Here is a 57671-nt window from a genome sequence, read left to right on the forward strand (position 1 = left end):
GGATACTGAAGATGGAATGCTAGCCATAGCCAAACGGAATCGTGTTGGAATGGTTCAGGAGTAGGTGGCCATGGAATAAGCAACTTAAAAGTATGACCCAGAGGTTGCGATTCCAGCTGGTGGAGGGCGGGGGCATCCGCGTAGGCAGTTAGAAAATTCCAGAGCCAAAGCCTTCACCCCGTTCTCGGTGTGGGGTGATGCGGGGAGTGCTTGGCACCTGCGTATCGGAAGTTTTGCCCTGGGACTCGTGTGGGGTCGGATGATGGTGGGGCCGGTCGACACGTGTTTCTCGAGCACGCTGTGGCAAACTGGCGGGGAGATCGTCTGAATAGTCGGCGTCCACATCATCGTACCGCGAGACGTAATCAGGATCTTTGGAGCGCTCGAGTTCGTCATAAAACTCATTGATGACGTAGTCTTGAATCATTTCGCGGCAATGCGAGTTGATCGGATGCGCTATGTCGGCGTAGAGCTTCGCGCGACCATCGGCATCCAGTGGCATGCGATCTTGCGACAAGCCGGCTCCACACTGGTTGCAATATTGGGCCCGCAAGTGATTCTTCATCCCACACCTTGGGCAATGTGACGTGAGTTTGCGGCTGGGCATGGCCACAAACGGGCCGTTGGACCCCTCGATGATTTTCAAATCTCGTACGACGAAGCAATTATCAAAAGTGATCGAACAAAACGCTTTGAGTCGCTCGCCCGGATCTTCCATCAGTTTGATTCGCACCTCGGTAATATCCACGGTAAGTCTCCTTGCGAGGTGAAACGCCTTACCAGCCGCTGGAAGTTGCCAGCACAGTTCCCAATTTTTGCGCGGAAAGCTGCCGAGCGATCCGCCGTGCCTGATTTGCCGAACGGGCGACTCCCACCAAAGTGGAACCGCTGCCCGTCATGAGTTGTCCCCAACAGCCCGCTTGCGCGAGCGTTGTTTTGATTTGCGAAATCTCGGGCGCGAGTCGCGCTGCCGCGGTTTCGAGCCGGTTGGTCATCCATTGGCATGCCCGAGCAATCGCGCCGCGGTTGAGCGCGGCGATGAGCTGCGACAAACACGAAGCGGATTTCTCGGCCCGCTCGGATGAGAGAGCGCCCCGTTCACCAAGTTCGGCAAATACCCGCGGCGTCGACAAGCCAAAGTCGGGTTTGACCACCACGAAGTGCAAATGAGGCAGTCCCCCCAGGGGTTCAATCCGTTCGCCGCGGCCTCGGCAGATCGCCGGGCCTTGATTCAAAAAATAGGGGACATCGCTCCCCAATTCAGCCGCCAAATGGGCCAATTCCGCGTGGGAAAGCCCGGCGTGCCACGCTTCGTTGGCCAGGAGCAAAGTAGCCGCGGCGTCGCTGCTGCCGCCCCCCAGGCCGGCTTCCTGAGGAATTCGCTTCACCAGATGGAAGTGGCCGTGGGGTTTGAGGCCGGCCTTGGCCGCGAGCAGTTTGGCGGCTCGGGTGACGAGATTGTCGTGCGGATCGATTGACACCTGAGGGCGAAAACCGCCTCGAGGATGGCAAGATTCGATACTGAGGGAGCACTCGGTGGAAAGGCTAGGTGACAAAGAATTGGAAGGCGACCATGTTAGCTGGTCATAAATTCGCACCGGGACCAGGAGGGTTTCCAACTCGTGGAAACCGTCGGTTCGTTTGCCAAGTACTTCCAGGTACAGGTTGAGCTTTGCCGGAGCTACGACCTCCCAAGCGGTACCAACCTTGCGGGGAACCATGGTGCACGTCCAGAATCGATATCAGCAGAAGTCGCTGGCCGAACCCAGTGTTCGGCGCCAACGCGACTTTTGAATTCCGATCTACCGCTTGTGACCCGCTGCAAAAAAAACAGCGTGCCACACCCTTGCGTATCAGGATCAATGCGTACAGTCAGCTTAAAATCTTATAGGTATAAATTGTCAATCATGAGAAGCGAATGATAACTGCATTGAAGTTAAGGCGACCGCTGGTGTGAACATTGCGGCGAGCCTAACCTCAAGTGCCAGCAAATTTTAAGACGATTCGCGGCTCAGGTCAACGGAAGTCTGGGGCGAATTCCCAGCCGGCGGTTTAGGCGAGCAACTTTGCCGCAATTGCACGCAATTCGGTTTGAATTGTGTCGATCGGGCGGTCGGCGTCGATTACGTGGACTGAACTTCCCATCACTTCGGCTTCTGCTAGGAACCCCGTGCGGAGCCGCTGGCGGTAGTCATCCCCCCGTTGTTCAATGCGGTCGAGCGTGTCTCCCATGCGTTCCCGGGCCCGCTGGGGGGGCATGTCCAAAAGGAAGACACAGTCGGGGAGCAACCCCCCCGTGGCGATTCGGCCCACGTCGCGAATCTCGCCAATGTCGACTCCACCCGCGTACCCCTGGTACACGATGTTTGCGAGCAGAAAGCGATCGGAAATGACAACCTGACCGGTTTCCCTGGCCGGGAGGATCACTTCGGCGACCAATTGCGCCCGGGCGGCCATGTAGAGCAGCATTTCGGTGCGCGGGGCGATCTGCACCGATTCGTCGCTGTGCAACACGATTTCGCGCACCCGCTCGCCGAGCAAGGTGCTCCCCGGATCGCGGCAAGTGACGATCTTATGCTCCGCCCCAACGAGCCACTCCTGAAAGAGCTGCATCTGCGTGGTCTTGCCGACGCCGTCGATACCGTCAAAGGAAAAAAACATGCCGTGCGTGCTCGTAGCGGGCTAGGGAAGTGAGCGATTGTTGTACACGATTGGGCCCGCTTGTGGGAGTGTTGGCGGCTCGCTACGAGCCCGCGTAGATTTTGTGCATATTGGCGGCACGTTGGGCCACGAGCTTGCGGAGCTTCGCGGGGCGTAACACTTCGGCCTGATCGCCGTAGCCAAGGATCCACCAGCCGATCTCCTGCAGGCCGGAAACCTGGGCGTGGAATTCGAGCGTGCCGTCGCTCTGCCAATGCAGCTCTTGAGTTTTGTGCCACATGACTTCGGCGACATTTTGTGCCACGAGCGGCTGAAAGCGCACCACCACGTGATGATCGGGACCAGCGTCAGGAACCAGATGCCAGGCGTTGCCCAGATGTTTTTCCAAACTGAAGTCGCGGGGGATGGCGTAGCGTTCCTGCAAAGGTTTGATTTCTTTGATCCGCGCGAGATTGAAAGTGCGAATTTCACCATGCAGCGCGCTGCGGCCGATCACATACCAACTCCGCCCACTGAAGAGCAGTTGATAGGGACGTAGCTTCGTGCGAATGGTCTCCCATTCGGTGAGACTTCCATAAGTAATACGCACCACGAAATGCTTGGCGATGGCATCCACGAGCGTGCGATATACGTCGTCCTGTCCTTCGAGCGGGCTAACTTTATTCAGGTTGATTTGAATCGCGCGGGTCACTTCACGGAGCTCTTCACGTAGTGCCGCGGGGAAACTGCTTTCCAGTTTCAGCGCTGCTTGGCGGGCCGGTTCGCTGAATGGCAAGCGTTCGCCTGTGGTGATCTTGCTGGCGAGCGCAATGATCGACAGGGCTTCTTCGGCCGTGAAGTTCGTGGGGGGCAAGAAGAACGCGCTGGGGATGAAGTAGCGATCTTGATCGCTATCGAATTGCAGCGGCACACCCGCCGCACGGATAGTTTCCAAATCGCGAAAGATCGTGCGACGACTCACGCCGCATGATGCCGCGAGCCCCGCAGCATCACGGCCGCTCCCCGCCTGGAGCGTTTGCAGCAGCTTCAGCAGTCGTGTGATTCTCGTGAGATTCATCGTTTGGTTTGACGGTTCCGGGCAATCCTTGAGTTGTCGAGTCGACCCATTGGGTCGATTCTTGACGGTTAGGATTGCGGAACGGGTTTACAGGAGTGGCGTTGACTGCTGGTGTGTTCGTTGGAATTGCTGTTGGAGCAGCGACAGCTTGTGTGGCTGGCACGGCATCCGTGACAAAGCCGATTTGGCTGACGGGTGCAGTATTCAGCGGCGCGGAATTCAGTGGTGTGGGCGCCGCGGCAGTCGCGGGTACCTCGGCGTAACCATACGAAAAATTATCCTCGGCAACAGGGAGATTAGCGAAATTAATTTCTTGGACGTTGGTATTTAACGACGCACCGTTGGGGTTATACGAACCGCCGTCCGTCGACTGTGGTTCGGGCATGGGCATTTCCAGCGAGTTGTCCTCGGGCGATTGAACACCCTGGGGTGCTGGCATACCTTGTGGTGTTGGCATCGGGGTCGGCACGGCTTCAGACGGCGTCGAGGACGCAGGCATATCCATGAACTGACCCACGGGGCCGCGGCTGATCACGTTGGGACGCGAGTAGCCATAGTCGATAAACGTGCTGGCGTCGCGTTGGCGGGCCCGACGCAGGGCGTCGAAATAAGCCTTGGCTGGCCAGGGGCCTTCCGCTAGGTACACGCCGTTGTATTCCAGCAGCGATCCCTTGCGGTAGTGAACACGCATTATAGCTCGGTTGTAGTCGACAAGCGAACGATAATAGGCACTTTCAGCCTCGGCACGACGCCGCTGGGCATCGAGCAATAGATCGATCGGCACGCGGCCCGATTCGTAAACCGTCCGAATCGCGTCGACTTCGTCCTGGCTGGCCACGCGGCGATTGAACAGGCTTTGAGTATTCACAAAGTTGAAATCGACGTCGCGAATCGTTTCGCTGATTTGATGAGAAATATTGAGTTCCAGGTCTTCCAGCACAGCCCGTTCGCGAGCTAACAACAATTGGTGATGGCGAACGCCGGCTAAAGCACTGCGGAATCCAAGGGGCATCGTGAACTGCACGCCCAACTGCCATTCTTGATAGTTGCCATCTTCCAACACGCTGAACGCATTCGAGCCAGGTCCGAAGGGGGCCGTATTGGAACTGCCGATCAGGTCTTCACCAGCACCGAGCCAGCGATACGTTCCCGACGCATCCAAGCGAGGCATCAGGTTGTTCTTCGTGGCGATCAATTCCATCTCGCGGCGCTTGATTTGCCATTTTTGATTGCGAATCTCCGTGCGGCGGGTTAACGATTCCAAATGAACCGAGGGCCAGTCAAAGGCGACTTGAGCGGTCGTCGGCTCGTCGACGGGGCGAATCAGCCGACTGTCGGTCGCGGCGAGCCCCATCTTGTAGCGGAGTCGGCTTTCGATGCGGAACAAATTCGTGAGGGCCGATTCCACCTGCGAACGGAACAAGAAGTATTGCGAACGAGCTTGAGCTTCCTTGTCGGCTTCACCACCTTGAGTGCCCACGCCTTTGAGGGCTTGCACTTTGCGCCAAGTTTCCAGCGCGCTGTCACGACCAATCTTACGGGCATCGAGATCGCGATACGCGAAATAGAGTTCCCAATAGATTTCTTCGACTTCGAACATATTCTCTTGAACAGCTTGCTCGAAATCGGTGAGCGCGATGTCGGTGCGAATCCGCGAGATGATCACACCGTCGATTTGATTGGCTCCGCCGTTGGCATATTGCTGGAACGAAATGGGACCGGCAATGCGGTTGTATTGCGTGCCGGCACCTTGCAACAACGGTTGATTGAACGACGCTTCAAAGTTGGTGAACCAGTCACCCTTGGTGAGCCGGCTGCCGTTGTTATTGAAGTCGTAGAACGTGTTGTGGCGGAAACCAAACGTCGAACCGTTGGCGGCGGTCTTGGATATCCCTGCGGTGTAAGTGTTCAAATCTTGATGCAAGTCTTGGGCGAATAGCGTGTCGGCCAAGCCACCAAAGTTTTGGGGGCGGTTATTCTTGTTAAACGTGGCGGCCGCATCGAGTGTGGCATCGAATTCCGCGAGGGCCGCTTCAACGCCCGTGCCGCTAAAGGGACTGCCCGTTCCCGTGCCGTTGCCACTTTCCACCAGGGCCGGATCGTACACCGTGGGAACGGCGCCGGGGTTTTGCGTGAGGACTTCAGGCGTCGCGACCGCGATGTTGCTGCCGCCGTCGGTGATCCGACCGCCCAGTTGCCGCATGACTTTGCTGTTGGTGAGCGTGATCCGTGTCACTTCTTCGAGCGTCATGTCGACGATGTCGAAGTTCTCTGAATTGGAGATCGTTAATGGAGCGAGCGCGCCCGAGACTTCGTCGAGCGGAACGGAATCGACGTCGGGATATTCAATTTCGGTGGCGACGTCGAGATAGTGCGACAAATCTCCCTTGCCCAAGATGTTGCCATCCTCGGCAAAGAAATAGGGTTGAGTCGGCGCACACCCACTGACGAGCGTCAGCACGCAGAGTGCAAGTGAGATGGCCGACCGATTTTGCCGCGTCATGATGCGTTTCCTGCTTCGCGGTTCGGTTGTCGCAACCGATCCACGAACCACCAGGGGGTGACAAGGGCGACCTCGTCCACGGCTCGCAACTTGCGCTGCATGCCGTTGTCGTGGTCCCGTATCCCCCCGGGCGGCCTCACTCGCTAGCAGGCGGCACTATCTCGGGAGAGAGTGCGCGCACGGCTGTCGAGAAAGACAGTACAACCGTTATCGACGGCCTAATCGTTAGACTTTGACATTGTTGGAGAAGAATCCAAAGTGCAGCAGTGCTGGCGCAAGCATTGTAGGTGCTCAACGTAGCCGGACCGCAACGCCGGTCCGGGGCCCGGAGGGACGTTGCCCTCCGGCTATGCTCTAGAGATTCATGCCGGAGAAGCCGGTGAGATCGGAGAGCCGTTCGATTTGGCCCAGGTCGGTGGTGCGTTGGGTGAGTTGCCCGGCGGCGATGAAGCGATCGAATTCAATCGCCACGGCCTTTTCGACGCGGCCTTTGAACCACGCTAGCACGGCCTCGGGCAGCCCGCCGCAGGTGTCACTTACCAGCGTGACGTTGAGGTCGGCCAGCTCGGTGAGCATGTCGCTCGCGTCGGTGCGGACGGTTCCTTCAAAATCGAACCGGATCATCCCATCGATTTCGCTATTGGCGAGCCGGAAGATGCAGCGGGCGTCGTACAGGAAATAAGTCCGCTCGGGACCGTATTTTTCGAGCGCCGCCACGAGATGTTCGTAGCGGGCACGATACACGGGGGACGCATCAATCGGCGCATCCAATCGTCCGACGGCTCGTAAAGGGAGACAATCGAAAGTTATTTCGACGACAGGTTCCATCTTGAATATGGCCTTCAGCCAAACCCTCGTTACACGGCCCGAACCTAGGGCGTTGCCCTAGGCTACGGTGATGAAGGCCTTCGGCCAAAAAATCTGGCCAACGGCCACTCGCATCGTAGCCTGGGGCATCGCCCCAGGAATAGATGTGCCTCAGCACTTTTTGGCTGAAAGCCAAATTCAACCAAATCGATGCAGTGGGGTCAAAATCAGCTTACGGGACGCGATAACCCAACGTCAACCAGCCGTTGTCGCAGTCGAGTTGCGTGAGAATTAGCGTGAGCTTTTCCTCGCCCTTTTTGGGAAGTCGCAAGGCTGGCAACGGGATTTCCTTGGGAAAGCCAGCTCCTTCGGCAGCACGCTGGTTGAGGTTCTTCGCGATGTTGTTGCGAATGCCAACCTGTTCGCCGGTGAGCCGTTCGTCCCACCGGGGGTCGAAGCCCGTGGGGAAGACTTCTACGTCGCCTTCGCGTTCGAGCACGACTTCGTTGCCGTCTTGAATGATGCGATAGGTCACGAGAAAGTCCCAGTTCTTGAGCAGCTTCTCATCGTCGATGTTGCCTTGCAACTCGGCCAGCCGCATGCGAATGAACAGCTTTTGATCGGCAAAGCTCACACTCGCCGGGGCTTCGCTATTGAGCAAGAACCGCCAAGGACGGAATTCTGACTTCTCTTCCTTGGGAGGCGCGGGTGGAGCAGGCACGATCACAATTTCGGGCGTGGGCATTTCGTCGTCATCAGCCGCTTCCCGGGGTGACTTGGTCGACATCTCGCGAAGCCACGGTGGGACATTTCCTTCGAGCCGTGGTGCTTCGTCGGCAGTGTCTTGCCGCAATGTTACGCCGCCCAGCAATGTGGGGAGGAAATTGTTCACGGCCGTTTGATGAAGTTGGACCGTAAGATCATTTTCCGGCGAACGCTGGGGTGGTTTGGTATCGGTCGCGATCTGGCGATGCGAAGCCAAGATCAATTTCGAGTGAATGCCTTCTTTATCGGAATTCAGATCAATCGTATTGGTGAGCAGAGCCACGCGCTGCAAAGGATAACGGAGCTTTTCTTCATAACTCACTCGTCCGTTGGAAAGGGCGGTGACCACCTGATCATCAAAACTCTCAGCGATCTTTCGTTCGGCGTGCCGCGAGGCGATCCGCTCGCTTTGGGACTTGCTTTCGCGAACCTTTTTCCAGGCGATTTTCTCGATGAGTCGCTTGCCGAACTTGCCGCCCGTTTTTTGCACGCCACGAATGTGCGTGCGTGTATGAGCGTCGACCGTGAGACCCACGGTGGTGAATTGTTCGTCGCTGATCATCAGCCGTTTGCTGGCCCAATAATCGGTCGTGCCGCTGGCAAACACGTTAACCGGCTTCTTGTGGGCCACGGTGCGGGAATTGATGACACCCGTGAGGAACATGTCGAGTTTGATTTGATCGGTGGCTTCTTGTGGCTGGAAAGTCACGAGGCCGTTGGTAATCGCCGTGCCCCGAATCGTTGCACCGAGAATGCAATCGCGCACCGGGCGGATCTGGCAAACGGGCCCGGCAAGTTCATTGAGCGCATCGGTCGTGACGTCGGTGATCACGTTGGGTTGGGAATAGCTCGCTCGGATGACACCCACTTGATCGGTGGCTTCTCCCAAGTTGTCGATCGTGGCGATCGCCTTGCCGATTTTCAACGTTGTCTCGACCGTTGGTTCTTCGGTATGGCGGCGAAGTTGTTCGTCGAGGCTCTTGGCAAATGCCGAAAAGATCGGAGCCGTGTCGCGTCGCGAGGCCAGGGTATGCCAGTAAGCCAGATCGCGGTACTTGTCGATGGCCTTGGCGGTGCGAGTGAAGACGGGAAGTTCCAAGCCCGGGTGATTCGAGCGGAAGCGGCGGAGCACGTGGCCGAGATTCTCAAGACTCGCGCCGTCGATCTTCGCATCGTCGGCGAGTTGCGGTTCCAGCAAATCCCACTTGAGGTAGCGCTTCCAGTCCTTTTCCAACTGCGAACCCGGGCCGAGGGCTTTTTCCAGAGCGCGGGCGCTGCCGACAAACTCTTGGCGATAGGGGGCGAAGCGCTCGTCGGAGATCGGTTTGTGGCCGACGGCCGCCGCGGTGAAATCGGCCGGTTTGGCGTCGGCTGGAGTGGGGGCCTGGGCTTGGACCGCGCTACTGAATACGAACAGGAAAAAACCGGACAGCGCCAAGCCGTTGACGCGCTGGGAGTAATGGTGCAACACGACGTGATCCTCGTCGGAAAAGTAGGCCGGGTAAGTTAGGACTAAGAAATAAGGCGGGTTGGGATTGCCGGTCTGGCAATATAGCAAACCAGATGCCGCCTCTCCATCTTTCCTAGTCACCAGGCATGCAAGTATAGTGCACCCAGTTTGACTGTCCTACGCCGATTGTCCAGCTCCTGCGGTCTTTTCTTGATTTTTCGCGAAACGAACACGTGGTGTGGCAAAAAGGCAACGCCGTGGGGCAAGAAAATTTGAGCCGAAACGCGCTAGCGTCGGGTGAATTTGGGACACGGTCTGTTTGAAGAACCCGCAGCTAGCGCCGTTCGGCTCAGGAAGATAGGCTAGCGGCCTTCGCGCAACAGATCGAAATATTCTTCGGCGTGTTCACGGCGCGATTTGGGGAGTTCGTCGATCAACTGGGGATCGGTGGGACTTGTCCCTTCAGCAGCCATCTCGGTTTGTACGGCGGCAGAAACTTTGCCGCGGATGTTGGGGCCATCGGCTTCACCGGCATACACCAAGGGGCCCTGCCCTGTTTCTTGCTTGACGCGCGAATCGCGGAATTTGGCGTCGATGTCGCTGTCGTCGCGTTGTCCCCAGGCGGTGCCCTTGCCCATGCCGCTGCCGCCGCCCTTCTTGGCTTGTTTGTTCGAGGCACCCTTGGCGGTTGATTGACACGTTTTGCAACCTTGGCCCGAGCATTCTTGGCAAGCCATCGCTTCCTTGGCGGCTTGCATTTCGGACATGGCCGCGTCGAGCATTTCCCCTTCTTTCATCGCCTGATCGAGCGATTCCATCTGCTGCGACATTTGATCCATGGCCTCGGAGGCCTTTTGCATGTCGCCCTGCTTCATTGCTTGCTGAGCTTCGCCCATTTTCGAGGCGAGCCCTTGCAGCTTGTCCATCTGACTTTGCTGGGCCTGCATCTGATCGAGCTTTTGCTGCATCTCGCCCGCTTTGGCGTGGTTGCCTTGCTCTTGCTGCTTTTGAATTTGCTTCTTGAGCTCATCCATCGATTGATCGCGGGCTTGCTTGGCCTCGGCTAATTTCTCTTGCAACTTCTTGAGTTGTTCTGCGAGCGCCTGCTTTTGCTCTTCGCTGAGCTTGCCGGTTTTCATTTGTTCTTGCAGCGACTTGAGTTCTTCGAGCGCCTTTTGCCAATCCCCTTCTTTCATCGCTTCGGCCATCTTTTCGGCCGGGCCCCGATTGAGCTTGTCGAGATTGGAGAGCTGTTTGCGCATCGAATCCTTGTTGCCGACTTCGCTGCGGCGCTTTTCCAGCTGCTTGGCCAAGTCGTTGAGTTTGACGAGCGATTGCTTTTGATCGGCGGCCGGATTCTTGCGGAGCTTTTCGGTTTCCTTTTCGAGTTGGTCGAACAGGCCGGCTGTTTCTTTGAGGCCTTTCGCGGCGGCTTGCTTCTTGCGTTCGACGAGCCGCTTCTTGAGATTCTTGCTGACGTTGTCGCGTTGTTCTTTGGCTTGTGCCACGGCGTTGGGATCGACGCTGCTTTGTGCCGTGGGATTGCCGACGAAACTCATCAGCACGAACGCGAAAGCCGTTGTCAGCACAGGAAGCCATTTGCGGCGGGGCAGGGTGATGCCAAATCGCGAACCGACTTCCACGCGCTCAATCGCACGCGCGGCATCGCTTAGCAATGCTTGTCCTGCAGGGGTGGCGGCATCGTCGGGGGAAAGGGCCAAGCTGCTCGAAACGCGCTCCCGCAGGTCGAAGCGATTGTCGAGTTCCACGGCGGCGTCGAGCGTGCTGAGGCCGCGGACAAGTGTCCAAACGAAAGCGGCAATTACTCCGCCAACGACACCGGCCATCGCACAAAGCATCGTCCAATTGCTGGGCAGATTCTCAATCACAAAGAATTTGGGAACCGCGATCGCTACCACCGCCACGGCGAGCGTGACGAACAAGCAGGTGAGGGCTCGATTCAAAAACAACTCAAGCCACAATCTTTGACGGGCGCGGGAAACCTGAGCGAGAATCTGATCCATGGCTGCCTCGGAAGCGGAGCAGGAAGTGACGCTCTTATTTTATCGGGTGGGAGGAGGTAAGTCACGCTGGGGGGGGGGACATGTCATCCCGAGGGAGGCCTACCGACCGAGGGATCTGGTAGAAAGTGCCAAAAAGCTTCGAAAACCTGCAGTGATGGAAGCTAGATTCTTCTAGTCGTAGAACTCCTATCAGAATGACATGTGCGCCAAAATCCGATTAAAGGCGGCGGTTGAATGCGGTAAGATGGGTAGTGGTAAAACAAGGTAGAATAAGAACATGACCGAAAAGCATCTGCCCACTCCTGCGGAACGACCCGACACCGATGTAGTGCTCTACGACGGACATTGCCGATTTTGCCGGCAGGGCGTGCAGAGCCTGCTCTTTTGGGATTGCCAAAAGAAGCTGTCGTATTTGTCGTTGCACGATCCGGAAGTGAAACGGCGGTGGTCCGACATTTCGCACGACCGACTGATGAAAGAAATGTGCATCATCGACCGCGCTGGCCACCGCTACTGGGGACCGGAAGCGGTTCGCTATCTCACCCGTCGGCTCAGGCGACTGTGGTGGGCCGCGCCGTTTGCCTACTTCCCGGGGAGCATGTTGCTCTGGCGACCCCTTTATCGATTGGTGGCAAAAAACCGTTACCGCTTTTTGGGGAAGACGGCCGCCTGCGACGAGGGTGGCACATGCAGCTTGCATCGATAGCGAATTCAGTTATTTGAACTCGTGTTCCTTCGCCGGGAACTCGCCGCTGCGGACTTCGTCGCGGAAGTTTTTCACGGCGTCGGTGACGACGGATTCTAAATTCGCGTATTGCTTCACGAACTTCGGCAGGTAATCGGTTTTTAGGCCGAGGATGTCGTGTAGCACGAGCACTTGGCCATCGCAGCCGGGGCCGGCGCCGATGCCGATCGTGGGGATCGTGGTCTTCTCGGTGATGCGAGTCGCCATTTCTGAGGGGATGCATTCCAGCACGATGGCGAACGCCCCCGCTTCGGCGGCCGCGCGGGCATCGTGTAGGAGGGCCGCTTCGTCGCGCTGCACGCGATAGCCGCCGAGTTGATGAACGCTTTGGGGACGCAAACCACAATGGGCCATCACGGGAATCCCCGCCGAGACGAGGGCGTTGATCGTGTCGGCTTGATCGGCGCCCCCTTCGAGCTTCACCGCCTGGCAGCGCGTTTCTTTGAGAATTCGCCCCGCGTTTTCAATCGCCTTGTACGTTCCCAAGTGATAACTGGGGAACGGCATGTCGACCACCAGCAGAGCATTCTCGACCGCGCGGCCGACCATCTCGGCGTGATAGATCATTTCGTCGAGCGTCACGGGTAGCGTGCTGTCGTGGCCTTGCACAACCATCGACATGCTGTCGCCGACGAGCACGGCTTCGACGCCGGCTTGATCCACGAGCCGTGCAAACGGATAGTCGTAGGCCGTCACCATGGTGATCTTCTGTCCCGTGCCTTTGAGTGAGGCGAACTTGGGGACCGTCATCCGGCTTTTACGGCGTGGCGATTTGTCTTGAGAATTTTCTGTGGCCATAGATGCAGGCTAACTCACACGAGAAGCGGAAGATAGGGGTTGAACGCAAGGGCGTTGGGCATTCCCCCACAGGGACGCGGTTGCCAGAATAAGGTTCATGTTTGAGACTTTCGAATCGCTAAGCCGGCATGCGGCATTGAATAACCATTTGAATGTGGCTGATCGGCTGACGCGGATTGCTGGTGCGATGCCCACGGCCGTGGCGGTCGCTTGTCCTGGCCATGGCGACGTGGCGGGTCAGCACAGCTATGCGACTTGCACGTTCGCGGAACTCGAAGCCGATGCCACGGCCTTGGCGCGGGGGCTCGTTGATTTGGGCGTGACGCCGGGGATGCGGCTCGTGCTGTTGGTGAAACCGGGGATCGAGTTCGTGAAACTCGTGTTTGCTCTGCTCCGTGCGGGGGCAACCACGGTGTTGATCGATCCGGGAATGGGCAAACAGCATTTGGTGAATTGCCTGTCGGCGGTCGAGCCTGCGGGGTTTGTGGCGATCTCACCGGCCCAAGCCGTGCGGACACTTTTGCGGCGGCGATTTCCGCTGGCCAAGCTCAATGTCACGGTGGGGCGGCGTTGGTTCTGGGGAGGGAAGACTTACAAGCAGTTGCTCAAGGCGGGGCGAAGTTCGACTACATCGTTGCCAGTCACGCAAGGCAGCGACGCGGCGGCGATTATTTTTACCAGCGGCAGCACTGGTCCGCCGAAGGGTGTGCTCTACACACACGAGATTTTTGAAACGCAGGTCGCAGAGATCGAACGGGAATATGATCTGCAACCGGGCGGGGCTGACTTGGCCTGCTTCGCGTTGTTCGGGTTGTTCAACTCGGCACTCGGAGTGACAACCGTCTTTCCCAAGATGGATTTCTCGCGGCCTGCGTCGGTGGATCCCAAGAAGCTGCTAGAAACCGCGCACGATTGGCGGGTGACGCAGGCGTTTGCTTCGCCGGCCGTGTGGAACAAGTTGAGCCACTACTGTGAGGTGCAGGGCGAACAGATTCCGACCCTGCGGAAGATTTTCTCCTGTGGCGCGCCTGTGTCAGCGGAAGTTTTGCAACGAACGCTTGCTTGCACGGACGCCTATGCCGAGATGCACACGCCCTACGGGGCGACCGAAAGTTTGCCCGTGGCGACGATTGCTGCGAGCGAAGTTCTCGGCGAAACCGCCAGCGAGACGGCACGCGGGAAAGGGGTTTGTGTTGGGCGGAAGTTTGAAACCGTTGAGTGGAAGATCATTCGGATCACGGATGAGCCGATCCAAAGCATCGCTGACGTTGAAGAACTTCCGGTGGGTCAGATTGGCGAGTTGATTGTGAAGGGGAGACAGGTTTCACCGACGTATGTGACGGGAGATTCTGCGAAACACAATTCACTGGCAAAGATCGTTGACAAGCGAGCCGGCTCGTCCCCGAGCCCGAGTGTATGGCATCGCATGGGCGATGTCGGCTATTTCGACGAGCAGGGCCGCTTCTGGTACTGCGGACGGAAGAATCATCGCGTCGATTCAGCCAACGGCACGTTGTTTACCGAGTGTGTGGAGGCGATTTTAAATCAGGCAAATTGGGTCGAGCGAACGGCGTTGGTTGGTATTGGGCCGCGTGGATCACAGGTTCCAATTGTCATTTACGAAACAGAGTCAATTACACATATCTATCCAGCCCACGGCGAACCTCTCATGCCTGAGGATGTGTTTCGTGAGATTCCAGGGGAGATGCAAGGGATCGCCGAGAAACATGGATTTACGATCGGTATTTTCTTGCGACACAATCAGTTTCCCGTCGACGTGCGGCACAATTCAAAGATCAATCGTGAGGCATTGGCGGCGTGGGCGGAGATGGAGCTCGCGAAGCAGAAGTTGGGTTGATAAGTAGCCGCCGGCGCAAGCCGGTGGTTGGAGAGGTTTGAACCACCGGCTTGCGCCGGCGGCTATTGAACATGAAAGCACTAGTCACAGGTGGTGGAGGATTTCTCGGGCGAGCGATCGTCGAGCAACTTCGCGCGCGCGGTGATGAAGTGCGGAGTTTTGGCCGCGGCGCGTATCCAGATCTTGTCGCGCTGGGCGTGGAAGTCATTCGTGGCGATGTGCGTGATGCCGGCGCTGTCAGCAAAGCATGCGAAGGAACGGATTGTGTGTTTCATGTTGCCGCGATCGCGGGGATTGGCGGGCCTTGGAAACGATTTTACGAAGCCAATGTCGTGGGGACGCAGAACGTGTTAGCTGCGTGTCGCGCGCAGGGCGTTCCCAAGCTGGTCTACACCAGCAGTCCCAGCGTCACCTTCGCGGGACGGGATCAATGCGGCATCAATGAACAGCAAGCCGTGCCCGATCTTGATTGGCTTGCCGCGAACAATTGCCACTATTCGCGCAGCAAGGCCGTGGCCGAGGCTGAAGTGCTAGCCGCGAATGATTCGCAACTGGCGACCTGTGCCTTGCGGCCGCATCTGATTTGGGGGCCACGCGATCAGCATCTCATTCCGCGTTTGATCGCGCGGGCCAAGTCGGGCCGTTTGCGCCGTGTGGGTGACGGCACGAACAAAGTCGACATCATTTATGTCGACAACGCGGCCGCGGCCCACTTGGCGGCGGCGGATGCACTCGCCAATCAGGTTTCTCCCGTGAAAGGAAACGCTTACTTTTTGAGCCAAGGCGAGTCCGTGAATTGTTGGACTTGGATCGACGAGATTTTGGCGCTGGCGAACTTGCCGCCGGTGAAAAAGTCGATTTCGTTTCGCGCGGCTTTGCGGCTCGGCGGACTCTGCGAGGCGGTTTACGGCTTCGTGCGAACCACGCGCGAGCCCCCGATGTCCCGGTTTTTGGCGTGGCAACTTGCCAGTTCGCATTGGTTCGACATCGGCGCCGCAGAGCGGGATTTTGGCTACGAACCGCGGATTTCCACGGCCGAGGGGATGCAGCGGCTCGCCCAATGGCTCGCCGTTTCAACGACCTAGCCGGTTTTCGCCGGTCGAATTACAATCAGCAGCTTGATTTTGACCCGCTTTTGCCAGTTATAGACCGCCAGACCGAGGACGCCGTGTATCGAACCCATACCTGTGGAGAATTGACCGAACAACATGCGGGTGAAACCGTCACACTTTGTGGCTGGGTCGATAGCTATCGCGATCATGGTGGCGGATTGTTTGTCGACTTGCGCGACCGCTATGGCCTGACGCAGATTGTGTTCAATCCTCCCGACACTTCGGCCGAGGTGATCGAGCAAAGCAAATCGCTCCGCGCGGAATATGTGATCAAGGTGACGGGCGTTGTCGCCGCGCGGCCCGAGGGAATGGCGAATCCACGGATGGCGACCGGCAAGATTGAACTGCGGGCCGTGACGCTCGAGCTACTAAACAAGTCGTTGGTGCCGCCGGTTTCGCCGAGCTCGCTCGAAGCCCCCGGCGAAGATTTGCGGCTCAAGCATCGCTATCTCGATTTGCGTCGCCCGGCGATGCAAAAGATTATGCTGCTGCGTGCCGCGCTCATTAAGGACATGCGCGATTACTTCGAGGAGCACAATTTCATCGACGTCGAAACTCCCGTGCTAGGTCGCAGCACGCCCGAAGGGGCTCGCGACTACTTGGTGCCCAGCCGCGTGCATCGGGGCAAGTTCTATGCGTTGCCGCAGTCGCCGCAACTCTACAAGCAGATTTTGATGATCGCCGGTTACGACCGTTACGTGCAGGTGGCCCGCTGTTTTCGCGATGAAGATTTACGGGCCGATCGTCAGCCGGAATTCACGCAGCTCGACGTCGAGATGGCTTTTGTCGACGCTGAAGACGTGATCGGCATGATCGACGGCTTGGTGAAACAACTGGCCAAGTCGCATCTGGGAATTGATTTGCCTACTCCCCTGCCCCGCATGACTTACGACGAGGCGATGGAGCGATTCGGCCATGATGCGCCCGACCTGCGTTTTGGGATGGAGATCATCGATTGCACGGATCTCGCCGCCAAGGCCGAGTTCCGCGTGTTCCAAAGCGTGGCGAGTTCCGGTGGGCGCGTGCGGGCGCTGAACGTGAAAAAGGGGACCGAACAGTATTCCCGCCGTGGTATCGACGGACTCACGGAATATGCCGCCGACTTTGGCGCGAAGGGGCTCGCCTGGTTCCGCGTGGAAGAAGATGGCACGCTGGGTAGCACAATTGCCAAGAACTTTACGCCCGAGCTGCTCAAGGAATTTGCGATTCGATTGAATGCCGAGCCAGGGGATCTGCTGCTGTTTGTGGCCGACACCTTCCCGGTGACCTGTAAGGCGCTCTATGCGTTGCGTTCGAAGATTGGCCGCGAGATGAAGCTCTACGATCCAGCGACGATGAATTTTTCGTGGATCGTGGAATTCCCGATGTTTGAATACGACGACGAGGAAAAGCGCTGGTCGGCGATGCACCATCCGTTCACCGCGCCGCGGGATCAGGACCTCGCGATGCTGGAGACGGATCCCGGCAAATGCCGTGCGAAGGCTTACGACTTGGTCGTGAACGGCTATGAAGCGGGGGGCGGCACGATTCGTATCCACGACGACAAGATTCAAAGCAAAGTGTTTTCGCTGTTGGGGATCGATGAAGCGACGGCCAAGGATCGCTTCGGCTTCTTGCTCGATGCGCTGCAATACGGTGCCCCGCCCCACGGCGGCATCGCTTTGGGAATCGACCGGGTCGTGATGTTGTTTGGGCAACTCGATAACATCCGCGACTGCATCGCATTTCCCAAGACGCAAAAAGCAAGCGACCTCATGACCGAGGCCCCCGGTGCGGTGGACCTCAAGCAGTTGCGCGAACTGTCAATCAAGCTGGCGGAGTAAGCTTTGGAACGGCAATGGGACATTGCCGGCTAACTTAGCGTGGGCGTTTCACTGCGCCGTCGTTTTCGAGTTGTTCTTGCCATTCTTGCACCAGTCGCAACGCGTCGAGTGGCGTCGTGTTGTTGAGATCCATCGCGCGGATTGTTTCCAGCAGCGGGTGATCCATCGTTTCGAAGAGCGTCATCTGCAGGTGATGACCGTTTTTGGAAGGGGGATGGGGGAGGGAGGAAGGTGGAGTTTCGTGTTGGGCTTCGAGTTGTTTGAGAATCTCCTCAGCCCGTTCGTTGACTTCGCGGGGCACGCCGGCGAGTTGAGCCACGTGAATGCCGTAACTTTTGTCGGCGGCGCCGGCAATGATTTTGTGCAGGAACACGACCTGACCCTGCCATTCCTCGACCGCGACGTTGAGATTCGCCACGCCGGGGAGTGATTCCTCAAGGTCGGTCAACTCGTGATAATGCGTGGCGAATAACGTGCGGCAGCCGATGCGGTCGTGCAGATACTCCACCACCGCCCAAGCGAGCGACAGCCCATCGTAGGTGCTCGTGCCGCGGCCAATTTCGTCGAGGATCACCAGACTGCGTTCGGTGGCCGTGTTGAGAATCCGCGCGGTCTCAGTCATTTCGACCATGAACGTGCTGCGACCGCGGGCCAAATCGTCGCTTGCTCCCACACGAGCAAAAATTCGATCGGCAATGCCGATGGTGGCCTCACGTGCAGGAACGAAACTTCCCACTTGCGCCAGCAGCGTGATCAGCGCCACTTGGCGAATGTACGTGCTTTTGCCGGCCATGTTAGGGCCAGTGATCAAAAGAAGGGATGAGAGGTCAGAGGTCGGAGGTCGGGATATATCCTCATCATCTTGACCTCTGGCCTCTGAACTCTGGCCTCTACAGCTCACACTATTTGGCACGAAGGTTCCCTCGGCCTCGGTGATGTCGAGGACCGGATGGCGGCCGTCGATGATTTCTAGCACGGAATCGTCGGTAATCGTGGGACGCACATAATTTCGCGCGCGGGCGAGTTCTGCCAGCGATGCAAGAACATCGAGTTCGGCAAGGGCATCAGCGGTGCCTTGCAAGCGGCGGGCCGCCGTGGCGACCAACTCGCGCAGCTCGACGAACAAGTTGTATTCCAAGTCGAGGGCCCGTTCCTCGGCGGTGAGCACCTTCTCTTCATGCTCCTTGAGTTCGGGCGTGATGTAGCGTTCGCAGTTTTTGAGCGTTTGCTTGCGGATGAAATTGTCGGGAATCTTTTCGCGATGCGTGTGTGTGATTTCCAGGTAATAGCCAAAGACTTTGTTGAAGCCGATCTTGATGCTGGGAATGCCGCTTTCGGTGATCGCGCGGGCTTGATACTCGGCCATCCATTTTTTGCCCCCGCGCATCAGATCGCGCTGTTCATCAAGTTCGGCGTGGAAGCCTTCGCGAATGAAGCCCCCTTCCCGGGCGTTGAGCGGGCAATCGTCGGCGAGCGCTGCTTCAAGCCGGCCGCGAATCTCGGGGCACAGATCGATGCGGGCTTCGAGTTGATTGAGCCGCGCGGCGGAACGGCCAGTCAGTTTGGCTTTTACTTTGGGCAGGCATTTCAACGTGCGAGCCAAGAAGCAGAGATCACGGGGAGTGGCTCGCGAGGTCGTCACGCGAGCGAGCAAACGCTGGATGTCGTAGATCGAACGCAATTCGGTGCGGAGGTCGTTGGTGACGGCTGCATGACTGACCAGCTCGCCAACGGCATCGAGCCGCGCGTTGATCGAGTTCACATCGGTGAGCGGATTGGCGAACCAATCGCCGAGAAGCCGCGCCCCCATCGCGGTCACGGTACGATCGACGACGCCCAGCAGCGAACCCTCGCGGCGACCGTCGCGCAGACACTGCGAGATTTCCAAGCTCCGCCGTGTGGCTTGATCGATTTCTAGCCGCGTTCCCAATCGGTAGGGGGCCAGATGATCGATATGTGCGAGTGACGATTTTTGCGTTTCGCACAGATAATCGAGGATCGCGCCCGCGGCGGCGAGGGCCGGGCCGTCTTCGTCGTTAAAGCCAAACCCTTCAAGCGACTGCGTGCCGAAGTGCTTGGTCAGCGCGGCCTCGGCGGCTTTGTGGCCAAAGGTCCAAGGGGGGCGGCGCGTCACGAGCCGTCCTTCGCTCCACAATGTCGGAAGGGCAGGGGCATCTTCGCTGACCAACAATTCCACGGGGGCCACGCGGGCCAGCTCATCTCCAAGCTTGTCGCTGGGAACAACGGCGGCTTCAAAACGGCCCGTCGAAACATCGATCCAGGCGAGGCCACATTCGTCACCACGCTGGGCAACGGCCAACAGATAATTGCTTTCCTGGGGATTGAGTAGCACGTCGTCGGTGACCGTGCCGCGACTCACCACGCGGGTGACGGCCCGTTTGACGATTCCTTTGGCTTCGCGCGGATTTTCAATCTGTTCGCAAACGGCGGCCCGCATCCCGGCGGCAATGATCTTCGCGAGATAGCCATCGAGTTGATGGTGAGGAAAGCCCGCCATGGGGGTCGGATTCTCGCCTTTGTCGCGGCTGGTGAGCGAGAGCCCCAAAATCCGCGAGGCGGTTTTGGCGTCTTCGAAGAACAGCTCGTAAAAGTCCCCCATCCGAAACAACAGCAGAGCCTCTCCCGCGGCCTGCTTGGCCTCGTGATACTGCTGCATCATGGGGGTGACGGACATGACATGAAACTCCAGGAACGTGAACGGCGGTTCATGCTACCCAAGAGCGGCTGAAAGTTGCAGGGGCGCTGCGGGGAAATTGTCCCGCGAAGCCACATTGACGGTGTGAGAGTCGCTGGAATCGGTAGAGTCGTAACGGCATATAGCCCTTGACGAATATTCGTTGAGAGCTATAATTGAAATGCATGTGGGAAGTCGAGTACACCGACGAGTTTGAGATCTGGTGGGAGACCTTGAGCCCGCCGGGCCAAGCTTCTCTGGATGCGAGTATTCGCATTTTAGAACAGTTGGGCCCTCAACTCGGTCGTCCGCATGTCGACGCCGTGAAGGGTTCAAAACACAGCAACATGAAGGAGTTGCGCACGCAAAGTCAGGGACGGCCTTTGCGAACATTCTTTGCCTTCGATCCTCGCAGGACGGCGGTTTTGCTGATGGGTGGTGATAAGACGGGCGACAAACGATTCTATGAACGCATGATTCCGTTAGTAGACCGACTTTACGACCGCCATTTGGATGAGTTGCGATCAGAAGGATTTCTAGAGGATTAATTCAATGCCACGACACTCTTATCAAAAGTTGCGAGACAAGCTGTCTCCCAAGCAGTTAGCTCAGGCTGAGGAAGAAGCCCGCGGCATCATGGCCGAGATGCTTCTTTCCGAGATTCGGAAGTCGGTGGGATTGACCCAAGAAGAGCTGGCAGCCGCTTTGGGGATCAAGCAACCGAGCCTCTCGAAGCTTGAGAATCAAGACGACATGCAGATCAGCACCTTGCGCAAGCTGATTGAAGCATTGGGAGGAAGCCTAGAATTGGTGATCCATCTTCCACAAGGAGCCGTGCGGATCAATCAATTCCAGCAGGCAAGTTGATCTCGAACTTACAAGTACGCACTTACTGCACCAATTCTTCTTCGGCGTCGTTCGCACTGAGGTCGAGCTCACCGGAATCTTCCAGGCGGCGGACCACGTCGACGATTTCTTGCTGCTTGGCTTCGACGGCCGAGAGCTTGACCGCGCCCAGGAAGCCGAGTTCTTCGCGGAGCATGTCGCCGGCACGCTGCGACATGTTCTTGAAGATCTTGTCCTTGAGTTCGGAGCTCGCTCCTTTGAGCGCCATCGCCCATTGCGAGCTTTCGACGTTCTTGAGCACGATCTGCATGTCCTTGTCGCTGAACCGGCCGATGTCCTCGAAGACGAACATCAAGCGGCGAATGTCTTCGACCAGATCGGGGTCTTCTTGTGACAGGTTTTCGAGCAAAGTCCGTTCGGTCGCGCGATCCGACACGTTCAAGATTTCAGCCACGGCGTCGATGCCGCCGGCCTTGTCGAAGCTTTGGCTCATTACGCTCGACATGCGACGTTCGAGCCCTTTTTCGACTTCGTGAATGATATCGGGACTGGTTTGTCCCATCGCGGCGATCCGCTGGATCACTGAGAGTTGGCGATCGGGGGGCAAGCCGGCGAGGATTTGAGCGCTCGTCGGAGGGGCAAGATGCGAAAGCACAAGCGCGATCGTTTGCGGATGCTCGTCGATCACGTAGGTGAGAATGTTTTGACTGTCGACATTACGCAGGAACGCGAACGGCACGGCTTCGATCGATTGGCGGATGTTGTCGAGCGCGGTGCTGGCATTCTTGCCGAGGGCGAGCTGCACGAGTTGTTTGGCGCGTTCCAGGCCTCCTGCATCGAAACCGCTCGAACCGGGATTCGACTGGGCGAACTGATTGATCGCCAGATCCTGCTCGTCCGCCGAGACACCCTTGAGCCGGGCGATTTCAATCGATACCAGCTCGACCTGTTTGGGATCAAGCCGCGACAACACGTCGACCGCCTGTTCTTCAGGGAGCGAGGCAACCAGAATCGCAGCTTTGCGTAGTTCGGACATAAGAGCTGGTGACGAGGAGACGATCGCGCGCAGCGATAACGGCGCAGCGCGAATGTTAGTCGTAGAATCGGCCCGTGCGACTGGGGGACTTGAGGCGAGTTTAACGCCGTGAGAAACGCAGCATTGCTAGCACGCGATTATTCGAGCGTGCAGACGCCCCATTGGCCGTCGCATTCGTCGACGGCGACGGTGATTTTGCCAGGCGTGGTGCCGGATTGGGCTGTGATGGCTGTTTTCAAAAGCTGGCCGATATGTCTGGCCAGCAATTCGGCGGTGGTGTTGGCGAGTGGTAGCAACACACAATCTTGGCGGGGAAAGATCCAGCGGCGGGAGCCGTGCGTGACGGTCACTTCGCTGTCGTTTTCGACCACGTGGATCGTGGGATGCTCTGTCGGCAAGATCATCCGATGATCGAGGCCATCGACGACCCGCTGAAGTTCATCACGCACGGCGATAAAGTCGAGCACATAGTGATTCTCGTTGAGCGGGCCGTGGATTTCGGCCGTCACATGGTAGTTATGGCCATGGAGCGGCTCGCAGACGTCGTCGTTGTACGTGATGAAGTGAGCCGCGCTGAAGACGAAGCGTTCTTTTTCGAGTTTGATGGAATAAGTTTCAGCCACAGCCACGCGCTCCTGATCAATAAAACTTCACTGGCCATTGTAATCGTCCATCACGCAAGAGCACAAACAGCGCGGCGGCGATGATGTCGGCCGACGTGCCGGGATTGCGGCGGTGGCCATCGGCGCGGAGCCAGAAATCGAAATCGGCGAGCGCGGCTTCGTAATCTTCGCCGGTGTAGGATAGGACACGCGCCGCATAGTTGGAAACTTCTTGCGCCAGAGCGAGGCCGCATTTGCGGGCGATGAGCGTGTCGGGTTGTTTGGCAAGCAGCTCCAGGAACGCCGTGACAATCGACTGGGCAAGTGGAGCTTTATTTGCTGCGATGAGGTCGGCCACCCAAAAGACCTCGACAAAGTTGTTGGTGTATTGGCGAGCGACAAGATCGTGGTCGGCCGCAAGTTGCATCGCTGTGACAAGGGTGATTTCGGGAGGAGTGTCGACAACGTCCGCCTCTTCGACCTTTCCCAACCCACCGGGCGCGGCGAGGCGAATTGCTTCGTACACAAGCCGTGTATCGGTGGTGGAGAGGTTACTTAGAACCGTCGGCAAGCCCAAGGCAAGTGGTTTGTCGGGTCTGGCAGCCGCGAGGGGCGCGAGCAGCAGAACGGTGCCTAAGTAGGTGTTGGTGCCGACGGCGTGGTGAATCGCCTTGACCGATTCCAGCACGGCCTGACCAACGCCATAAGTAGGTGCCAATGCGATTTGCGGGCCGATCACCGCGGCACTGGTGAGAAAATCGGCGTAGGTGGCATCTTCGAAATCGGCACCACGATAGACATTGCCCGGCTTGGCGGCGGTCGCTTCCCAGATGCAGGCGAGCGTGGCTTGTAGGGCCAAGTCGTTCATGGGGCTGCTCCAGAAGTGTTGTCGTCGGTGCGAGCGAGAAAGTTTGCAAGTAACCGCTCTGCATCTTCGGGGGCATCTTCAACAACCCAGTGGCCCACGTCGGCGAGGCGGTGGGCTTCGGCTTGCGGCCAGGCGGCGACGAACTTGTCGAGGCACTCGGGAGTGAAACACCAATCTTGCATACCCCAGACTAAAAGTTGCGGCATGTCAGCCAATTGCGGCAGCTGGTTTTCGATCTGTCCGAGGGTGTGCCAAGTCGGATGCGAGGAATTGAGCGGGATATCTTTGACGAACTGATAGACCGCGGCGCGGCGAGTCCAGTTGTCGTAGGGACCGAGATATCCAGCGGCCACGGCGGGATCGAGCTGACTCTTGCGAGCGAGCGTCATCCGCAAAGCCGCCAGCGAAAAAGCGTTCCCTCCTTGCAGGGCGAGTTTGCCAACAACGGGCCAGCGGCACACGCGAATGCGAAAGGGAATGAACCAAGGCTGAAATGCGCCGGTGTTGAACAGCACGATTCGCTCGAAGCGTTGCCGATGGCGGAGCAGGGTCCCGAGTCCAATCGCGCCCCCCCAATCTTGAGCCACGAGCGTGACGTGTCGCAGATCGAGCTGCTCGACTAAACTTGCCAGATTGTCGATGTGATCGGCGAGCCGCAGCGGGTGGGGCTGGAGATCGCTCAGCCCGCAGCCGACGTGATCGGGAGCCACGCAGCGGTAGTGTTCCTGATTGGCCGTGATCAGCCGTCGCCAATGAAAGGACCACGTGGGATTGCCGTGGACGAAGAGCAGCGTCGGAGTGTCGGCGCTTCGCGGTCCTTCGTCGACATAGTGCATGCGCGCGCCGGCAACATCGCACCACTGCGAGGTGAAGGGATATAAGGAACGCCAATCGGATGAGGTCGCGGAGATCGGTCTGCTCGGTTGCGGGGTGAGTTGGTCGGGCCTGATTATTTTCGGAAGAAATCTATTTTTGAGGGAACAGCAGATCAATCAAGTGGTAGGCACACGGATCGATCGCCGCGGCGTGGTTGCTAAGCATGGCGACGGCCATTTTCTCCTTCGGAAGTAAGATGAGCATGCTGCTATAACCACCGGTCATGCCGTTGTGCCAAACCAGTGACTGTCCGTGATATTTCATGAGATGCCAGCCCAGGCCCATTGGTTTATCCGTCCACGTTGGTTCGGAATAAGGCTTTTGAGCGAGTTGCATCGCCTTGGCAAGTGGAGTTGGTTGAAGGCCCAAATTGGCCGCGGCGAAGATCAACAGATCATTGACGGTCGAATAGAGTGCCCCGCACCCTTCCAAAGAGCCAAACTTCCAAGCAACGGTGCGCTTACCGCTGCCAAGATGCGCCGGGGCGAGTCGTTTGAGTTGATTGGGATCGAGCGTGATGCAGGTGTCGGCGAGACCGAGCGGCTTGGCGATTTGCTGGGCGACTAGTGCGGCGTAGTTCGCCGACTTCGTGACGTTCACGATTGTCTGCCCCAAAAGTCCCATGGCAAGATTTGAGTAATTGTACTTTGTTCCGATAGAATACTTGAGCCAAACGTCGGGCATCATTTGGCGAATGTTTTTCCATTCGAGCAAAGCATAGGGATCCTCGCCATCGCCGGTGCCTGCGAGAAAAAACCACAACATCTGCGGCAAACGCGGCAGACCCGAGTGATGGGTTGCCAAATCGAGCAGCGTGATCTGGCGGTTCTCTTCACGAGGAAGTTTGATGGCGGGCAGATACTTTTGAGCGGGGTCACTGAGTTTCATGTGCCCCAGCACAACTTGCTCGGCAAGCATTGTTGTGGTGAAAACTTTGGTGATCGAGCCGATTTGATAAATCGTTTTGCCATTAGGCTTACTTTTGGGATTGTCTTTGTTGAGTAGGCCAAAACCAAAAACGTGAGAACCCTTAGTGTCGAGGATTCCAACCGTGACGGCAGCGCGGGGATGCTCGGCGAGATACGATTTGACGCTCTCCGCAGCGGCTTGTTGGTATTTGTCCGCGGCTTGGAGTGGGTGGCAGATCAGAAGACTGAGCAGCGAAACCGCAAGCGAGATTGTGGCCGGACGAAAAAGCATCGTTGTGAACATAAAATTAAAACAATTGGATATTCAGCGAATTGGCTAGTATAGCAATTCCTGCCGGGCCTTTGACGATGGGTGCTAAAAAGCGTACAAAGTAGGGTCTAACTTCGCAGCAGCGCGACCGCTCGTGAGAGGTCTCTGCAATGGGGGCCTTGTGAACCTGGTCAGGGTGGAGACACAGCAGCCATAAACTTGCGTCTCTTTGTGTGGGGGCCTCTCACGAGCAGCCGCGAAGCTTTTACCGCTCAGCCGCCAGCGGCAAAAACATGTCGAATGAAATTTCACAAGCACCTGGCGGCACGGAACCTAAAAGCGGTGACTATGTCGTCGTCGCGCGGCGTTATCGGCCCCAACGTTTCGACGAGCTGATCGGCCAGCAGCATGTGGCCCAGGCCCTCAAGCGGGCTATCGAAAGTGACCGCGTCGGTCATGCTTACCTATTCACGGGAGCACGAGGCGTCGGCAAAACATCCGCCGCGCGGATCCTCGCCAAGGCTCTCAATTGCGAACATGGCCCGACGATCACGCCCTGCAACGAGTGTGAAAGCTGTCAGGGAGTGACCGCTGGGAGTGACGTTGACGTGCTCGAAATCGACGGTGCCAGCAATCGCGGCATCGATGACGTCCGGCAGTTGCGGCAAAACGTGGCGATCCGGCCGAGTCGCTCGCGGTTCAAAATTTATATAATCGACGAAGTCCACATGGTCACTCGCGATGCGTTCAACGCGTTGCTCAAGACCTTGGAAGAACCTCCCGAGCATGTGAAGTTTATCTTCGCCACAACGGAAGCGAACAAGATTCCGATCACGATTCTTTCACGGTGCCAGCGGTTCGACTTCGCGGGGATCGAGGCGAATGCCATCCAGACGCGGCTAGCGCAGATTGCGGCGGCGGAAGGTGTGGAGATCGAGACCGACGCGCTGCAGATTTTGGCCATGCGCGCGGCGGGTTCGATGCGCGATAGCCAATCGCTGCTGGAGCAATTGCTGTCTGGGAGCGGCGGTTCCATCACGGCGGCGGATGTCACCAACATGCTGGGGATCGCCCCCGCAGCGAGACTCACGGGACTTGTGATGCCGTTGGTGAATCGTGATGCGGCGACTGCCTTATCGGAACTTGATTCCGCGCTTGCCGAAGGGGCCGATGTCGGTCAGTTGATTGATCAGTTGTTGGGCTATTTTCGCGACGTGATGACCCAGGCCGTGGGTTGCGACGAAAGTCGCTTGCTTTATGCCTTGCCCAGCCAGCGTCAGGAAGTGCGTGAGATCGCCCAGCAATTGGGGGTGCAAACCTTGCTGGCGATTGGGCAGGTGCTCGATCAAGCGGCCGCACGGATGCGAATTAGCACGCACACGCGGACACTCGCCGAAATGGCGATCGTACGGATTTGCAGCCTGGAAAATCTTGATGAACTGGCGAGCCTAATCGAGCAACTGCGGGATGGCACGATCGATCAAAGCGCGCCCGCAGTAAAAAAAAACTCCCCCGCTAGCCCAGCTCCCGCGCGGGCGGTGAGTGCGCCAAGTGTCCCCTCCCCTGCCCCGACGGTTGCTCCACCCGCTGAGCCCGCGCCGGAAGAAATTGCGGAGACGAATGGCCACGCGCAGGAACCGGTCGCAGCGGTCGATAAGATAGAACTGTTGGCGGAGAACGTCGAGCAAATTTGGAAGCAGGCCCTCGCATCGCTCACGGGGATCATTGCCGAGAATGCGTCGCACGTGGACGAAGTGACGCTCGACTCGACGGGACGGATGCAGGTTAAGTTTTCAGACTCCTTTTACCGGGATGCGTGTGAGCGACCAGCCAATCGGAACCGCTTGGAAGCGGCGCTGCAGGAAGTTTGTGGTCGGCGCGTGGCATTCATTTTTCAAGCCAGTCAGCGCGTGGATACTTCCGTCGCGAACGTGGCTCCGCCCCCTTCCCGGAGGCAACAGCAGGCCGACGTGGCCGAGCAGCCGTTCGTGAAAAAAGCACTTGAGCTATTTAATGGCGATCCCCATCGCATTCGGTATACGCCTCCCGCAAATAAGGAAACGGAGTAAATCATGTTCAAAGGCTTAGGCAATCTTGCCAACTTGGGAAACCTGATGAAGCAAGCCCAGGAAATGGGCGGCAAGATGCGCGAGATTAACGAAGAGCTCAAGGCGAAGCGGGTGACCGGTTCCGCCGGTGCAGGGATGGTGGAGGTCGACGCCAACGGCGTGGGCGAAATTCTGGCCGTGCGAATTGACCCATCGCTCATGGCCAAGCAGGACCGCGAGTTTATCGAAGACTTGTTGCCGGCGGCGATCAATGCGGCTCAACAAAAAGTTAAAGAGCTTTACGCCGAGCAAATGCAATCTCTGACCGGAGGTTTGAATCTGCCAGGGTTGGGGGATGCGTTAGGACAATTTGGCAACACGCCCACCGAGTGACGCACTCGATGATCATACTTTGGCATCTGTCAAGGGAGTGGTCACGGGGACTCGGGAATTTGTCATGCCACGTGTGCTGAACTTTCTTTCTGATTCGGCTAGCCAGCGGTAATCTTTTCCCACATGCCGCGGTTTATTGCGGTAGAATTGTGTCGGGCTTTCCAGCGGCTTTTGGGGGAGCGGATTGCCAGCAATGCCACCGCGGAATTTGACCTGCGGTCGGCATCGGCAGTATGCTACAGATCGGTGAGGAGCATTTCTCGTTCCGATCCCTTGGGCTTTCAACACACTAATAGTTAGAAGAACACGATGCGTCTTTCACTCGGCCAACACATGCACATGGCTCAGAAGCAGGTGCTCGCACCGCGGATGATCCAGTCCATGGAAATTCTGCAGCTGCCGATCATCGCGCTGCAGGAACGGATTGAGCAGGAGATGGAAGACAATCCCGTGCTCGATCAGGTCGAGTATACCGACGAGCCTGCCGAGTTCGAAGAAGAAGTCATCAATCCCGATGCCCCGACCGATTCGGAACGGGAAATGGTTGTCGCCAACGACAACAACAACGAGGCGGATTTCGAGCGGCTGCTGAACATGGCCGACAATCTGCCCGACGAGTACGAAGAACGCAGCCGCCCTTCGCGGGGTCAGATGGAGGCGGAATCCGATCGTCAGCACGACGCGATGGCCAACATGGTATCGCGGCCCGAATCGCTCTTGGATTACTTGGATCACCAGTTGAGCTGGTTCGAACTGAGCGAACCGCTCAAAAAGATGTGCGAGCGGATTATCTACAATCTCGATACGAACGGCTATTTGAAATCGCCGCTCGAAGAATTGCTGCCGCCCCCACCGACCGAAGTGAATGGCAATGTCCAGGCGTGGCGAACCGAGCAATTGAAACTGGCCGAAGAAGCGCTCGCCATCGTGCAGCGGCTCGACCCGCCGGGGATCGGGGCGCGGAATCTCAAAGAATGCTTGATGCTGCAACTCACACCGGGCTTGCTGTTCTATGAAGAGCTCTTGGTGCTGATCGAGAGTCATCTGGAAGACCTCGAGAACAATCGCCTGCCGTTGATCGCCAAGAAGACCGGCTATTCGATTGAAACGATTCAAGAAGCCTGGGAAGACCTACGGACCTTGAAGCCAAAGCCGGGCGCGGAGTTCAACGAAACGTTTGCTCCGATGGTTACGCCCGACGTGTACGTCGACCGCAAAGAAGGGGGCGGCTACGAAGTGCGGCTGGAAGATGCCCAATTGCCGTCGTTGTATATCAGCCCCACTTATCGCAAGTTGCTGCAAGATCCCGACACCAACGCCGAGACGCGCGAGTACATCAAGCGCAAGGTCAATTCGGCCCAGTGGATCATCGAAGCCATCGAGCAACGCCGTAGCACGCTCACGCGGGTCTCGCAGGCGATTGTGGATCATCAAAACAAATTTCTCGACAATGGCCCCGAGTACATCGAGCCGTTGAAGATGCAGCAAATCGCCGACAAGGTGGGCGTGCATGTGACAACGGTGAGCCGAGCGGTCGACGACAAATGGATGCAAACACCACGTGGCATCTTCCCGCTCAAGCGATTCTTTGTGGGTGGCACGACCAGTGCCGACGGCGAGGAAGTCGCCTGGGATAAGGTCAGGCTCCAACTCCAGGACATTGTCGACAACGAGGATAAAACCAAACCCTTGAGCGACGATGCTCTGGTCGATGAACTGGCGAAAGCGGGCATCACGGTCGCACGCCGCACGGTGACAAAGTATCGCAAGGCGATGAACATCCCCAGCAGCCGTCAGCGACGGGATTGGTCAGAGGGGTAACGGCATCGGGACGATGTCGGTTAACGTTCACACCGATTCGATATAAAGGCCGCGGCGGCGGCGTTCGTTGCGGCGGGCATCATCAATCAGACCCGCCACGATCTGCACGTTCTCTATGCCGGGCAGGGCCAACTCCGGGTGCGACTGGTCACTGGAAGTGATCCTTACCGTGCCAATGCCGAACATTCGCTCCACCGGGCCTTGGGTGAACGAAACGTCATCGATGTCGATCACTTCGATACGGTCGGTTTGCCGCCACAAGAGCCCGCGCATGTGGGTGAATCTCTGGGAGGAAAGCGTGTAGTGTTGGCTGAACCGTAAGTAGAAATACTTAGCAAACAGACCGGCCCACACAATCGCGTTGAGCGCGATGATGGCCAGCCACGCGGAATGCGTCACCGTGCCAAAGAGCCCCAAGGCGAGCGAGGCGAGCGATAATACGCCGGCACCGATCCAAGCACCCAGCATGGCGAATTTGGAATAGCTGCCGTGCCACAGTTCTTCTTCGGGTACAGATTCTTCACCGGTACGCTGGGCGGCTGAACGGAGCTTCTTTTGCGGCGCGGCGCCATCGGGTTGATTCTTACCGGTGGCTAGCTTGCCGCCACAATGACCGCAAAATCGCGTTTGCCGGATGATCTGCTCACCGCAATGAGGACACTGCATGAATGAAAACTTCCTGTTTCGCGTGATTGTCAAGAGAAATGCATCGAGGATTCATGAAAGGTGATTCGCTCAAATCCTTCCCAGATTGCCAATTAAGTTTGATAGAACTTGGTGTTGAAAAGCAACCTGGAAACTTGGCAAGCCTATTTTTCAGTCGGATCATTTTGCGGCAAAAACTTTGGCCCTAGGATCAAGCGCCAGTAGTTTACTGTTGGTGGGACTCGTGTATAGTGGGGACCATGAAATGTCCCTTTTGTCGCACTGATAATGACCGCGTCATCGACTCTCGAGCTTGTCAGGATGGCTTTTCGATTCGCCGCCGTCGGCAATGCTTGAAATGCAAGCGTCGTTATACGACTTACGAGCGCATCGAAGAATCGACCATCAAAGTCGTCAAGCGCGACGGCGCGCGCGTTCCCTTCTCGCGCGAGAAGATCAAGTACGGCTTGGAACGCGCCTGCTGGAAGCGCCCCATCAGCGATCGCGACATCGAGCGCACCGTCGCGGCGATTGAGAACGACGTTTACACCTCGTTCGATCTAGAGATCGAAAGCCGCCGCTTGGGCGAACTTGTGATGGAACACTTGCGCGATCTCGACGAAGTGGCCTTCGTGCGGTTTGCCAGCGTCTATCGGCAATTCGCCGACGCGGGGGACTTTGTCGAAGAAATTCGCCCGCTGTTGGCGAAAGGGAATAGTCATCCTCGTTAGTTGAACCACTAAGGCACGAAGGGCACAAAGATTCGCTTAGTGAAGGCGAATAGCACTTTGATGCTCACTTCCGCAGACATTCGCGGTATTATTCTTAGTGCTCTTGGTGTCTTCGTGGTAAGCCCGTCCTAGACACTTCTCGGGCCAAATTCTAAAATCGAAACTCACACTTGGGGCGGTAGCTCAGTTGGGAGAGCGCTGCGTTCGCAATGCAGAGGTCGAGGGTTCGACTCCCTTTCGCTCCACTTAAGTTGTTTGATCGAATTGTTGTTTGAATCAAGCCAAACTTCTTGGTTTGTGTAAGAATTGCTCGCTAAGCCGCAAGCGGCATGAAATTTCTTCCTCCTCGCGCCGCGTATATTCACGTTCCGTTCTGCGTGCATCGTTGCGGCTATTGCAACTTCACGGTCGTGGCGAGCCGCGATGATCTTGTGGAACCTTTCCTCACTGCGCTTGCCACAGAACTCGGTTGGCTTAGCGAATCGCGGGAAGTCGACACGCTTTATTTTGGTGGGGGGACTCCGACCTATCTTGCGCCCCCGGTGTTGCGGCGGTTGTGTGAACTGGCTCTCGCTTGGCATCCGATCGCTCTCGGTTATGAATGGACCGTCGAGGCCAATCCGGGCGATCTTGATGAAGCGCGAATTGCCGTGCTGGCTGAGTGTGGCGTGAATCGGTTGAGTCTGGGGAGCCAATCGTTTGATGCGCGAAAGCTGAAAGTTTTAGAACGCGATCATAATGCGGAGGCGATTGGACGGGCGGTCGCGCTCAGCCGCGCAGCGGGGATGAGTGTGTCGCTTGATTTGATCTTTGGCGTTCCTGGCGAAACGCTTGCAGATTGGCAAGCTGATTTGCAGAGGGCGATTGACCTTGCGCCGGATCACATTTCGACTTATGGGCTGACTTTTGAACAAGGGACGCAATTCTGGAATCGCCGTCAGCACGACGAGCTGCACGAAATCGACGAAGGCCTGGAACGCGAGTTGTATCTCACGGCGATTGATACGCTCGCGGCGGCGGGTTTCGAGCATTACGAGGTTTCCAACTTCGCGCGACCCGGCAAACGAAGCCGGCACAATGAAACCTATTGGTCGGGACGCGGTTATTATGCCGCCGGGCCGGGGGCGAGCCGCTATGTCGACGGCATTCGCCAAACGAACCATCGCAGCACGAGGGCTTATTTGGAACGCTTGCGGCAAGGACTCTCACCGGTCGCCGAAGAAGAATGCCTAGATGATGAAGCGCGGGCGCGGGAATCGCTCGTGTTTGGCCTACGGCGTCTGGAAGGAGTTACTCGCACGGAGTTCGAGTCCCGTACGGGGGACTCGATTGATGATCTGGCCGGGCCGACGATCAAGCGATTCGTGGAACTGGGAATGCTGCTCGACGACGGCGAGCGAATCAAGCTTTCGCGAGACGGGCTGTTGGTGAGCGACAGTTTGTGGCCCGAGTTGATTTGAAGGCTTGAAACAAAAAAACGCCCAGGGATTGCAATCCCTGGGCGTTCAGTCATTTGATGGTCTTTATAACGGTGCCCGCGGCAGTCGTCGTGGATAGGGTGGATCCTCGATCTGCGGGGGATAGCCGTCGGTTTCATCGGCCCACGCTTGCCGTTCTTCCTCGTTCGCGTAATAGCGAAGCCAAATCTCGGGGTCGTCCCCCATGTTGGCACAATCCCAGTGGAGATAATTCTTACGGCGTTCGATTTGCTTTTCGTACGACGGCAAAATATCGCGATAGATTAAGCAGTACAACTGCCGGTCGGTGAGGTGTTCGGTAAAGTCCAGCACGATCCGCTTCGTGAATAATTGCTCAATCGTATTGTGCAAGACTTCGTGCAACGTTTCGTCGTCGAGCTGGTCGGGACTGGGCAATATGAGCTTGGGATCGAACCAATCGCAGATTGGCTTAATGGGGGCACGTTCCCATTCGAGCATCGATTCCAAAAACTCATTCTCGCTGGAAGTGGACATCACTTCCGCGTTCACGCAGCCGATCGATTCGTCGAAGAGCGGTTCCAACGCGTCGCGCAACTGGGCGTTGCGGAGCAGGTGTTCGACTTCGTCAGTAGATGAAAATTCAGATGGTCTCATAGACAAAAATAAGATCACAGAAAAAGCAGATTTGGGGAGCCAACCATGGCAAAATCGCTCTGGTCCACCAGCGGTCAGTTCCGCCGTGCGTGGCCCACAAGTCTGACTTTATCAACCAACAACGGGTGTGAAAATGTTTTTGGAGCCTGGAATTCAGGAGTTTATAAAAAGGCTCACTTCTGACCGTTACGACCGGTAATCTCCCCCCAGTTTCTGCCAGCAAGTTCGGAGATGCTGGCAGATTTTAACAGCCTCGGCCAAAACTATGGGGCGACCAATCAGTCGACCGGCTGGCCCATTTCGCGCATCAGCAGCTTCATGTCGTCCCAGGTGTATTTCTTGGCCGAGGGATTTCGCAGCAGATAGGCCGGGTGGTAGGTGCACACCACGCTGATGCCATGGTAATCATGGACTTTTCCCCGGAGCTTACCAATCGATTCGGCGGTGCGGAGCAGGTTCTGAGCGGCGACCGTCCCCAGGCAGCAGATGAATTCGGGCTGGATGAGCTCCAGTTGCCGGAGCAAATAGGGACGGCAATTGTCGGCTTCCCCCGGTGTGGGATTGCGATTTCCGGGGGGGCGGCATTTGATCACGTTGAGGATGTAAACCTCTTCGCGTTTGAGCCGGCAGGCTTCCAGGATCTTGTTAAGGAGCTGCCCGCCACGGCCCACGAAGGGCTCGCCCAGGCGGTCCTCATCGGCCCCGGGGGCTTCTCCCAAGATAACCAAGCGGGCTTGAGGGTTGCCGACGCCGAAGACGGTCTGCGTGCGTGTGGTGGCGAGTTCATGGCATTTCGCACACGCGGCGACTTCGGCACTCAGGATCTCTAGGGTGGAGGCGGGCGAAACGGCTTCCGCAGGAGGAACGTCGCCCGATTCAAACAAAGCGGCCGGCTTATCTGTTGGCGCCCCGCTTGTGATCGCCTGGGACTGCTCCGGTGGCGTTGGCAGTGTTGGAATGGCTGCAATCACCGGTTCGGGAGCGGGAGGCGGCACGGCTCGACGCAGGGGCCTTGGCTTGGGGAGTTGCTGCACCCCCGCGGCATGGAGGCTTTCGAGCCATTGCAGCGTTTGGCGAGCAAGGGGCGAATCGGATTGCTCGGCCATGAGGAAATTTCCAACAAGATACAGTGCTAGTTTCGCTGTGCGAGCAGCGTGCAGGGCTTATTTTAGGGCAATCTCGCCGGAACTATAAGGCCCTGCGGATTTCGCGCGTGGCTCATCCGCGACGGCTCGACTATGATAAAAGACTCAATTGCAGAGGGCATCTTAAGGTAGGCAGATTAATGGCAGTTCCCCGCGTGGTCATCGTTGGCCGCCCCAATGTGGGCAAAAGTAGCCTGTTGAATTGGCTCGCTGGTTTGCGGATTGCCATCGTCGAAGATCGGCCCGGGGTGACCCGCGACCGCGTCGAATATCTGATGGAGTACGAAGACCGCTTTTTCGAACTCATCGATACGGGTGGGATCGGCATCATCGACGAGGACCGCCTGTCGCAGCATATCGAAGATCAGATTCAGATCGCGATCGACTCGGCGGACGTGATTTTGTTCGTAGTCGATGCCCGCGAAGGGATGGCGACGCTCGACGAGGAGGTTGCCCGCCGGCTGCGGCATTTGTCGATCCCCGTGATTTGCGTGGCCAACAAGGCCGACGACAAGAAGTTTGACGATCAGGCGAATGAGTTCTATCGCTTGGGACGCGGGCAAATCACGCCGATTAGCACCAAGCAAAACCGCAATCGGTCGGTGCTGCTGAATTTGATTCTCGAGCGACTGCCGCCTCCGGTGGAAGACGGCACGGACCAACCCGACGGCGAGCCCGAGATGAAGGTGGCGATCGTGGGCCGTCGCAACACGGGCAAAAGCACGTTTGTGAACACGCTGGCCCAATCGAAGCGGATGATCGTCAGCGAGATTCCCGGCACGACACGCGATAGCGTCGACGTGCGGTTTGAACTCGACGGCAAATCGTTCGTGGCGATTGATACGCCGGGCATCCGCCGGCCCGAAAGCCGGGGATCTTCCATCGATTTTTACGGAACACATCGGGCTCAGCGGAGCATTCGCCGGGCGGACATCGTGTTGTTGTTTCTCGACGCGACGCAGCGGATTAGCAAGGTCGACAAGCAGCTTTGCGATTACATCAGCCAGAATTACAAGCCCTGCATCTTGGTCGTGAACAAATGGGACACGATGGCCAAGACGATGACCACCGACAAGTGGGTGCGTTACTTGCACGATTCATTTCGCACGATGCGGTACGCGCCGATTGCCTTTATTACGGGGCAAACGGGCAAAAACGTCAAAGCGCTGCTCAATCATGGGCAAATGCTGTTTAAGCAATCGCGGATGAGAATCCCAACGGGCCAACTCAACCGGCTGATGCGCGATGCCGTTGCTCGCACCCCGCCGCCGATGCACGCCAATCGCCGGCCCAAGATTTACTACGCCACGCAGGTGAGCGCACAGCCGCCGACGATCGTGTTGTTCTGCAGTGATCCTCAGGGCATCGAACGCAACTATCAGCGTTATCTGTTGGGCTGCGTGCGTGACCAGCTGCACTTCGAGGAAGTGCCGATCAAGTTGTATTTACGCAAACGTCAGCAGAGCGATCAACGCGACGAAATTGGTACTGCGGGCCGCATCGAAAGTGATGCCATTGAGACACCAACCGACGATATGTTTGGCGAAGAGACGGAGTTCGACTTTGAAGATCCGCAAACGGACGAAGAGATCCAAGCCAACTAATCAGCGACGAGTCGAACACAAGGGTAGCCGCGACACATTGTTCGTAAAGGGCGTCCCACTCGATAAGCCACTGCCGAACATGTATCGGGGTGCGCAGCACAAGACGTTTACGGCTTTGACTTCAAAAACCTCTTGTCACAAGTGACACCGACACTCGACGTGTGATGTTCAACTCGTACACGAACTACAGGCCAGTCGAGTGTCGCTGCCACCCGAAGTAGAAAGTAGACTCTGCCGACCATACAGAGAGTCGATCTGGCAGAGATGAGCGAACGTGACGATTAATCCAGCTCTTCGATCGACCGTTCTATCCGCTGCGACGAGGCCAAGCTGTTGCCGGAAATGTCGTTGTGGCGGAAATGATCCACGGCGGCCCACACGGTTGCAAACCATGTTGCCAAAAAGAGGGCCAACTCGCCCACAGCCAGTATTTCTTGCCTGTCCTTAAGCATTGCTCGATAGCCTTAAAATCCCACCCCTGGTAGCCCAATCCGTTCGCTTTGGCTGCCGTTAATGCAGCGGCCAAAGAGTGAATATCACCGAATCGGTTCTCGCCCGCAAGTCCGCTTCGTTGTTTCTAGACCCTACCACAGGGCCTTTGGGGATGCTACACTTTGGGGTCTGCCAAGCTCCGCCGCTGCTAGCTGAAAGTCTATTCGCTAGGCGGCACTTAAGCTTACCTAAGTTTTAAGGTGTTTTGGCAGGATTTTTTGTGGGGGCGATTAGCTCAGTTGGTTAGAGCACTAGCTCGACAAGCTAGGGGTCACAAGTTCGAGTCTTGTATCGCCCACTTGAGGATATTCGTCAGCAAGGGCCAAAAACTTTGGCCCGAGGGTTTCGGCCTGTTCTGACTGGAACGGTCGGAGAGCAAGTCCGCGCTTGCCCCAGTTTGCTGACAGAGGTTAAAATACGCGATTCACCCGGCGGAAGGGTGGCCAATACAATCATTCAATCCAAGCGGGAGTCTCTGTGGGAACGAAGAAATCAGGAAAAGGGCGGCGCAAACAAGGCCGCAAAAAGCGTCGGATGCGTGCCAAGATTCGGCACCGCAAGAAGTAAGCTTCTCGCTTGTCGCTCCTCATGCTTCGGGAGTGGCCTTCTTTCGCCCGCCACTGTGGCGGTTTTTCTCTTGCCGGTCGGGTAGGCTGTTAGCCCTGCGCGGTAACGATATCGCAGAGAAGATTTTCTTAGATTGCTCGCAGATATTTCACCGCGTTGGCGCAGTCGTCGACGACTTGGTCTGAGCCGTTGCGTTCGACGGTGGCCCAGCCGCGGTAGTCGAATTCCTCGAGTTGGCCCAGCAGCGAAGGAAAATCGGCCGAGCCGCGGCCTAGTTCGACTTCGAAATTCCGGCCCGTCGAAAAATCGCGCACCGCATCCACGGCATGGATATGGGCGATGTGCTGCCCGAGAGTCGTCACGAATTCCAACGGCGAGTGCCCTTGGGACAAGAGATGCGCGGGGTGTAAATCGAGGAACAAATATCCTTCGGGCAGGGCCGCCAGGAATTCGGCAACTTCGTCGAACGAACTGAAATGAACTTGGGCGGCGAGTTTCACACCGAGCCTCAAGCCGTGTGCGCCGAGCGAAGTAAAGACCTCGGCTAAATTTTCGGTGGAGGCACTCAAACTCAGATTGCAGACGAGCACCGAGGCTTTGAGCTGCGACGCGAGCTTCATCGCGGCGACTGTGGCTTCGACACGGCGGTCGAGGTCGGTGGGGTCGGCATAACCCCGCCGGGTCGGGAAGCTGAGTGATCCCACCCGCAAATTGAGATCATCCAGCATTTTGCGCAGTTGCCGCAGTCCCGTTTCCGAAAGCTCCGCCGGGCGAAGTTCATTTCGGGCATCAAATTGCACTCCATCGGCACCAAGGGACGCTGCCGTGTGTAATGCTTTCTTGAAGGGTTGCGCGAAACAGCGGGTCTCTGCTGCGATCCGTAAAGCCGTCACAATCTGTTTTCCTTTGCATTTCCAGCGATTCATCCCAACACGCTAGCGTTCACCGCATCATGCTCAGCATTTTGACAAGTTTGTTGCTCTGTTGCGGTTTGGCGGCTCCAACAAGCGCCGAGCGGAACGTCGATGCGGTGCAGATATTCTACTGCGATTTCAGCGAGCGTGGGAAATGGGACGTCAACTATGATGGTTGGCCCGACACTTGGAAACGCCAATTCGGACCGACGTTGCCCCGCTATGTGAAGGCGGCGATCGAAGAAGACAAGTCCGCCATCGCGGGGAGATGCCTCAAAGTGCATCTCAATGGCGGTGGCGTGGCGATTAACAGTCCCGCGGTGGCGATTTCGGATCAATTCAGCTATGTCGTCGAAACGCGGCTGCGGGGCGAAGGGGTCGAGTTTTCCCGGGCCCATCTGCGGCTCGATTTCTGCGACGAAGAACGCAACGTGCTCGAATCGGCCACAACCCCCTGGTACAAGAACACCGAAGGTTGGGAGCGGATCAAAATCGACGCGGTGAATGTCACCAACCCGGACGTTCGGTTGGCGATCATCACGTTGGTTGTTGAGGATGGCGAGCAGGTCGACCTCAGCGGTTCGTTTTCGATTTGCGACGTCTGGCTGGCGCGGTTACCGCAAATGGCTGTGACCACCAACAGCCCGTTCAATGTTTACGACAATCCTAAGCAAGTGGTCGTGTCGTGCGAGCTGTCGGGCATACGCGAACAGGATCCCGACATTCGCTTTCGGTTGTTCGATGCCAGCAGCCGGGAACTGGATGACAATACCATTCAAATGCGCGGCACTTTGATCACTGAAAAGTTGAGCAAGGCGTCCGACATGCTCAACATCGACCGCTCGGTACCGCTTCCGGCCGGCTATGCGGGGAAGACTCATTGGCAGCCACCGATTAAAGAATATGGCTTCTATCGCGTGGAAGTCTCGATGCAGACGGCTCAAGGAACTTTGGACAAACGTGAGATATCGATTGCCGTCGTGCCGCCGATGCCAACCGCGATGCGCGGGGAATTCGGTTGGTCGCTTGCGGGAGATGACATCCCGTTGAATTTCGATCAGCTCCAGATGCTGCTACCCCGTGCAGGGGTGAGTTGGGTGAAGTTGCCGGTTTGGTACGGCACGAGCGAAATGGATCGCGGCGAACAGCTGGTGATGCTGACCGAGCAACTCGCCGCCAAGGAAATTGACGTGGTGGGGGTATTGGATCGTCCCCCCGCGGATTTGGATTTTGGTAAAGAAATTCCTTCCGACGCGAGCATTGCCGATTTGCTTTCCAATGTGGATTCGTCGGTCTGGCTGCCATCCTTGGATGAAGTGTTAACGCGACTTTCGTTGCGGGTGCGGTGGTGGCAATTAGGAACCGATGACGACACGAGCTACGCTCATTTTCCCAACTGCGAAAAAGAAGTTGGGAAACTTCGCGAGATGATGTTCCGCTTCGGCCAAGACGTGAGCTTGGGATTGGGTTGGCCCTGGCTTGAGGCGGCGAGCAGTCATGCCAAAGCGTCGTGGGATTTCGAGCAGATGTCGGCCGAGCCAACGCTCACCGGCGACGAATTGGCGAGCTATCTGCAACTGCCGACCCGCGAAGGGGTCGTGCGTTGGGCACTCGTTAAACCGCTGAAACGCAGCGAATACGATCTCGAAGCGCGCACTCAGGATCTCGTGCAGCAAATGATCTCGGCCAAGATCCACGGGGCCGATGCAATCTTCGCGGCCAAGCCATTTGACGATGAAGCCGGCTTGATGAAAGACGTGGGAACCCCCAGTGACTTGCTGCTGCCTTGGCGGACAACGGCTTCGCTGTTGAGCGGCACCGAATATTTGGGCACGATTCAGTTGCCACGTGGGAGCGAGAACCGGCTGTTCCAAACCCAGAACGGCACTGCGGTGATGGTATTATGGAACGAAAAGATAGGGCAGGAAACTTTATACTTGGGTGACGGCATCAGTGTGATCGACGTGTGGGGACGTTCTTCCAAACCCCAGATGAAGGACAATCGTCACATCATCGAAGTTACGCCGCTGCCGAAGTTTGTGATTGGGCTCAATGGCGCGATCGCTCGCATGGGGTTGGGGGCCAAACTGGCCAAGACCGACATCCCCAGCGTGTTTGAAATTGCCCACGGCAACAGCATTGAACTGCAAAACACCTTTGGGCAAGGGATCGGCGGCACGGTTCGGATCATCGCCCCCGAGGGCTGGCAGGTCATGCCCGATCGCATCGACTTTAAATTGGCGATTGGCGAGAAGGCACGGCGGCCGTTCCAGATATTGCTTCCTTTCGATGCAAACAGTGGCAACACGACACTACGTATCGATTTTGAAGTCGCCGCGGATAAGCCTTATCGATTCAGCACCTACCGCGAGGTGAACGTCGGTGATAAGGACATCGACTTGGAACTCAACACCCGGCTGGGGGATGACGGTAATCTGGTCGTTGAACAACGCATGCTCAACCGCGATAACAAGCCGATTGATTTCAAATGCTTGCTGTATGCCCCCGGACGACGGCAGCAACGCATGCAGGTGTTTCAATTGACCAACGGTTGGGATACCAAGACTTACACCTATCTGGATGGCGAGGAATTGCTGGGCGAAGAGCTCTTGCTCAAAGTGGAAGAGCAGGGGGGGATGCGGCGCGTGTTCAATCATCGCATTACGGTCGAGCAATAATCGCAACGCGGCAAGGTGCTGTCAGTTGCCAGTCGCGGCTTGTTGACGGCTATTTCATTCACTACCATGCGGTGGTTGCCTTTCTCAAATCTCTTGGAACTCCTATGGCCACGGTCGCTACAGTCGCGGAATGTTTGGAACAGTTTGCCCCCGCGCGGTTGGCGGAAGATTGGGACAATGTGGGCCTGCTAGTGGGGGATCGCACCTGGCCTGTCGAGCGGGTCGTGACTTGCCTGACGGTGACGCCAGAGACCGTGGCGGAAGCCGTGGAAGGCCGCGCGAACATGATCGTGACACATCATCCGCTGCCGTTTCACCCGCTCAAGACCCTAACCACGGAAAGCACCGTGGGGCGTTTGTTGCTGCAACTCATCACCGCGAAGATTGCCGTTTACAGCCCGCACACGGCGTTTGATTCAGCACGCGCAGGGATCAATCAGCATTTGGCGATTGGTTTGGGGCTGCAAGAGATCGCCCCGTTGGTCGCTAGTTCCAGCGATGACCCCGACGTGGGGGTAGGGCGGTGCGGCACCTTGGGCGAAGATGTGACACTCACAGAGATGGTCGAACGGGTGAAGAACTTTCTGGGGATTCAACGTCTGCAGGTCGTGGGAGCCGATGAGCAAATCGTGAATCGCGTGGCGATTGTGTGTGGCAGTGGCGGCTCATTTCTTGAGACGGCCATTGAACAGGGCTGCAATTGTTTAATCACGGGCGAAACGACGTATCACACCTGCCTCGAAGCGGCAGCCCGCAAAGTGGCTTTGGTGTTGCCAGGGCATTTTGCAAGCGAAAGGTTTGCCCTGTTGTCGTTGGCGGATTATCTGGCCGACTTACTGCCGGGGGTGACGGTTTGGGCGAGTCGTAGCGAAAGTGACCCGGTTCGCCGGATGTAAGTCGTTTGCTTATGGTCATTTAGCGAGTTAATTCTTATTTCGACATCACGGTTCTGTCGATTGACCCTCTGAAGCTGGCATCTAGAATGAGGTGCTTGTCGCGGGCGAACCATTCGCGCTAAGTGGACGTACAAGAGGGTCGGTCCCTGGGCTCGGAACGCCGCGGGACCAACAAATAACTCGACGGAGTTCCCGCCATCATGAGCCTGCCCCACCTCGTTCGCTCGAGCGACCAACGCGATTGTCGCTTCCTGACCGCTCTGCCCGTGTTCAATGAAGTTGGCCATGTGACCGACGTATTGAACGAAGTTACGAAGTATGCCACCGATGTTTTAGTCGTCGACGATGGTTCGACCGACGGCACGCGGGAATTGCTTGCCCAGCGGACCGACGTGAAAGTTCTGCTGCACGATAAGAATCGCGGTTACGGCGCGGCACTCAAGACGGCCTTCGATTACGCGATTGAGCATGGTTACGAATTAGTTGTAACGATTGATTGCGACGGCCAGCACGAACCTCAGCGGATTTGTGATCTCGCTAAGGCTTGCCGGCATTTTGATATCGCCTCGGGAAGCCGTTATTTGGAAACAACCCAATCGACCGAAATGGTCCCCGGTGACCGATTGTCAATCAATCGCACGATTACCGCTGAACTCAATAAACAGTTGGGTCTCGATATCACCGACGCGTTTTGTGGTTTCAAAGCCTATCGCACGACGGCACTGGCGAAGTTGAACCTGACCGAAACCGGTTATGCGATGCCTTTGGAGCTGTGGGTGCAAGCGGCTTGGCATGGCCTGAGAATCACGGAAGTCTCGGTACCGCTGATCTACTTGGATGAAAAGCGGAGTTTTGGCGGGGCGCTCGATGCGGCCGATTTGCGGCTTAAGTACTACCGCGAGGTGATCGACCGTGCCGTGGCGGCGTGTGGTCCCGTGCGGCCCGTGACGACGGATGCCCCCTTGCCCGAGCTTTGTTGCCAGCCCTGTGTATGATCCCATCGGGCGATTACCCGAGATTTCGCGCGCCCCCTGGTGATGGGGAAATTCTTTGCGTGCCTCCTCCGGCCGAGTTGTCGGCGCTGGTGGCGCGTGGTCAGCAGCGGCCGGGATTGGCACAAGTGGAATGGTCGGGCCGTTCGCTTGCTAAGCTTTCTCAAAATGCGCGGCAACAAATTCTCGACGAGGCGATTGCTTATACACGCCAATATGCTGACGTAGGCGATCCCTCGAGCGCGGAGGCGCCGCTCGTTATCACGGGCCATCAACCGGAATTGTTTCATCCGGGGGTGTGGCTTAAGAATTTTGAAGCGGCGAAGTTGGCGAAGCAAGTTGGCGGAACGGCCATCGATCTCATCATTGATAGCGATCTCTGGCGGGCGTCGGCGATTCGCGTGCCGACGGGTTCCCCTGCGGAATTGCAAACCGAACTTGTCCGCTATGACCAGGCGTTGATCGACTTGCCGTTTGAGGAACGCGGCATCGCGGACCTGGAGTTGTGGCAATCCTTCGGTTCCCGCGTTGCTCATAAAATGGCGGGACTCGTTGACCAGCCGCTCGTCAAGGAATGGTGGCCGAGCGTGCTGGCCGCTTCGCGAAAGCAGGAAAAGATTGGCTACGCGCTGGCTGAAGCCCGGCATCAATTGGAAATCGCCTGGGGTTCGCGCTCGCTGGAGCTGCCGCAATCGCGAGTTTGCCAGAGCGAAGCTTTTCATTGGTTTGCTTCTGAGTTATTAAATCGAGCCATAGAATTTCGCACGGCATATAACGGTGCGCTGGCCGACTATCGCGTGGCCCACCAGTTGAAAAACAAGGCCCAACCCGTGCCGGATCTGGCCGAACAGAATGGCTGGGTGGAAACGCCGTTTTGGTTGTGGAGCACATCCAACCCCGCGCGCCGCGGTGTTTATGTGCGTCGCGTTGAAAATCAGTTGGAAATCACGGATCGCAAGCAACTTTCGGCAATGCTTTCTACGAATCCTTCGCTGGCGGTCGAGCAATTTGCTGAGTTGGAACGCCAAGGGATCAAGTTTCGCACACGAGCTTTGGCGACAACGCTCTTTGCACGGTTACTGCTAGCCGACGTGTTTATCCACGGCATCGGCGGGGCCAAATACGACCAAGTGACCGATGCGATTGCCGCGGCATTCTTTGGAATTGATTTGCCGCCTTACGCGACGATTTCAGGAACTTTGCGATTGCCGATTGCTGCTTCCGATGTCCCCCTGCATTCGCCGCGCGAATTGCGGCAGGAATTGCGCAGCCAGCAGTATCATCCTGAACGATTTCTTCACGAAATGATCATCCCAGCCGCGGAAGTGTCCCGTGTGTATGACTTGCTGGCGAAAAAACAGGAGTGGATCGACATTTCCAAAACGATGGCGAATGCCGACGAGCGTCATCAGGCAATCATTGCTGCCAATACTGAGTTGCAACAGTATTTGAGCAAACGTGCGGAACGATTGGAGCAAAACATCGTGGACGCCAAACACGCAGCAAGCATCGAGCAATTGCGTCGTTCGCGCGAATATGCGTTTTGCCTGTTCCCGCCAGCTTTGCTGCAACAGTTCTTGCGAACAGAAAAGTCGTAGTTCTTTCGCGCTGCCTGCTGGATTTTCGTTGCGCTATCGCCTAAGTTAGAAGCAGACATGAAGTTCGTGTGTTTTGCGGGGGCGAACACACAACGTCCAAGTGTTGGGTCAGGCGTTCAGGACGTTTGTCTGCCGGATCTCACGCGGTCATTCCGATGCGTGTTGTCTGGCGGAGCGGAAAGGATGGCCGATATGCACCAGCAGTTCAATCGCGTAGCGCCGCTCCGTGTTGCCACGGCAGCCAACGGCCACAGCGTGGCGAAGGCCGCTTCTCGGCCCACGAATCTCTGTTTATGCGATTTGGGTCTCGGCACGCGCATCGTTATCGGCAATGCGGGAGATCATAGCCGCGTGCTGGCGTTTTTGACGCAGCACTATCAAGTTCCGCTCGCCGAAGATTTTCAAAGCCGGTTGGACGATCCCTCGTATGAGCCCACCGATCGTATGTTGCTCGTGCGCGGGAGTGATTTGATCGGTCATTTGCAGCTTTCTCGGCAGTCGGCATGGTTTGAGCGGGAACGAATCCCCACGGCGGCGATTCGCGACTGCGCGATCTTGCCCGAAATGCATCCCGCGGAATTGATGGCTCCGCTGTTGGCGACGGCCGAATCGACCGCGCTGGCCGAAGGGGCCATCCTGGCGGTGGCGCGTCCCGATCAGCCGGAATTGTTTGCCGCCAACGGATGGAGCACCTGTCGGGCGCAAGGCCACACGCAAGCCAACACGCGAGCCCTGTTGGCCCATATCACGGCCCAACTCGCGACAAGAAAACATCGCCATTCGCATATCGAAGTTCGCACATGGTGGCATTTTGAATTGGAAGCGATTCAGCCCGTTTACGATCAAGTCGCGACCGCGATGTGGGGAACCTTGCACCGAAGTGATGACGCCTGGCGGTGGTTGGTGGGGCGCAAGGCGCACGATCAAGTTTTGATTGCCGTACGGCACAAGGCTGAGGAAGCGGGAGAGTCAGAGAAGCTGCACGTCGTGGGTTACGCCGTGGTGCGAGATTCGTGCATTGTGGAGATGATGACGCTCCCTGGTTATGCGTCGGTGAGATTGATGCTCATCGCGCGAGCGTGCCGCGATGCCATCGACCGCGATCACCATTTTGTGTCGCTGCATACACCGGCGACCGATCCCATGCACGAACTGTTGGTGACGGCGGGGGGCAGTTGGCATGCTTGCGCTGCGCAACATGGCTCGCCGTGGATGCACAAATTGCTTTCGCCGGAAAAATGGGTCGAGCGACTCTATCCCCAGCTCTATCACCGGGCGAAGGAAGCCGGCATCCCGCGGCCGTTGGAAATTAGTTTCGCGGTCGATGAGCGGCGCTACCGGTTCTTGTTCACTCGGCGGAGCGTACGGTTGGAGCATGCTCTTCCTGCAACCCAGACGGACGCCACCTGCGATGCCCTGACGTTCCAGGATTTGCTTACCAGCAATTTGGCCTGGACCACGGCCCGGGAGCGGGGATTGTTGCGGGTCGAGGATTCCGCCAATGCCGCGATTTTGGCTGCACTTTTTCCGCCCCGATTATTCTGGCAATCCCCGTTTGAACTGCTGCGGCTGTAGTTACAATGAGCAGGCGGAAGGCATTGGTGCTTTCCACTTGTCGTTGAGTGACTGCCAGGGAATTTGGCCGCCATGTTCTTGCCGCTCTCTTGCGATGCGCTGCTGTATCACTTGCCGTATGCGACGGTCGGGCTGATCGTCGCCAATGTGGCCGTCTTTGCCGGGATGGAATGTGGCACGATCGATCGATTGGACGGCTGGGTGCTCATGTACGGCCAAGGGATGCATCCCACGCAATGGTTGTTGTCGCTGTTCACGCATGCTGATTTCAGCCACCTGCTGGCCAACATGTTTTTCTTGTGGGTGTTTGGGCTGGTGACGGAGGGGAAGCTCGGTTGGTGGCGGTTTCTGGCCTGCTACTTTGTTATCGGTTTGGGACAATCAGCCATCGAACAGGCCATCATGCTGGGCTCAACTCCAGAGCCAGGATCGGTCGGCGCATCGTCGGCCATTTATGGGCTGATGGCGATGGCCTGCGTGTGGGCCCCCATGAACAGCGTGAAGATGTTTGGCTTCTTTTTGTATTTTCCGATTTCATTCGACGTGCGAGTGGCAGCGCTCGCGGCCTTTTATGTTGGGATTGAATTCGCACTGGCAGTGCTAGTCAGCAGCGTTCACTTGGTCACGGGGCATGGCGTTCTGGGAAGTTCGCTCCTGCACCTGATGGGGGTCGTATTGGGAGGAATATTTGGAACGATTTTATTGAAGCGCAAACAAGTCGACTGCGAACACTGGGATCTGTTTTCAGTCCTACGCGATGAAGCTGGTAAGCCGAGCAAGCAAGAAATCGCCCCACCCTCACAGCAGCAGATTCAAGCTTATCAAGGTCAACGGGCCGACGAAGCGAAGAAGAAAATTCTGGCTTATTTGCAGATCGATCAAGCACCGCAAGCCCTGCTCGTTTGGCGGAAGGTGCAAGACTTGAAACTTCCGTTGGAGTTAAGCCGGCAGGAGCAATTCAAACTGATCGCAGGACTCGACAAGCACAAGCAATGGGCCGATTCCGCGCCATTGATGACGAAATATCTGGAAGAGTTTCCCGAAGGATCGGAGGCCGTGCGGTTGCGGCTCGCTCAGATTTGCCTGGTGGAACTTCAGCGCCCTGCACGAACGCTGGAACTGCTCGGAACACTCGATACCGCGAAACTCAACGAGAACCAAAATCTCTTACGAAAAAAATTGTCCGCGGTTGCTAAGAAGCAAATCGAAGAAGGCGAAGTGGAACTCGACGACGTGATTTGAGCGCCGATTGCCAATGGTGCTGCGAAGACACTGCTGAGCAAGCCAGCAGTGGCACCCCAAACTTTAGCCGTTGCTGCTGAGATACCCAGCGCTGGATTGAAAATATCGCTTTCGGCGGGTTTCAGTGGCCGATTTCTCGTCGACGGAATGCTGTGAGCGCAAGTCTTCTAGGCTGGCGTGGCAAACGCGGCAGCCAACCGTGTCGAGATGAAACTGAATGTAATCGGTCTGATCGTTATCGAGTACGTCCAACAAAAAACTACCGAGTTGCTCGCGGGTGGGGCAACTCAAACGATTGCGCCGCCACATGGCCCCGACGGTGTGTACGCCCGCGTCTTGGCTCCCCACGATTCCGGTGAGGCGTTCGCCGAGCGTCGGATCTTCGCGCAAGGCTTGCTCGATGCTGGCCATCCGTTCTTGCGGCAGGTCTTCGTCGAGATAAGCCGCGAGTTCCGCGTCGGTGAAGGGATTGCTCATGATTACGCCTGCAACTCCGGAAAAATGTCTTCGCTCAAGCGTTGGCCGCGGATGATCTTGCGCAAGCGTTCCAGGAAATCGAACTTGAAGTTCGCCACCTGTTGTTCGGAAAGCTGAATTTCCTCGGCCACTTGTTTGTTTCCCCAGCCCAGCACGAACAACAGTTCCATGCACTTGATCTTTTGCCAATCGCCCGTGGATCGCCAGCGTTCGATTTGCTCGGCGATGCCGGCCGTGACGGCGTCTTCTTCTAACCCGCGGCGCTCACCGCTGCGGGCGATGCTGCTGGCCTCACGGTCGCTGCCGGTGGGTTCCCAATTCCCCGACGAACCTTCACCTGAGGAAAATGGCAATGCCGGTCGCCGGCCTTCGCGGCGGAGATGGTCGGTGAGCTTGTGGGCGGCAATCGTGAAGAGCCAACTTTCCAGCGACCGCCGGGTGTCGTAGTTAGGCAAACTCGTAAGAAAACCGATGAAGGTTTCTTGCACGACGTCTTCGCTGGCGTCGCGACGACGAAGCCGACTTTCGACAAACGACAACAGCCGCCCTTCGTATTGGGCGATCAACTCGTTCCACGCGGCGGGCTTGCCCCGGCGAATCTCTTCGACGAGCAAGACGGTGGCTTGGGAGGAATCATTCATTGAGCCGCGACTCGGCAAAGTCGCATGGAAGATCAGCTAACTCTCAACAAAAAAACGGCAACTGCGATTATCGCAAGAACACCCCCCACGAGCAACTGCTTGCTGTAGTAACCTTTGCTCCACGTGTCGAATCGCAAAAGCCCATAAACGGCCGCGAGGCCGGTGATGGACATGGCGAACAGCTTACCAAACGAAGCGAGTCGCTGGTGCCGTTCCTGCCGTAACCAAGAGTCCAGCAGATACTGATCGACCTTGGGGTTGAATTCCACGAGGACGTGAACTTTCTTCATATCACCGACCGAGGAATCGATCGTTGTCGTGAATTCGTCGCGGCAGATTTCGCGGAAGATGTAATCGAGCCCCACGCCGACTGACAGTGGGTCATCGATTTTGACTGCATGGCCCAACCGAGCGGAGGCCAAATAGCCGATTTGCCGCGCGACGATTTGCGGGAGTTGTTCCTCTTCCAGTTGCCGGCGGCATTCGGCCTGCGTCACGAAGGGGTCCGAGGCCACGCTTTCGCGTAAGACCTTGCCGACACGCTTTGGGGGATGGATGACCCAATTCGGCGGTAACTCTCCCTGTTCATCGAGCCCAAAGAACTTTTTTACCGCCTCTTTGGCAACTTCATCCTTGGGATCAGCGAGCGGTGCGGAATCGTCGGCACCATCTAGGTTGATGCGAGATTTGGTGATTTGGTCCCACAGGGCATCGAGAGTGGGATCGGAGGCGGATTCGGCCTTGGCAGTGATGGCGTGTGCGACGGGAGTGATCGCCGTGGGCGAGTCATCGGCGCGAATACCAAAGAAACTCCAACCCGCTATGAGTAGGCAGGCCAACATCGGAGCGAACGGCATTCGCTTCTTGTGATTAACGAATGATCCTACAAATGTGGCGATTAATAACGCGGAGAAAACCAACACCACCAGTATTATTGAGAACTCAACCCAACTGAGATTAAATGCTGCAAAAATCATCATACAACCCCCTGATCGGCAATCGCACGGCGACGGCTGGGCGAGAGCCAAGGAGTGGCGAACTGCAATGTGAAGGCGATGATGGCCGCGAGCAATAAGCCGAGTGGTTGCGGGAACCAGAAAATGAAGTGCAGCAACCACGCCACCAAACCACACCAAGCGATGGTCCAGATGCTCACACGAAGGCTGCGAGTCGCTTCGGTCTGCTCCCACCAGGCAATCAATACGAACAGGAAAGCAAAGTAAGCAGCAAACATCTGCAGGGGCAGTGTACGCACGGAATCGGCAGCATTTTCTTTCGGTCCAAACGCGGCGAGCCCCACGGTGTTGCTCATCAAGCTTTCATTTGGCCAGACGCCCCAGCTGTTCCATTGCATCAGCGGAAGCATCAACCAATCGGCAATCGCCCAAGCACACACGCCCACGGCGGCACCAGTCAGCAGTTGAATAAATCGCAGCGGAGCCTGATCTTCGACCTTGCCTTCGGATAGTTTGGCAGGAACCATGATCGCCCAGCAGCCGATTGAACCGACGGCCGCGAGCCAGACAAACAATTCCGTGCTGAACGGATCGGCGGCGATCAAGCAAATCACCAGCGCCGCGATTGAGCAGACGACCGCCGCGAGAAACATGCTCCCGACGATTTCGGTCATGCGCTGATTGAACGACTTGGCGGCCAAGTGATCGCGGAGTTGCCGCTGCATGCTTTGTTTGCGGCGGCGCTTCGCTTCTTTTTTTGTGACGTTCTCGGTGGGGGAAAGGCCAGCGACCGGCATCGCAGGCATGTTGTTTGAAGAACCGGCCGGTGGATAACTGGGACCCCGATGAAACGTGCGCTTCTTGGGCCGCGAGGGCTGTACAACCACGTTCCAGATCGCGAAGTAAACGAAATAGGTCATCGCCACGGGTATCACGTAGGGAACCCATAGCGAGAACGATCTCACGATGTTAACAACGATCACCGCGACGATGATCATTTTCAAAAACTGTGGCAGCGGAACTTCGGCATAGAGTTTGCGCAGAATCTCCGCGCCTTGCTTGACGAAGGCCGCGATCGGCTCCTCGACATCATAGTCAGCTTCCTGCTGCGGGGCGTTGCCCATGAACGGACGCCAGGTCGGCTGCTGCGGATTGGGTTCGGAATAGGGTCCCGTGGTTTCCGTGGCGGCGTTGTAGTTGACGCCGACGTTGTTAGTCACGCTGGTCGGATTTGCGGCTCCCATCGAAGCCAGCATGTCGGCCACGCTGCGGATGCGAGTTTCCGGGTCTTTGGTCATCGCGCTTTTCACGATGTCGCGATAAGGCTCACCCAACGCCGTTAAGTCGGGCTCGGCCGTGAGATGCTTCATCAGCACTTCGCCGACGCTTTCACCTTCAAACGGCACATGGCCGGTGAGCATTTCATACAGGATGATGCCTAAGGCATAGGTATCGATCTCGCGGCCATAGCGGCCGTTGGCGATCTCGGGGGCCATGTAATGGACCGTGCCGACGCTTTCCGTCTGCCCGCTGCGACGGCTACAGGAAATAAACTTCGACAGGCCGTAGTCACCGATCTTGACGGTGCCTTCATCAAGGAAGATGTTGGCCGGCTTAAGGTCACGGTGGACGATGCCGTGGTCGTGCAGATAGGCCACACCCGCGGCGATTCCAGAGAACCACTCAATCGCCAGTTCCGCTGGCATGCCGTGCGGGTGGCGATTGATGGCGTCTTCCAAGGATTCGCCGGAAACGTATTCCATCACGACCCAACGGTCGTCGTTGTTATCGGTTTTAATGTCGTACAGCGCAACCAAGTTGGGATGCTTGAGATTCAAGCAATGGGTCACGCCGCGAAGTTCGACGTCCAAGTTGCGACGAATCAGCTTGAGTGCGACTTCCTTGCCGGCATCGCTCACGGCGTAATAGACTTCGCCAAAGCCGCCGCGACCGACGCCACGTTTGATCGTGTAACCATCAAGTGGCCGCGAACCGCTGGGATAGGTAAAACGCCCACCATTCTTGGGATCAGCCCCCAGGGGCCGATCTTCGGACTCAGATTTAAGGGGTTGGACGTTCATTTTCGGTTTGGATGCTAGGGCGAACACGGGTTTTACCTGTGCTGGTGGTGCCGAACCAATTGACGTGTCACTCGGCTGGGCACCTCTTGTTTATCTTACCTTGATAGGGCGGCTCTTCTCAAACCTCTTCAAAGCTCAGGGCGAACTCTTCTCCCGCCAGGCGGCAATTTGCCGCGATTGTGCCGCTCGTGCAGCCGGGATGATCGTTCAATTCCAAAATCTCTTTCGAGCGAAATTGCACTTCCTCGCCGCGGCGAAACAGCACCAGATCGCTTTCCCACGCGGAGCAGCGAATATGGCTGTGCTGCTTGGGACCCAGGACGCAGCTTTCGCTCATCAGAACCACCGCATCGACGGCGGGTTCCGTTTTGTGTTTCGACTCGATCTTGAGCACGGCAGTCGCGCTCAGCGTGTGGGGCTTGGTGAATCGCAACTTGAGCGAATCACCAAGCTCCACCAGCGAGCCGTCACGCAGCAACGTCGGACCGACGATCGTGTGACCGTCGACTTTGGCTTGATGAATGGGCGTGAGGATGTAGTTTTCGCCTTCGCGACGGATCGTTGCATGACGGCGGGAAAGATCAGCCCGGATGGGAATATCGATTTCGCTTCCCGGCGTCGGTTGGCCGATGACGACCTCGTTCCCCAAGCAGACGAGAAATCCACCAACTTCATCGATCCAAGCGATCAAGCGTTTGCCGCGAATGTGTTCAGTGGTCATCGTGTCGTCGCTGCCATTTTTTCGCCAAGCAATCGTGGTGGCGAACACGGGTTGTGGTCGGCGGCGCTGGGCAAATTGAGCCAACGGTTTGGCCGGCGCTTTCATGCCGACGGCTTGCCAGGCGCGGCGACGGGCTTCTAACGCGGGGGGGTAACTCGCTGCTAATTCTAACAGCGCGTCGGCCCGCGTGAGTACCTCGGCCCAATTCTCGCTCGCGACCGCCGCATGGAGGGAGGGAGAGAGCGCACGTAACTTGTTGGCATTTTCCATCAACTGTTGCTGGCGCACGGTGATTTCGCTTGCCAGCGGATCGTTCTCGGAGGGCAATAATCGCGTGGCCCGATCGAGCAATTCGCAAGCAATCGTGAACTCGCCGACGTGGGCCTGCTCTTTGGCTTGAGAGATAAGGTGAACGACGAGCTTCCAGCGTCGTCGCTCATCCCCGCCGAGTCGGCGTTGTTCGAGTTTGGCGATCTGTCGCTCGGCCAAGGCGGTTTCTCCACATTCCAAAAGTCGGCGTGTTTGTTCGAGGCCCAGCCGGGCTTGCTCTTCGCGAAAGCGATTCACTAGGTCTTCGCTGCCGTCGAGCTGCAAGGCTTGCTGAATGTCGTGCCAGCCCGCAACGCTATCGCCGGCAGCCAGCTTGCGGCCCGCACGATCCACCAACTGCGAAGCCACCTCATGAGAGAGTCGCTTGGCGGGGAGAAAACCACGCAGCGATTCTCGTCGCAAGAGCGCGGAAGCCTCGTCGCAGCGTCCTTCCTTGAGGGCGACCTGAGCGGCTCGGATTTTCATACGCCACGCGGGAAACATAGAACTTCATCCATGGAAACAAAGGCGAGCGGGGGACGTAAGTCCCCTGCAATTGAATGCGGGGGGCTTAACTTAATCATTGCAGGGGATTAACATCCCCCGCTCGCTGGGGTTGGGGAAACCTACTTCTCTTGGAACTTCACAACAGCGACTTCGGCATCACGAGGTTGGTCGAGCTCAAAGTACTCGGCCACCTGCTCGGTGATATCCTCAGCAGCGGGTTCGTCCAGCGGGATTTCATCCTTGAAGTTGGTATCTGCATTGGCCAACTTGGCGGCCACGTCGAGCTTCGTGCGGATATCGACAATCAATTCCTTGGCGCGAGCCAAGTGGCTGTCGTCGAGCTTGAGATCGCTCGATGCTTGCGCGACTTCCACGAGCTTGAGCTTGGCTTCCAAGTTTTCGACGTCGACTTCCAATTGACGCTGAGCGCTCATCATCGCCGCCAGCTTTTCACGAGCCGCATCGAGATTTCGTTGACGGGCGTTCCGCATGTCGGTGAGGCTGCCGAGTGTGGCGTCGGACGTTTTGAAACGCACGAAACGACGCGACAAATCTTGCTTCACCTCATCGGCCGAATAACTGTGGCCCGCGTAACGGAAGACACTGTCGCCGGTTTGCAAATCGGATTGCAGCCGCATGATTTCCGATTTTTCCTTACCGGCTTTGCTCTCGGCGGTTTCGATCCGCTTGTCGAGCGATTCGACTTCCACTTCTTCCTTAGCGATCACGTGCATCGAGCGGCGAATTTCGGGTTCAAGATCGCGGACCATTTTGCGGGCACGATCGATCTGGAAATCCAAGGGGACGGTATCCTCGACCGTTTGGCTCGCACGCTCGTAGCCGGTTGTCAGGTAGCTCCACGCCCCTTTTCCCAGCACCAAGCCTCCTAACAGCCCCACCAACAACACACCAAAGACAAGTTTTCTGAACATGGCCTACGCCCTCCAAAACTGTTTTCCCTGGCCGCGATGGCCAAGCTGAATCCGGAATATCTCGTGATGGCGCGTCTGACGTGTCGGGCCACCTAAGAAGGATTTCGCAGCCTGAAGGGCGATCTTGGCTGGATCGGACAGAAAATTCTGAACCCTCAGGCGTGAATTCTCGTACTAGCCGCAGACGGTGGCCCGCGGTGCGCGCTGACCGGTGTTGACGAAATGCCTGAAAACGAGTCTTTTTGAGACCTTGGAGGCGGTGGCCCCGTTCATGGGCTGCCCGAATTTCCGCAAATTCCTATCCTGCCCATCCCCCTCGCGAGGAAGCCATGCTTCGCCCTTTGTTTTATTTTGCTCTCTTAACCCTGGTAGTGACGCTGGCGGGCCAAGTTGGTTGCACGAAATCGACCGTCGACCCGGCACTGATCGCAAAGCACAAAGACAAATTCACGCTCGCCGCCGAGCCCGACGGGGTGCAGACGGTGTACGAAGTGCGTGAAGTCTTGTTGGGGCACACCGAAGAAGAACACGATCACGCGGCCGAGGAGCATGCCCACGAAGAGGGCGAAGAGCATGACGAGCATGCGGATCAAGACCATGCCGCAGGGGAAGAACACGCCGACCACGATCACGAAGGGCATGACCATGATCATGCGCATCATGACCACGAATATCCCACGGAAGCGAAGGAAGTTGCCATGGTCGGCCAAGTGGGTGGGCTCGCCAATCCCTGGGAAGAAACGCAACCTGAATTTCCTTTTGCGACCAATTTCGCGATTTTCTTTCTCGCCGATCCTCAAGCCGTCGCCGAGCATGCCGAAGAAGGTCACGTACATGCCCCGGGTGAGGAATGTGCATTCTGTGCCGCGCATGCGGAAGAGAATTCGGAATTGTTCGCCATGGTGCGGCTCGTCGATGATAACGGCAAGCCCATCCCCGTGGACGCTCGCCAGTTGTTCGACGTGAAAGAGAACGACACCGTGGTGGTCAAGGGCACCGCCCAAGTCCTCGAAGGGGGAATGCTCGTGGTCAAAGCCACGGGTGTTTACGTTCGTAAGTAACAACATTCATTTTTACTTACCACAAAGCACACAAAGTCACAAAGAAGATCAATAATTCTTTCTTGGTGACCTTCGTGGCTTAGTGGTTGGTTTCTTTAGAAAAGGAATTCATGACATGCAATCGTTCATTCGCTATAGTTTGTTTGCTTTACTTGTGTGTTTAGTGACTCTGCCAGTCGTTGCAGCGGAGGAAGCACCGCTTTCGGAATCGACCGACATTGCCGCGGTGAAGAAGGCTCTCAAGCTGCGTGATGGCGAAACGGCGATCTTCGTGGGTGACATGCATTGTGCCGGGTGTGCCAAGAAGGTGGCACGCAAGCTCTACGGCGTGAAGGGAGTCGTGAAGGTGCGGTCGGATATTAAGATCGACGTCACGATCGTGACGCCGCAAAAGAATAAGCAGGTCGATCCCAAGGCCTTGTGGGCTGCCACGGAATCATCGGGGATTCTGCCGATCAAGTTGATCGGTCCCGCGGGAGTGATCGAAGCCGATGCCGAGGCCAAGAAGGCCGCGCAGAAGACGCAGCACGATCATGCGGCGGAAGAAACCAAAAAGGGTTAAATCAATAATCCTTGAAAGTAAAAACGCTAAGCCGCAAGCGGTGCTTGCGGCTTAGCGTTTTTTTGTTTTGGTAACGATTATTTTACGCCGTTTGCGTGGCGTACTTCTTCATGTATTCGCCATAGATCCAGTCGTAAGTCTTCTTCATGCCGTCACGTAGTTTGATGCTCGGGGCCCAGCCCAAGTACTCGGTGATCTTGGTATTGTCGCTGTTGCGGCCGTTCACACCCTTAGGGGCCTTGAGGTTGTGGTTGTGCTTGAGTTTGATGCCGGCGATCTCCTCGACCATGTCGTAGAGGCCTTCGATCGTGGTGATCTCATCGGAACCTAAGTTGATTGGCTCGAGAATGTTGCTGTCGGTGATCGCGAGGATCCCTTTCACACAATCGTCGATATACATGAAACTGCGGGTCTGCTTGCCGTCGCCCCAGATTTCGACTTCCGTTTCACCGTTTTCTTTGGCGTGAATGATCTTACGGCAGGTCGCGGCGGGAGCTTTCTCGCGGCCACCTTCCCACGTGCCATAGGGACCGTAGACATTGTGGAAGCGGGCCACGCGAGTATGGAGCCCAAAATCTTCGCGGAAGTGGCGGCACATCCGTTCCGAGAACAACTTTTCCCAGCCGTAGCCATCTTCGGGCATCGCGGGATAAGCGTCGGCTTCCTTAAGCGGCACGACGTCTTCTGATTTTTGCTTGTCAGCATTATATACACAGGCGCTACTGGCATAGAAGAATCGGTCGGCCTTGGCGGCCAACGCGGCTTGCAGCAAGTGGGTGTTGATCAACACCGACAACATGCACAAGGCTTTGTTGTTTTCGATGAAACCCATGCCCCCCATGTCGGCGGCCAGATTGTAGATGTCGCTCACGCCTTCACAAGCCTTGTGGCACTCGTCGATGTGTTTCAGATCAGCCACAACATTTTCGGCATCTGGAAAGGCTTGATACCACTGGTCCATCGGCTTGGCGTCGACGCTGCGCACCTTGTAACCGTCTTTCAACAAACGTGCGACCAGATTCCCGCCGATGAATCCACCACCACCGGCTACGAGAATGGTTTTCTTGCTCATCCGACTGTGTTCCTAACATTTCTAAGGGTCCTGGGCTGCGTGGGACGACTGCGCACAGCCCTGTTCAACTCAAGAATACAAAATTATAGATGCTTGCTTGTTCTATGGGCAGGACATAAAGCTAGCTCAACGTCTGTGAGAGATGGCCTGCTGTTTCAGGCGGATCTGGGTGAGGTTGAGTTGTGGGAGCTGGTGAGACTGCATCAGCTTGCGGGCCATGTTCGACAAGATCGACGAAACGTCCACAGAGAAGACGTTTGCTGTAGAGCCGATCAATGAGATCGCGTGCTTCACGGCCCATTTCCATGCGCTGTGCTTCGCTCGTATGATAAATTTCCCGAATGACGCGCTCGGCATTCTCTACCTGGCCATGATGAATGGCCCAACCAATTTCGCCTTGGGCCAGAATATCTGAAACGTGACATTCCGCGGGTCCCAAAGAAAGAATGGGACGTGCCGCTGCCATCGAACCGTAGACTTTGCAAGGGTGACAGATGCCAACGATCTTTTCACCCACGGCAACCAGATGAACATCCGCCGCACTGAGTGAAAAGCGAAGATTTTCAATCGGTTGATAGGGGAGCGTACGAATATTAGCCGGCTGTTCGCGTTCGATGAGGTCATCGAGTTGCTTTTTTAGCAATCCGCCGCCAATAAACAAGAACAACAAATTGGGTAAATCGGTAACTCGTTTCGCAACTTCGAGCAGTGTATCAACTGGTGAGGCAATCGAGAGATTGCCCGAATACATGATGACGACTTTTCCTGCGAGGCCATGTTCCTTGCGGAAAGGATTTTCAGTGTGGGGAACTGGTTCGACGTGATCCTCAAGAGGCCAGGGCGGAAAGACAACAAGTTTATTTGCGATCTTCACCTTGCGGTTGAGTCGCTCCGCCATGAAGCGGTCGAGAGCAATCACGGTCTGTGCTCGACGCAATATTTGTCGATTGAGCCAATCAAAGATCCGGACTTGCAGCGACGTTGGCGAAGCTTTGCCCAGCTCGATCATTTGATCGGGGTTGAGGTCCATCACCCAATACGTAATTGGTGTGCCGCGAAACATGTTGATCACCACCGCGGCCAAGGGACACATCGGTGGCGACGTGCTCACCACGATATGCTGCAAGTTTCGCGTGAATAGCCCGCGGAAGAGGCATTGTAAGGTAAAGCTGATACCACCGATGAGGCGAATCAAGATCGAGCCTTTGCCAAA

The 57671-nt window shown here is 56.9% G+C and carries 48 protein-coding genes, 2 tRNA genes and 1 other RNA gene (1 of these 51 running past the window's edge); 23 read left to right on the forward strand and 28 right to left on the reverse strand.

Annotated features, from left to right (window positions below):
- Window positions 1-148 precede the first annotated feature (148 nt).
- The 8 genes from AC6T8Q_RS17300 to AC6T8Q_RS17335 all read right to left on the reverse strand — a co-directional run bounded on the left by AC6T8Q_RS17300 (window position 149) and on the right by AC6T8Q_RS17335 (window position 11267).
- Complete coding sequence (locus AC6T8Q_RS17300) at window positions 149-748, reverse strand: septation protein SpoVG family protein (protein ID WP_500680277.1); 600 nt, start codon at window positions 746-748, stop codon at window positions 149-151.
- 28 nt (window positions 749-776) lie between these two features.
- Window positions 777-1721, reverse strand: a complete 945-nt coding sequence (locus tag AC6T8Q_RS17305) for a 4-(cytidine 5'-diphospho)-2-C-methyl-D-erythritol kinase (protein ID WP_500680278.1) — start codon at window positions 1719-1721, stop codon at window positions 777-779.
- Window positions 1722-2052: 331 nt separating this feature from the next.
- Complete coding sequence (tmk, locus tag AC6T8Q_RS17310; RefSeq protein ID WP_500680279.1) at window positions 2053-2661, reverse strand: dTMP kinase; 609 nt, start codon at window positions 2659-2661, stop codon at window positions 2053-2055.
- Window positions 2662-2743: 82 nt separating this feature from the next.
- Window positions 2744-3718 (reverse strand): helix-turn-helix transcriptional regulator, encoded by a 975-nt coding sequence (locus AC6T8Q_RS17315; RefSeq protein ID WP_500680280.1) that lies wholly within the window; start codon window positions 3716-3718, stop codon window positions 2744-2746.
- Window positions 3651-6221 carry a TolC family protein gene (locus AC6T8Q_RS17320; protein ID WP_500680281.1) on the reverse strand — a complete coding sequence of 857 codons (2571 nt, stop codon included), beginning with the start codon at window positions 6219-6221 and terminating at the stop codon, window positions 3651-3653. Before AC6T8Q_RS17320 ends, AC6T8Q_RS17315 begins: the two co-directional genes overlap by 68 nt.
- Window positions 6222-6575: 354 nt before the next feature.
- On the reverse strand, window positions 6576-7049 hold the full coding sequence (locus tag AC6T8Q_RS17325) for a hypothetical protein (RefSeq protein ID WP_500680282.1): 474 nt from the start codon (window positions 7047-7049) through the stop codon (window positions 6576-6578).
- A gap of 211 nt (window positions 7050-7260) precedes the next feature.
- The gene (locus tag AC6T8Q_RS17330) at window positions 7261-9264 is read right to left on the reverse strand and encodes a hypothetical protein (protein WP_500680283.1); all 2004 of its coding nucleotides are present in this window, start codon (window positions 9262-9264) and stop codon (window positions 7261-7263) included.
- Between the two features lie 341 nt (window positions 9265-9605).
- Window positions 9606-11267, reverse strand: a complete 1662-nt coding sequence (locus tag AC6T8Q_RS17335) for a hypothetical protein (protein WP_500680284.1) — start codon at window positions 11265-11267, stop codon at window positions 9606-9608.
- Window positions 11268-11544: 277 nt separating this feature from the next.
- On the opposite strand from AC6T8Q_RS17335, the gene AC6T8Q_RS17340 reads away from it, so the two are divergent.
- Complete coding sequence (locus tag AC6T8Q_RS17340; protein WP_500680285.1) at window positions 11545-11973, forward strand: thiol-disulfide oxidoreductase DCC family protein; 429 nt, start codon at window positions 11545-11547, stop codon at window positions 11971-11973.
- Between the two features lie 9 nt (window positions 11974-11982).
- Here AC6T8Q_RS17340 and panB read toward each other — a convergent pair whose 3' ends face one another.
- A complete protein-coding gene (panB, locus tag AC6T8Q_RS17345) occupies window positions 11983-12810 on the reverse strand; it encodes a 3-methyl-2-oxobutanoate hydroxymethyltransferase (protein ID WP_500680286.1) in 828 nt (275 codons plus the stop codon).
- A 97-nt stretch (window positions 12811-12907) separates the two neighbouring features.
- Here panB and AC6T8Q_RS17350 point away from each other — a divergent pair, with 97 nt between their 5' ends.
- The 3 genes from AC6T8Q_RS17350 to aspS all read left to right on the forward strand — a co-directional run bounded on the left by AC6T8Q_RS17350 (window position 12908) and on the right by aspS (window position 17603).
- Window positions 12908-14668, forward strand: coding sequence for a fatty acid CoA ligase family protein (locus tag AC6T8Q_RS17350; RefSeq protein ID WP_500680287.1), 1761 nt, complete (start codon window positions 12908-12910; stop codon window positions 14666-14668).
- Window positions 14669-14739: 71 nt separating this feature from the next.
- Window positions 14740-15753 carry an NAD-dependent epimerase/dehydratase family protein gene (locus tag AC6T8Q_RS17355; protein ID WP_500680288.1) on the forward strand — a complete coding sequence of 338 codons (1014 nt, stop codon included), beginning with the start codon at window positions 14740-14742 and terminating at the stop codon, window positions 15751-15753.
- An 83-nt stretch (window positions 15754-15836) separates the two neighbouring features.
- Window positions 15837-17603, forward strand: coding sequence for an aspartate--tRNA ligase (gene aspS, locus AC6T8Q_RS17360; protein WP_500680322.1), 1767 nt, complete (start codon window positions 15837-15839; stop codon window positions 17601-17603).
- A gap of 34 nt (window positions 17604-17637) precedes the next feature.
- Here aspS and mutS read toward each other — a convergent pair whose 3' ends face one another.
- Window positions 17638-20298, reverse strand: coding sequence for a DNA mismatch repair protein MutS (gene mutS / locus AC6T8Q_RS17365; protein ID WP_500680289.1), 2661 nt, complete (start codon window positions 20296-20298; stop codon window positions 17638-17640).
- A gap of 185 nt (window positions 20299-20483) precedes the next feature.
- On the opposite strand from mutS, the gene AC6T8Q_RS17370 reads away from it, so the two are divergent.
- On the forward strand, window positions 20484-20846 hold the full coding sequence (locus AC6T8Q_RS17370; RefSeq protein WP_500680323.1) for a type II toxin-antitoxin system RelE/ParE family toxin: 363 nt from the start codon (window positions 20484-20486) through the stop codon (window positions 20844-20846).
- Between the two features lie 4 nt (window positions 20847-20850).
- Window positions 20851-21165, forward strand: a complete 315-nt coding sequence (locus AC6T8Q_RS17375) for a helix-turn-helix domain-containing protein (RefSeq protein WP_500680290.1) — start codon at window positions 20851-20853, stop codon at window positions 21163-21165.
- A 22-nt stretch (window positions 21166-21187) separates the two neighbouring features.
- Here AC6T8Q_RS17375 and fliG read toward each other — a convergent pair whose 3' ends face one another.
- The 5 genes from fliG to AC6T8Q_RS17400 form a co-directional block, all read right to left on the reverse strand.
- Window positions 21188-22180 (reverse strand): flagellar motor switch protein FliG, encoded by a 993-nt coding sequence (gene fliG, locus AC6T8Q_RS17380; RefSeq protein WP_496919926.1) that lies wholly within the window; start codon window positions 22178-22180, stop codon window positions 21188-21190.
- 137 nt (window positions 22181-22317) lie between these two features.
- Window positions 22318-22803, reverse strand: coding sequence for a 6-pyruvoyl trahydropterin synthase family protein (locus AC6T8Q_RS17385; RefSeq protein ID WP_500680291.1), 486 nt, complete (start codon window positions 22801-22803; stop codon window positions 22318-22320).
- A 16-nt stretch (window positions 22804-22819) separates the two neighbouring features.
- Window positions 22820-23650: a triphosphoribosyl-dephospho-CoA synthase gene (locus AC6T8Q_RS17390; protein ID WP_500680292.1), complete on the reverse strand. Its 831-nt coding sequence runs from the start codon at window positions 23648-23650 to the stop codon at window positions 22820-22822.
- Complete coding sequence (locus AC6T8Q_RS17395; protein ID WP_500680293.1) at window positions 23647-24486, reverse strand: alpha/beta fold hydrolase; 840 nt, start codon at window positions 24484-24486, stop codon at window positions 23647-23649. The genes AC6T8Q_RS17390 and AC6T8Q_RS17395 overlap by 4 nt, the downstream gene beginning before the upstream one ends.
- A gap of 130 nt (window positions 24487-24616) precedes the next feature.
- Complete coding sequence (locus AC6T8Q_RS17400; protein WP_500680294.1) at window positions 24617-25726, reverse strand: serine hydrolase domain-containing protein; 1110 nt, start codon at window positions 25724-25726, stop codon at window positions 24617-24619.
- Window positions 25727-25860: 134 nt separating this feature from the next.
- On the opposite strand from AC6T8Q_RS17400, the gene ffs reads away from it, so the two are divergent.
- From ffs to rpoN, 4 genes are all read left to right on the forward strand, one after another.
- Window positions 25861-25955: signal recognition particle sRNA small type (ffs, locus tag AC6T8Q_RS17405), an RNA gene on the forward strand.
- A gap of 43 nt (window positions 25956-25998) precedes the next feature.
- On the forward strand, window positions 25999-27774 hold the full coding sequence (gene dnaX, locus AC6T8Q_RS17410; protein ID WP_500680295.1) for a DNA polymerase III subunit gamma/tau: 1776 nt from the start codon (window positions 25999-26001) through the stop codon (window positions 27772-27774).
- A 3-nt stretch (window positions 27775-27777) separates the two neighbouring features.
- The gene (locus tag AC6T8Q_RS17415) at window positions 27778-28146 is read left to right on the forward strand and encodes a YbaB/EbfC family nucleoid-associated protein (RefSeq protein WP_496919921.1); all 369 of its coding nucleotides are present in this window, start codon (window positions 27778-27780) and stop codon (window positions 28144-28146) included.
- Between the two features lie 309 nt (window positions 28147-28455).
- Window positions 28456-29967, forward strand: a complete 1512-nt coding sequence (gene rpoN, locus AC6T8Q_RS17420) for an RNA polymerase factor sigma-54 (protein WP_500680296.1) — start codon at window positions 28456-28458, stop codon at window positions 29965-29967.
- A 27-nt stretch (window positions 29968-29994) separates the two neighbouring features.
- Here rpoN and AC6T8Q_RS17425 read toward each other — a convergent pair whose 3' ends face one another.
- Window positions 29995-30633 (reverse strand): PH domain-containing protein, encoded by a 639-nt coding sequence (locus tag AC6T8Q_RS17425; RefSeq protein ID WP_500680297.1) that lies wholly within the window; start codon window positions 30631-30633, stop codon window positions 29995-29997.
- Window positions 30634-30872: 239 nt separating this feature from the next.
- Between AC6T8Q_RS17425 and nrdR the strand changes: the two genes are divergently transcribed.
- The 3 genes from nrdR (at window position 30873) to hemW (ending at window position 32803) form a co-directional block, all read left to right on the forward strand.
- A complete protein-coding gene (nrdR, locus tag AC6T8Q_RS17430; RefSeq protein WP_496919918.1) occupies window positions 30873-31343 on the forward strand; it encodes a transcriptional regulator NrdR in 471 nt (156 codons plus the stop codon).
- 172 nt (window positions 31344-31515) lie between these two features.
- A tRNA-Ala gene (locus AC6T8Q_RS17435) sits at window positions 31516-31588 on the forward strand.
- A gap of 84 nt (window positions 31589-31672) precedes the next feature.
- Window positions 31673-32803: a radical SAM family heme chaperone HemW gene (gene hemW, locus AC6T8Q_RS17440; RefSeq protein WP_500680298.1), complete on the forward strand. Its 1131-nt coding sequence runs from the start codon at window positions 31673-31675 to the stop codon at window positions 32801-32803.
- A gap of 63 nt (window positions 32804-32866) precedes the next feature.
- Here the strand turns inward: hemW and AC6T8Q_RS17445 are convergent, their stop codons facing one another.
- Entirely contained in the window at window positions 32867-33436 is a 570-nt protein-coding gene (locus AC6T8Q_RS17445) for a hypothetical protein (protein ID WP_496919914.1), read from the reverse strand.
- 278 nt (window positions 33437-33714) lie between these two features.
- Window positions 33715-34542 carry a uracil-DNA glycosylase gene (locus tag AC6T8Q_RS17450; protein ID WP_500680299.1) on the reverse strand — a complete coding sequence of 276 codons (828 nt, stop codon included), beginning with the start codon at window positions 34540-34542 and terminating at the stop codon, window positions 33715-33717.
- 179 nt (window positions 34543-34721) lie between these two features.
- Here AC6T8Q_RS17450 and der point away from each other — a divergent pair, with 179 nt between their 5' ends.
- A complete protein-coding gene (gene der, locus AC6T8Q_RS17455; RefSeq protein ID WP_500680300.1) occupies window positions 34722-36185 on the forward strand; it encodes a ribosome biogenesis GTPase Der in 1464 nt (487 codons plus the stop codon).
- A gap of 281 nt (window positions 36186-36466) precedes the next feature.
- Here der and AC6T8Q_RS17460 read toward each other — a convergent pair whose 3' ends face one another.
- Window positions 36467-36637 (reverse strand): hypothetical protein, encoded by a 171-nt coding sequence (locus AC6T8Q_RS17460; protein ID WP_496919911.1) that lies wholly within the window; start codon window positions 36635-36637, stop codon window positions 36467-36469.
- Between the two features lie 264 nt (window positions 36638-36901).
- Here AC6T8Q_RS17460 and AC6T8Q_RS17465 point away from each other — a divergent pair.
- Window positions 36902-36975, forward strand: a tRNA-Val gene (locus tag AC6T8Q_RS17465).
- 397 nt (window positions 36976-37372) lie between these two features.
- Here AC6T8Q_RS17465 and AC6T8Q_RS17470 read toward each other — a convergent pair.
- Window positions 37373-38170 (reverse strand): sugar phosphate isomerase/epimerase family protein, encoded by a 798-nt coding sequence (locus tag AC6T8Q_RS17470; RefSeq protein WP_500680301.1) that lies wholly within the window; start codon window positions 38168-38170, stop codon window positions 37373-37375.
- 26 nt (window positions 38171-38196) lie between these two features.
- Here AC6T8Q_RS17470 and AC6T8Q_RS17475 point away from each other — a divergent pair, with 26 nt between their 5' ends.
- The 6 genes from AC6T8Q_RS17475 (at window position 38197) to AC6T8Q_RS17500 (ending at window position 47139) form a co-directional block, all read left to right on the forward strand.
- Window positions 38197-40836: a hypothetical protein gene (locus AC6T8Q_RS17475; protein WP_500680302.1), complete on the forward strand. Its 2640-nt coding sequence runs from the start codon at window positions 38197-38199 to the stop codon at window positions 40834-40836.
- A gap of 104 nt (window positions 40837-40940) precedes the next feature.
- Window positions 40941-41732, forward strand: coding sequence for a Nif3-like dinuclear metal center hexameric protein (locus AC6T8Q_RS17480; protein WP_500680303.1), 792 nt, complete (start codon window positions 40941-40943; stop codon window positions 41730-41732).
- Between the two features lie 200 nt (window positions 41733-41932).
- A complete protein-coding gene (locus AC6T8Q_RS17485) occupies window positions 41933-42727 on the forward strand; it encodes a glycosyltransferase family 2 protein (RefSeq protein ID WP_500680304.1) in 795 nt (264 codons plus the stop codon).
- Window positions 42728-42786: 59 nt separating this feature from the next.
- On the forward strand, window positions 42787-44322 hold the full coding sequence (locus tag AC6T8Q_RS17490; protein ID WP_500680305.1) for a hypothetical protein: 1536 nt from the start codon (window positions 42787-42789) through the stop codon (window positions 44320-44322).
- Window positions 44323-44505: 183 nt separating this feature from the next.
- A complete protein-coding gene (locus AC6T8Q_RS17495) occupies window positions 44506-45897 on the forward strand; it encodes a GNAT family N-acetyltransferase (protein ID WP_500680306.1) in 1392 nt (463 codons plus the stop codon).
- 72 nt (window positions 45898-45969) lie between these two features.
- Window positions 45970-47139: a rhomboid family intramembrane serine protease gene (locus AC6T8Q_RS17500; protein ID WP_500680307.1), complete on the forward strand. Its 1170-nt coding sequence runs from the start codon at window positions 45970-45972 to the stop codon at window positions 47137-47139.
- A gap of 63 nt (window positions 47140-47202) precedes the next feature.
- Here AC6T8Q_RS17500 and AC6T8Q_RS17505 read toward each other — a convergent pair whose 3' ends face one another.
- From AC6T8Q_RS17505 to AC6T8Q_RS17530, 6 genes are all read right to left on the reverse strand, one after another.
- A complete protein-coding gene (locus AC6T8Q_RS17505; protein ID WP_500680308.1) occupies window positions 47203-47616 on the reverse strand; it encodes a hypothetical protein in 414 nt (137 codons plus the stop codon).
- 2 nt (window positions 47617-47618) lie between these two features.
- Window positions 47619-48257, reverse strand: a complete 639-nt coding sequence (locus tag AC6T8Q_RS17510; RefSeq protein WP_500680309.1) for an RNA polymerase sigma factor — start codon at window positions 48255-48257, stop codon at window positions 47619-47621.
- Between the two features lie 32 nt (window positions 48258-48289).
- Window positions 48290-49114, reverse strand: coding sequence for a hypothetical protein (locus AC6T8Q_RS17515; RefSeq protein WP_500680310.1), 825 nt, complete (start codon window positions 49112-49114; stop codon window positions 48290-48292).
- Window positions 49115-49233: 119 nt separating this feature from the next.
- A complete protein-coding gene (locus tag AC6T8Q_RS17520; protein WP_500680311.1) occupies window positions 49234-51294 on the reverse strand; it encodes a serine/threonine-protein kinase in 2061 nt (686 codons plus the stop codon).
- 118 nt (window positions 51295-51412) lie between these two features.
- On the reverse strand, window positions 51413-52828 hold the full coding sequence (locus AC6T8Q_RS17525) for an FHA domain-containing protein (protein WP_500680312.1): 1416 nt from the start codon (window positions 52826-52828) through the stop codon (window positions 51413-51415).
- A gap of 122 nt (window positions 52829-52950) precedes the next feature.
- Window positions 52951-53763 carry a hypothetical protein gene (locus AC6T8Q_RS17530; RefSeq protein WP_496919898.1) on the reverse strand — a complete coding sequence of 271 codons (813 nt, stop codon included), beginning with the start codon at window positions 53761-53763 and terminating at the stop codon, window positions 52951-52953.
- A 329-nt stretch (window positions 53764-54092) separates the two neighbouring features.
- Between AC6T8Q_RS17530 and AC6T8Q_RS17535 the strand changes: the two genes are divergently transcribed.
- Together AC6T8Q_RS17535 and AC6T8Q_RS17540 are read left to right on the forward strand one after the other, a co-directional pair.
- The gene (locus tag AC6T8Q_RS17535; RefSeq protein WP_500680313.1) at window positions 54093-54824 is read left to right on the forward strand and encodes a hypothetical protein; all 732 of its coding nucleotides are present in this window, start codon (window positions 54093-54095) and stop codon (window positions 54822-54824) included.
- 115 nt (window positions 54825-54939) lie between these two features.
- Complete coding sequence (locus AC6T8Q_RS17540) at window positions 54940-55386, forward strand: heavy-metal-associated domain-containing protein (protein WP_500680314.1); 447 nt, start codon at window positions 54940-54942, stop codon at window positions 55384-55386.
- Window positions 55387-55468: 82 nt separating this feature from the next.
- Here the strand turns inward: AC6T8Q_RS17540 and AC6T8Q_RS17545 are convergent, their stop codons facing one another.
- Window positions 55469-56458: an NAD-dependent epimerase/dehydratase family protein gene (locus AC6T8Q_RS17545; protein ID WP_500680315.1), complete on the reverse strand. Its 990-nt coding sequence runs from the start codon at window positions 56456-56458 to the stop codon at window positions 55469-55471.
- Window positions 56459-56579: 121 nt separating this feature from the next.
- Window positions 56580-57671 carry the 3' portion of a glycosyltransferase family 4 protein gene (locus AC6T8Q_RS17550; protein WP_500680316.1) on the reverse strand. It continues 216 nt past the right edge of the window, so 1092 of the gene's 1308 nt are visible here — the last part of the coding sequence; its start codon lies beyond the right edge, outside the window; its stop codon occupies window positions 56580-56582.

The organism is Bythopirellula sp. (assembly GCF_041737835.1).
GTDB lineage: Bacteria > Planctomycetota > Planctomycetia > Pirellulales > Lacipirellulaceae > Bythopirellula.

Coding starts and splice junctions, on each gene's coding strand:
- fliG (WP_496919926.1), bottom strand. CDS start 22,180: ATGTCCGAACTACGCAAAGCTGCGATTCTGGTTGCCTCGCTCCCTGAA.
- mutS (WP_500680289.1), bottom strand. CDS start 20,298: ATGTCCGTCACCCCCATGATGCAGCAGTATCACGAGGCCAAGCAGGCC.
- AC6T8Q_RS17390 (WP_500680292.1), bottom strand. CDS start 23,650: ATGAACGACTTGGCCCTACAAGCCACGCTCGCCTGCATCTGGGAAGCG.
- AC6T8Q_RS17510 (WP_500680309.1), bottom strand. CDS start 48,257: ATGAATGATTCCTCCCAAGCCACCGTCTTGCTCGTCGAAGAGATTCGC.
- AC6T8Q_RS17325 (WP_500680282.1), bottom strand. CDS start 7,049: ATGGAACCTGTCGTCGAAATAACTTTCGATTGTCTCCCTTTACGAGCC.
- AC6T8Q_RS17500 (WP_500680307.1), top strand. CDS start 45,970: ATGTTCTTGCCGCTCTCTTGCGATGCGCTGCTGTATCACTTGCCGTAT.
- AC6T8Q_RS17320 (WP_500680281.1), bottom strand. CDS start 6,221: ATGACGCGGCAAAATCGGTCGGCCATCTCACTTGCACTCTGCGTGCTG.
- AC6T8Q_RS17375 (WP_500680290.1), top strand. CDS start 20,851: ATGCCACGACACTCTTATCAAAAGTTGCGAGACAAGCTGTCTCCCAAG.
- AC6T8Q_RS17415 (WP_496919921.1), top strand. CDS start 27,778: ATGTTCAAAGGCTTAGGCAATCTTGCCAACTTGGGAAACCTGATGAAG.
- AC6T8Q_RS17340 (WP_500680285.1), top strand. CDS start 11,545: ATGACCGAAAAGCATCTGCCCACTCCTGCGGAACGACCCGACACCGAT.
- AC6T8Q_RS17370 (WP_500680323.1), top strand. CDS start 20,484: ATGTGGGAAGTCGAGTACACCGACGAGTTTGAGATCTGGTGGGAGACC.
- AC6T8Q_RS17445 (WP_496919914.1), bottom strand. CDS start 33,436: ATGAGACCATCTGAATTTTCATCTACTGACGAAGTCGAACACCTGCTC.
- AC6T8Q_RS17335 (WP_500680284.1), bottom strand. CDS start 11,267: ATGGATCAGATTCTCGCTCAGGTTTCCCGCGCCCGTCAAAGATTGTGG.
- AC6T8Q_RS17545 (WP_500680315.1), bottom strand. CDS start 56,458: ATGAGCAAGAAAACCATTCTCGTAGCCGGTGGTGGTGGATTCATCGGC.
- AC6T8Q_RS17515 (WP_500680310.1), bottom strand. CDS start 49,114: ATGCCGTTCGCTCCGATGTTGGCCTGCCTACTCATAGCGGGTTGGAGT.
- der (WP_500680300.1), top strand. CDS start 34,722: ATGGCAGTTCCCCGCGTGGTCATCGTTGGCCGCCCCAATGTGGGCAAA.
- AC6T8Q_RS17460 (WP_496919911.1), bottom strand. CDS start 36,637: ATGCTTAAGGACAGGCAAGAAATACTGGCTGTGGGCGAGTTGGCCCTC.
- tmk (WP_500680279.1), bottom strand. CDS start 2,661: ATGTTTTTTTCCTTTGACGGTATCGACGGCGTCGGCAAGACCACGCAG.
- dnaX (WP_500680295.1), top strand. CDS start 25,999: ATGTCGAATGAAATTTCACAAGCACCTGGCGGCACGGAACCTAAAAGC.
- AC6T8Q_RS17520 (WP_500680311.1), bottom strand. CDS start 51,294: ATGAACGTCCAACCCCTTAAATCTGAGTCCGAAGATCGGCCCCTGGGG.
- AC6T8Q_RS17350 (WP_500680287.1), top strand. CDS start 12,908: ATGTTTGAGACTTTCGAATCGCTAAGCCGGCATGCGGCATTGAATAAC.
- AC6T8Q_RS17495 (WP_500680306.1), top strand. CDS start 44,506: ATGGCCGATATGCACCAGCAGTTCAATCGCGTAGCGCCGCTCCGTGTT.
- hemW (WP_500680298.1), top strand. CDS start 31,673: ATGAAATTTCTTCCTCCTCGCGCCGCGTATATTCACGTTCCGTTCTGC.
- nrdR (WP_496919918.1), top strand. CDS start 30,873: ATGAAATGTCCCTTTTGTCGCACTGATAATGACCGCGTCATCGACTCT.
- rpoN (WP_500680296.1), top strand. CDS start 28,456: ATGCGTCTTTCACTCGGCCAACACATGCACATGGCTCAGAAGCAGGTG.
- AC6T8Q_RS17315 (WP_500680280.1), bottom strand. CDS start 3,718: ATGAATCTCACGAGAATCACACGACTGCTGAAGCTGCTGCAAACGCTC.
- AC6T8Q_RS17525 (WP_500680312.1), bottom strand. CDS start 52,828: ATGTTTCCCGCGTGGCGTATGAAAATCCGAGCCGCTCAGGTCGCCCTC.
- AC6T8Q_RS17475 (WP_500680302.1), top strand. CDS start 38,197: ATGCTCAGCATTTTGACAAGTTTGTTGCTCTGTTGCGGTTTGGCGGCT.
- AC6T8Q_RS17535 (WP_500680313.1), top strand. CDS start 54,093: ATGCTTCGCCCTTTGTTTTATTTTGCTCTCTTAACCCTGGTAGTGACG.
- AC6T8Q_RS17400 (WP_500680294.1), bottom strand. CDS start 25,726: ATGCTTTTTCGTCCGGCCACAATCTCGCTTGCGGTTTCGCTGCTCAGT.
- AC6T8Q_RS17450 (WP_500680299.1), bottom strand. CDS start 34,542: ATGGCCGAGCAATCCGATTCGCCCCTTGCTCGCCAAACGCTGCAATGG.
- AC6T8Q_RS17540 (WP_500680314.1), top strand. CDS start 54,940: ATGCAATCGTTCATTCGCTATAGTTTGTTTGCTTTACTTGTGTGTTTA.
- AC6T8Q_RS17480 (WP_500680303.1), top strand. CDS start 40,941: ATGGCCACGGTCGCTACAGTCGCGGAATGTTTGGAACAGTTTGCCCCC.
- AC6T8Q_RS17355 (WP_500680288.1), top strand. CDS start 14,740: ATGAAAGCACTAGTCACAGGTGGTGGAGGATTTCTCGGGCGAGCGATC.
- AC6T8Q_RS17485 (WP_500680304.1), top strand. CDS start 41,933: ATGAGCCTGCCCCACCTCGTTCGCTCGAGCGACCAACGCGATTGTCGC.
- AC6T8Q_RS17305 (WP_500680278.1), bottom strand. CDS start 1,721: ATGGTTCCCCGCAAGGTTGGTACCGCTTGGGAGGTCGTAGCTCCGGCA.
- AC6T8Q_RS17470 (WP_500680301.1), bottom strand. CDS start 38,170: ATGAATCGCTGGAAATGCAAAGGAAAACAGATTGTGACGGCTTTACGG.
- AC6T8Q_RS17425 (WP_500680297.1), bottom strand. CDS start 30,633: ATGCAGTGTCCTCATTGCGGTGAGCAGATCATCCGGCAAACGCGATTT.
- AC6T8Q_RS17530 (WP_496919898.1), bottom strand. CDS start 53,763: ATGTTCAGAAAACTTGTCTTTGGTGTGTTGTTGGTGGGGCTGTTAGGA.
- panB (WP_500680286.1), bottom strand. CDS start 12,810: ATGGCCACAGAAAATTCTCAAGACAAATCGCCACGCCGTAAAAGCCGG.
- AC6T8Q_RS17505 (WP_500680308.1), bottom strand. CDS start 47,616: ATGAGCAATCCCTTCACCGACGCGGAACTCGCGGCTTATCTCGACGAA.
- AC6T8Q_RS17395 (WP_500680293.1), bottom strand. CDS start 24,486: ATGCACTATGTCGACGAAGGACCGCGAAGCGCCGACACTCCGACGCTG.